This window comes from Citrobacter sp. HN-141 (genome assembly GCF_033341895.1).
Taxonomy (GTDB): Bacteria; Pseudomonadota; Gammaproteobacteria; order Enterobacterales; family Enterobacteriaceae; genus Citrobacter.
Window position 1 is genome coordinate 1 of sequence record NZ_JAWPBF010000007.1, and the last position, 57460, is coordinate 57460.

Annotated in this window: 57 protein-coding genes and 1 pseudogene (1 of these 58 cut by a window edge); 16 read left to right on the forward strand and 42 right to left on the reverse strand. The window is 51.5% G+C overall.

Annotated elements, in window-relative coordinates:
• Positions 1–72: 72 nt before the first annotated feature.
• Together RYZ59_RS10075 and dsbG are read right to left on the reverse strand one after the other, a co-directional pair.
• Positions 73–504 (reverse strand): annotated as a pseudogene (locus tag RYZ59_RS10075) (LysR family transcriptional regulator); the annotation flags it as partial.
• A gap of 225 nt (positions 505–729) precedes the next feature.
• Positions 730–1476 (reverse strand): thiol:disulfide interchange protein DsbG, encoded by a 747-nt coding sequence (gene dsbG, locus RYZ59_RS10080; protein WP_318047935.1) that lies wholly within the window; start codon positions 1474–1476, stop codon positions 730–732.
• 374 nt (positions 1477–1850) lie between these two features.
• Between dsbG and ahpC the strand changes: the two genes are divergently transcribed.
• Both ahpC and ahpF read left to right on the forward strand, forming a co-directional pair.
• Positions 1851–2414 carry an alkyl hydroperoxide reductase subunit C gene (gene ahpC, locus RYZ59_RS10085; protein ID WP_002894394.1) on the forward strand — a complete coding sequence of 188 codons (564 nt, stop codon included), beginning with the start codon at positions 1851–1853 and terminating at the stop codon, positions 2412–2414.
• A 240-nt stretch (positions 2415–2654) separates the two neighbouring features.
• Complete coding sequence (gene ahpF / locus RYZ59_RS10090) at positions 2655–4220, forward strand: alkyl hydroperoxide reductase subunit F (RefSeq protein WP_137384526.1); 1566 nt, start codon at positions 2655–2657, stop codon at positions 4218–4220.
• A gap of 102 nt (positions 4221–4322) precedes the next feature.
• Here the strand turns inward: ahpF and RYZ59_RS10095 are convergent, their stop codons facing one another.
• The 8 genes from RYZ59_RS10095 to RYZ59_RS10130 all read right to left on the reverse strand — a co-directional run bounded on the left by RYZ59_RS10095 (position 4323) and on the right by RYZ59_RS10130 (position 12470).
• On the reverse strand, positions 4323–4739 hold the full coding sequence (locus RYZ59_RS10095; protein WP_318047934.1) for a desulfoferrodoxin family protein: 417 nt from the start codon (positions 4737–4739) through the stop codon (positions 4323–4325).
• A gap of 157 nt (positions 4740–4896) precedes the next feature.
• Positions 4897–6558 carry a medium-chain fatty-acid--CoA ligase gene (gene fadK, locus RYZ59_RS10100; RefSeq protein ID WP_318047933.1) on the reverse strand — a complete coding sequence of 554 codons (1662 nt, stop codon included), beginning with the start codon at positions 6556–6558 and terminating at the stop codon, positions 4897–4899.
• A 3-nt stretch (positions 6559–6561) separates the two neighbouring features.
• Positions 6562–7884 carry an aromatic acid/H+ symport family MFS transporter gene (locus RYZ59_RS10105; protein ID WP_318047932.1) on the reverse strand — a complete coding sequence of 441 codons (1323 nt, stop codon included), beginning with the start codon at positions 7882–7884 and terminating at the stop codon, positions 6562–6564.
• Between the two features lie 68 nt (positions 7885–7952).
• Positions 7953–8237 carry a ferredoxin family protein gene (locus RYZ59_RS10110; protein WP_318047931.1) on the reverse strand — a complete coding sequence of 95 codons (285 nt, stop codon included), beginning with the start codon at positions 8235–8237 and terminating at the stop codon, positions 7953–7955.
• Complete coding sequence (locus RYZ59_RS10115) at positions 8234–9526, reverse strand: FAD-dependent oxidoreductase (protein WP_202039171.1); 1293 nt, start codon at positions 9524–9526, stop codon at positions 8234–8236. The genes RYZ59_RS10110 and RYZ59_RS10115 overlap by 4 nt, the downstream gene beginning before the upstream one ends.
• Before the next feature lie 45 nt (positions 9527–9571).
• Positions 9572–10528, reverse strand: a complete 957-nt coding sequence (locus tag RYZ59_RS10120) for an FAD-binding protein (protein ID WP_318047930.1) — start codon at positions 10526–10528, stop codon at positions 9572–9574.
• A 20-nt stretch (positions 10529–10548) separates the two neighbouring features.
• Entirely contained in the window at positions 10549–11313 is a 765-nt protein-coding gene (locus RYZ59_RS10125; RefSeq protein ID WP_318047929.1) for an electron transfer flavoprotein, read from the reverse strand.
• An 11-nt stretch (positions 11314–11324) separates the two neighbouring features.
• The gene (locus tag RYZ59_RS10130) at positions 11325–12470 is read right to left on the reverse strand and encodes an acyl-CoA dehydrogenase (protein WP_318047928.1); all 1146 of its coding nucleotides are present in this window, start codon (positions 12468–12470) and stop codon (positions 11325–11327) included.
• Between the two features lie 407 nt (positions 12471–12877).
• Between RYZ59_RS10130 and RYZ59_RS10135 the strand changes: the two genes are divergently transcribed.
• The 4 genes from RYZ59_RS10135 (at position 12878) to RYZ59_RS10150 (ending at position 17743) form a co-directional block, all read left to right on the forward strand.
• Positions 12878–14044, forward strand: coding sequence for an acyl-CoA dehydrogenase family protein (locus tag RYZ59_RS10135; protein ID WP_202039167.1), 1167 nt, complete (start codon positions 12878–12880; stop codon positions 14042–14044).
• Positions 14045–14168: 124 nt separating this feature from the next.
• Positions 14169–15482 carry an MFS transporter gene (locus RYZ59_RS10140; protein WP_318047927.1) on the forward strand — a complete coding sequence of 438 codons (1314 nt, stop codon included), beginning with the start codon at positions 14169–14171 and terminating at the stop codon, positions 15480–15482.
• 32 nt (positions 15483–15514) lie between these two features.
• Positions 15515–16729, forward strand: coding sequence for a CaiB/BaiF CoA transferase family protein (locus tag RYZ59_RS10145; RefSeq protein ID WP_202039165.1), 1215 nt, complete (start codon positions 15515–15517; stop codon positions 16727–16729).
• A gap of 63 nt (positions 16730–16792) precedes the next feature.
• Entirely contained in the window at positions 16793–17743 is a 951-nt protein-coding gene (locus RYZ59_RS10150) for a helix-turn-helix domain-containing protein (protein WP_202039164.1), read from the forward strand.
• 41 nt (positions 17744–17784) lie between these two features.
• Here RYZ59_RS10150 and uspG read toward each other — a convergent pair whose 3' ends face one another.
• Both uspG and rnk read right to left on the reverse strand, forming a co-directional pair.
• Positions 17785–18213 carry a universal stress protein UspG gene (gene uspG, locus RYZ59_RS10155; protein WP_005120854.1) on the reverse strand — a complete coding sequence of 143 codons (429 nt, stop codon included), beginning with the start codon at positions 18211–18213 and terminating at the stop codon, positions 17785–17787.
• Positions 18214–18408: 195 nt separating this feature from the next.
• A complete protein-coding gene (gene rnk, locus RYZ59_RS10160; RefSeq protein WP_005120853.1) occupies positions 18409–18819 on the reverse strand; it encodes a nucleoside diphosphate kinase regulator in 411 nt (136 codons plus the stop codon).
• A gap of 273 nt (positions 18820–19092) precedes the next feature.
• On the opposite strand from rnk, the gene RYZ59_RS10165 reads away from it, so the two are divergent.
• Complete coding sequence (locus tag RYZ59_RS10165) at positions 19093–19923, forward strand: alpha/beta hydrolase (protein WP_318047923.1); 831 nt, start codon at positions 19093–19095, stop codon at positions 19921–19923.
• A gap of 96 nt (positions 19924–20019) precedes the next feature.
• Positions 20020–20643, forward strand: a complete 624-nt coding sequence (locus RYZ59_RS10170) for a flavin reductase family protein (protein ID WP_318047921.1) — start codon at positions 20020–20022, stop codon at positions 20641–20643.
• Between the two features lie 41 nt (positions 20644–20684).
• Here RYZ59_RS10170 and rna read toward each other — a convergent pair whose 3' ends face one another.
• The 8 genes from rna to citC all read right to left on the reverse strand — a co-directional run bounded on the left by rna (position 20685) and on the right by citC (position 28339).
• The gene (rna, locus tag RYZ59_RS10175; protein ID WP_318047919.1) at positions 20685–21491 is read right to left on the reverse strand and encodes a ribonuclease I; all 807 of its coding nucleotides are present in this window, start codon (positions 21489–21491) and stop codon (positions 20685–20687) included.
• A gap of 110 nt (positions 21492–21601) precedes the next feature.
• Positions 21602–23065 carry a citrate/succinate antiporter CitT gene (gene citT, locus RYZ59_RS10180; RefSeq protein WP_079936949.1) on the reverse strand — a complete coding sequence of 488 codons (1464 nt, stop codon included), beginning with the start codon at positions 23063–23065 and terminating at the stop codon, positions 21602–21604.
• A 25-nt stretch (positions 23066–23090) separates the two neighbouring features.
• Positions 23091–23996 carry a triphosphoribosyl-dephospho-CoA synthase CitG gene (gene citG, locus RYZ59_RS10185; protein WP_137384521.1) on the reverse strand — a complete coding sequence of 302 codons (906 nt, stop codon included), beginning with the start codon at positions 23994–23996 and terminating at the stop codon, positions 23091–23093.
• Positions 23965–24519 (reverse strand): citrate lyase holo-[acyl-carrier protein] synthase, encoded by a 555-nt coding sequence (gene citX / locus RYZ59_RS10190; RefSeq protein ID WP_061067505.1) that lies wholly within the window; start codon positions 24517–24519, stop codon positions 23965–23967. Before citX ends, citG begins: the two co-directional genes overlap by 32 nt.
• 3 nt (positions 24520–24522) lie before the next feature.
• Entirely contained in the window at positions 24523–26055 is a 1533-nt protein-coding gene (citF, locus tag RYZ59_RS10195) for a citrate lyase subunit alpha (RefSeq protein WP_040232565.1), read from the reverse strand.
• A gap of 9 nt (positions 26056–26064) precedes the next feature.
• Positions 26065–26973 (reverse strand): aldolase/citrate lyase family protein, encoded by a 909-nt coding sequence (locus RYZ59_RS10200; protein WP_318047916.1) that lies wholly within the window; start codon positions 26971–26973, stop codon positions 26065–26067.
• Positions 26970–27266, reverse strand: a complete 297-nt coding sequence (citD, locus tag RYZ59_RS10205) for a citrate lyase acyl carrier protein (RefSeq protein ID WP_005120843.1) — start codon at positions 27264–27266, stop codon at positions 26970–26972. Before citD ends, RYZ59_RS10200 begins: the two co-directional genes overlap by 4 nt.
• The gene (gene citC / locus RYZ59_RS10210) at positions 27263–28339 is read right to left on the reverse strand and encodes a [citrate (pro-3S)-lyase] ligase (protein ID WP_137384519.1); all 1077 of its coding nucleotides are present in this window, start codon (positions 28337–28339) and stop codon (positions 27263–27265) included. The genes citD and citC overlap by 4 nt, the downstream gene beginning before the upstream one ends.
• 389 nt (positions 28340–28728) lie before the next feature.
• Here citC and dpiB point away from each other — a divergent pair, with 389 nt between their 5' ends.
• Together dpiB and dpiA are read left to right on the forward strand one after the other, a co-directional pair.
• The gene (gene dpiB / locus RYZ59_RS10215) at positions 28729–30390 is read left to right on the forward strand and encodes a sensor histidine kinase DpiB (protein ID WP_137384518.1); all 1662 of its coding nucleotides are present in this window, start codon (positions 28729–28731) and stop codon (positions 30388–30390) included.
• Entirely contained in the window at positions 30359–31039 is a 681-nt protein-coding gene (gene dpiA, locus RYZ59_RS10220; RefSeq protein WP_005120841.1) for a two-component response regulator DpiA, read from the forward strand. Before dpiB ends, dpiA begins: the two co-directional genes overlap by 32 nt.
• A gap of 150 nt (positions 31040–31189) precedes the next feature.
• On the opposite strand, the gene dcuC is transcribed toward dpiA, so the two are convergent.
• Positions 31190–32572, reverse strand: coding sequence for an anaerobic C4-dicarboxylate transporter DcuC (gene dcuC / locus RYZ59_RS10225; protein WP_318047913.1), 1383 nt, complete (start codon positions 32570–32572; stop codon positions 31190–31192).
• A gap of 457 nt (positions 32573–33029) precedes the next feature.
• Between dcuC and pagP the strand changes: the two genes are divergently transcribed.
• The gene (pagP, locus tag RYZ59_RS10230; protein WP_411961650.1) at positions 33030–33593 is read left to right on the forward strand and encodes a lipid IV(A) palmitoyltransferase PagP; all 564 of its coding nucleotides are present in this window, start codon (positions 33030–33032) and stop codon (positions 33591–33593) included.
• Positions 33594–33782: 189 nt separating this feature from the next.
• The gene (gene cspE, locus RYZ59_RS10235) at positions 33783–33992 is read left to right on the forward strand and encodes a transcription antiterminator/RNA stability regulator CspE (RefSeq protein WP_000034825.1); all 210 of its coding nucleotides are present in this window, start codon (positions 33783–33785) and stop codon (positions 33990–33992) included.
• Between the two features lie 51 nt (positions 33993–34043).
• On the opposite strand, the gene crcB is transcribed toward cspE, so the two are convergent.
• A complete protein-coding gene (crcB, locus tag RYZ59_RS10240; RefSeq protein WP_043015566.1) occupies positions 34044–34427 on the reverse strand; it encodes a fluoride efflux transporter CrcB in 384 nt (127 codons plus the stop codon).
• A gap of 90 nt (positions 34428–34517) precedes the next feature.
• Here crcB and RYZ59_RS10245 point away from each other — a divergent pair, with 90 nt between their 5' ends.
• Both RYZ59_RS10245 and tatE read left to right on the forward strand, forming a co-directional pair.
• Positions 34518–35306 (forward strand): deaminated glutathione amidase, encoded by a 789-nt coding sequence (locus RYZ59_RS10245; RefSeq protein ID WP_318047910.1) that lies wholly within the window; start codon positions 34518–34520, stop codon positions 35304–35306.
• Between the two features lie 128 nt (positions 35307–35434).
• Positions 35435–35638 carry a twin-arginine translocase subunit TatE gene (gene tatE / locus RYZ59_RS10250; RefSeq protein WP_003022699.1) on the forward strand — a complete coding sequence of 68 codons (204 nt, stop codon included), beginning with the start codon at positions 35435–35437 and terminating at the stop codon, positions 35636–35638.
• A gap of 98 nt (positions 35639–35736) precedes the next feature.
• Here the strand turns inward: tatE and lipA are convergent, their stop codons facing one another.
• The 10 genes from lipA to RYZ59_RS10300 all read right to left on the reverse strand — a co-directional run bounded on the left by lipA (position 35737) and on the right by RYZ59_RS10300 (position 45204).
• On the reverse strand, positions 35737–36702 hold the full coding sequence (gene lipA / locus RYZ59_RS10255; RefSeq protein ID WP_003022702.1) for a lipoyl synthase: 966 nt from the start codon (positions 36700–36702) through the stop codon (positions 35737–35739).
• Positions 36703–36908: 206 nt separating this feature from the next.
• The gene (gene lipB, locus RYZ59_RS10260; RefSeq protein WP_318047908.1) at positions 36909–37550 is read right to left on the reverse strand and encodes a lipoyl(octanoyl) transferase LipB; all 642 of its coding nucleotides are present in this window, start codon (positions 37548–37550) and stop codon (positions 36909–36911) included.
• Between the two features lie 113 nt (positions 37551–37663).
• Complete coding sequence (gene ybeD, locus RYZ59_RS10265; RefSeq protein WP_000850547.1) at positions 37664–37927, reverse strand: DUF493 family protein YbeD; 264 nt, start codon at positions 37925–37927, stop codon at positions 37664–37666.
• Between the two features lie 106 nt (positions 37928–38033).
• Positions 38034–39245 (reverse strand): D-alanyl-D-alanine carboxypeptidase DacA, encoded by a 1212-nt coding sequence (gene dacA / locus RYZ59_RS10270; protein WP_137384513.1) that lies wholly within the window; start codon positions 39243–39245, stop codon positions 38034–38036.
• Between the two features lie 142 nt (positions 39246–39387).
• Positions 39388–40491 (reverse strand): endolytic peptidoglycan transglycosylase RlpA, encoded by a 1104-nt coding sequence (rlpA, locus tag RYZ59_RS10275; RefSeq protein WP_318047886.1) that lies wholly within the window; start codon positions 40489–40491, stop codon positions 39388–39390.
• A gap of 10 nt (positions 40492–40501) precedes the next feature.
• Positions 40502–41614: a peptidoglycan glycosyltransferase MrdB gene (gene mrdB / locus RYZ59_RS10280; protein ID WP_318047884.1), complete on the reverse strand. Its 1113-nt coding sequence runs from the start codon at positions 41612–41614 to the stop codon at positions 40502–40504.
• 2 nt (positions 41615–41616) lie between these two features.
• Positions 41617–43518: a peptidoglycan DD-transpeptidase MrdA gene (gene mrdA / locus RYZ59_RS10285; protein WP_271449870.1), complete on the reverse strand. Its 1902-nt coding sequence runs from the start codon at positions 43516–43518 to the stop codon at positions 41617–41619.
• Positions 43519–43548: 30 nt separating this feature from the next.
• Complete coding sequence (gene rlmH / locus RYZ59_RS10290; protein ID WP_003022725.1) at positions 43549–44016, reverse strand: 23S rRNA (pseudouridine(1915)-N(3))-methyltransferase RlmH; 468 nt, start codon at positions 44014–44016, stop codon at positions 43549–43551.
• Positions 44017–44019: 3 nt separating this feature from the next.
• Entirely contained in the window at positions 44020–44337 is a 318-nt protein-coding gene (gene rsfS, locus RYZ59_RS10295) for a ribosome silencing factor (RefSeq protein ID WP_003022728.1), read from the reverse strand.
• Positions 44338–44592: 255 nt separating this feature from the next.
• Positions 44593–45204, reverse strand: a complete 612-nt coding sequence (locus RYZ59_RS10300; protein ID WP_318047882.1) for an adenosylcobalamin/alpha-ribazole phosphatase — start codon at positions 45202–45204, stop codon at positions 44593–44595.
• 96 nt (positions 45205–45300) lie between these two features.
• On the opposite strand from RYZ59_RS10300, the gene cobD reads away from it, so the two are divergent.
• Positions 45301–46395 carry a threonine-phosphate decarboxylase CobD gene (gene cobD / locus RYZ59_RS10305; RefSeq protein WP_318047880.1) on the forward strand — a complete coding sequence of 365 codons (1095 nt, stop codon included), beginning with the start codon at positions 45301–45303 and terminating at the stop codon, positions 46393–46395.
• Here cobD and nadD read toward each other — a convergent pair.
• The 4 genes from nadD to leuS are packed head-to-tail and all read right to left on the reverse strand — an operon-like array spanning position 46370 to position 51234.
• On the reverse strand, positions 46370–47011 hold the full coding sequence (gene nadD, locus RYZ59_RS10310; protein WP_318047938.1) for a nicotinate-nucleotide adenylyltransferase: 642 nt from the start codon (positions 47009–47011) through the stop codon (positions 46370–46372). The two genes, cobD and nadD, sit on opposite strands and share 26 nt — an antisense overlap.
• Before the next feature lies 1 nt (position 47012).
• Entirely contained in the window at positions 47013–48044 is a 1032-nt protein-coding gene (holA, locus tag RYZ59_RS10315; protein WP_202039152.1) for a DNA polymerase III subunit delta, read from the reverse strand.
• Positions 48044–48637, reverse strand: coding sequence for an LPS assembly lipoprotein LptE (lptE, locus tag RYZ59_RS10320; RefSeq protein WP_271441574.1), 594 nt, complete (start codon positions 48635–48637; stop codon positions 48044–48046). Before lptE ends, holA begins: the two co-directional genes overlap by 1 nt.
• Positions 48638–48651: 14 nt before the next feature.
• Complete coding sequence (gene leuS / locus RYZ59_RS10325; protein WP_318047877.1) at positions 48652–51234, reverse strand: leucine--tRNA ligase; 2583 nt, start codon at positions 51232–51234, stop codon at positions 48652–48654.
• Between the two features lie 235 nt (positions 51235–51469).
• Between leuS and RYZ59_RS10330 the strand changes: the two genes are divergently transcribed.
• Positions 51470–51952, forward strand: a complete 483-nt coding sequence (locus RYZ59_RS10330) for a zinc ribbon-containing protein (protein WP_096757892.1) — start codon at positions 51470–51472, stop codon at positions 51950–51952.
• A 96-nt stretch (positions 51953–52048) separates the two neighbouring features.
• On the opposite strand, the gene rihA is transcribed toward RYZ59_RS10330, so the two are convergent.
• The 6 genes from rihA to lnt all read right to left on the reverse strand — a co-directional run.
• Complete coding sequence (gene rihA, locus RYZ59_RS10335; protein ID WP_318047872.1) at positions 52049–52984, reverse strand: pyrimidine-specific ribonucleoside hydrolase RihA; 936 nt, start codon at positions 52982–52984, stop codon at positions 52049–52051.
• A gap of 116 nt (positions 52985–53100) precedes the next feature.
• Positions 53101–53826: a glutamate/aspartate ABC transporter ATP-binding protein GltL gene (gene gltL, locus RYZ59_RS10340; protein WP_042309800.1), complete on the reverse strand. Its 726-nt coding sequence runs from the start codon at positions 53824–53826 to the stop codon at positions 53101–53103.
• Entirely contained in the window at positions 53826–54500 is a 675-nt protein-coding gene (gene gltK / locus RYZ59_RS10345; RefSeq protein WP_271449864.1) for a glutamate/aspartate ABC transporter permease GltK, read from the reverse strand. The genes gltL and gltK overlap by 1 nt, the downstream gene beginning before the upstream one ends.
• A complete protein-coding gene (gene gltJ, locus RYZ59_RS10350) occupies positions 54500–55240 on the reverse strand; it encodes a glutamate/aspartate ABC transporter permease GltJ (protein ID WP_137384502.1) in 741 nt (246 codons plus the stop codon). The genes gltK and gltJ overlap by 1 nt, the downstream gene beginning before the upstream one ends.
• A 162-nt stretch (positions 55241–55402) precedes the next feature.
• A complete protein-coding gene (locus RYZ59_RS10355) occupies positions 55403–56311 on the reverse strand; it encodes an amino acid ABC transporter substrate-binding protein (protein WP_271441578.1) in 909 nt (302 codons plus the stop codon).
• Between the two features lie 394 nt (positions 56312–56705).
• On the reverse strand, positions 56706–57460 hold the final stretch of the coding sequence (gene lnt, locus RYZ59_RS10360; RefSeq protein ID WP_318047865.1) for an apolipoprotein N-acyltransferase. The gene runs 784 nt beyond the window's last position; 755 of the gene's 1539 nt are visible here — the last part of the coding sequence; its start codon lies off the right edge, out of view; its stop codon occupies positions 56706–56708.

Here is a 57460-nt window from a genome sequence, read left to right on the forward strand (position 1 = left end):
GCTGATAGAAACAGAAGCCACTGGAGCACCTCAAAAACACCATCATACACTAAATCAGTAAGTTGGCAGCATCACCAAGTCTTCAGCGGTTTCCGATGTTATCAGAATATCATGATGTTCAATTTCAATATATTGGTCTTTCCTGATGAAATTAATTAACTCACTTACGTAGATATTATTGATAATTTGCGGGCTGTAAATGACAAATTTTTTCTTCAGACTGGAGCTGTGCATGATATTTATTGTTTCTTCCAGACTGTTGAGATTGTTCTTAAGATGATGGTGCAGATTGACCGCCGTTACGCTAGGCGTAATACCTTTTCCGGCACGAATAAATAGTGGGTCATTGAATTGTGCACGCAGCTTTTGTAACGACTGGCTAACAGCTGAGGGGGTAATAAACAGCGTTTCGGCGGCTTTGCTTATGCTTAGATTTTGATAGATACATTCAAAAATAACCAGCAGGTTGAGATCGAATTTTTTGAGGTCGTAAAGGTTAGCCATACGCTAATTCCTGTTTTAGTTTAGTTGTGAAGTATTTCATTTTGTTATGAGTAAATTACAATGCATTATCATCTCATATACATGTAAAACTTAATGAATAGTTTACAAATGCTAAAATAGCACAGGCAGGGTTATTTTTTCGGTAAAAAGTGCTAACGAGTTTATTGATATTAAAAAGAAGAATGATTGATATGAGAAATGATATCAATCATTCGTTGCGTATATCTATTTGGCTCCCATGATAATATCCAGCTTCTCTTTATCGGGCAAACCGACGGCCTGTTGCAGGGTATTATCTTTGCTCATGTAATAAATGGCAGGCGTGACATTGGCGCCTAAATCGTCCATTAGTTTTTGGTTGATATTCAGCGTCTTCATTTGCTCGGCAGGCGGGGTTGCTGGCAGTGTCAGCGTCATTTTGCCGCCCGAGGTTTCATAGTCGTGCCAGGTTTTAGCGGGGTCCTTGCTTGCCAGAATGGCCGCAGCGGTTGCCGGACTTTCAGGCTTAATCACGCCAACCAACAGCGTGCGTAATTGAACATTGCCGGACTCAACCCACGGACGCGCCTGTTGCCAGAATTGTTTACAGTATGGGCAGAAGGGATCGGCAAACACATACACAATAACAGGCGCATCTTTTTTGCCGTCCAGAATCCACGACGCTTTTTCCATTCGTTGCCACATCTCGCGCCCTGCAGGTGCATAGATTTCTTTTTCTATCAGCGCATTACTCAGGTTTTCACCTTTCTCGTTATACATGTAGCCGGAGATCGCCTGTTTTCCATCAGGCGTGACATAGATAGTGACCCCCATGTCCTGATATTTGCCCAGATAACCTTTCATGCCACCCGGCGCGTCGAACGACTTCAGAATTGTAATGCCCTGTTTCTCAATCGCTTTAACGGGGGCAGGAAGCTCTTCAGCGTGGACGGCTGCAGGGAGCAGAGCTAAGAGTAATAAACGTTTAAACATTGATTTTCCTTATAAAACCAGAAGGAAAGGGAGTTAAGTTGCAAAACCTATCGCAGCCATAGGTAAGATCGACAGTCTGTCGATTGCCCTTTCGGTAGTTGGGTGATGTAATCCCAATCGCTGTTACGACCTTGGTTAAGGTAATGTAGAGCGCAACACATAGCCAGTTCTGCTGGCACTGAAGTTACTTGCGGGTAACTCGGGTAATGAGGCTCCCTGCAAAGGGAGCCTTTTTTACTTTTAGAATAGGGTTTACAACATGCGGTTGAGTCGGTTGTTAGTTAACGCTTATTGATTTGATAAAGAAAACGCATTAGCCCTTATCAATGATTTTGGTTAACTTATCCCTCAACGAAAACACGGAGGAAGTACAGATGTCTTTGATTAATACCAAAATTAAACCTTTCAAAAACCAGGCGTTCAAAAACGGTGAGTTCATCGAAGTAACCGAGAAAGATACCGAAGGTCGTTGGAGTGTCTTCTTCTTCTACCCGGCTGATTTTACTTTCGTATGTCCGACCGAGCTGGGTGACGTTGCTGACCATTACGAAGAACTGCAGAAACTGGGTGTGGACGTTTACTCTGTTTCTACTGACACTCACTTTACTCACAAAGCATGGCACAGCAGCTCTGAAACCATCGCGAAAATCAAATATGCGATGATCGGCGACCCGACTGGCGCCCTGACCCGTAACTTCGACAACATGCGTGAAGATGAAGGTCTGGCTGACCGTGCAACATTTGTTGTTGACCCGCAGGGTATCATCCAGGCAATCGAAGTTACCGCTGAAGGTATCGGCCGTGATGCGTCTGACCTGCTGCGCAAAATTAAAGCTGCACAGTATGTTGCTTCCCACCCAGGTGAAGTTTGCCCGGCTAAGTGGAAAGAAGGCGAAGCAACTCTGGCTCCGTCCCTGGACCTGGTTGGTAAAATCTAAAATTCGCTACGCCTTTCGCGCTACAGGTGCGTTGGCTACGCTTAATCACCCCGGTCACTTACTTATGTAAGCTCCCGGGGATTCATAAGCTTGCCGCCTGCCTGTAACACGAAATTCTTGCGAATTAATCCTTAAGCGGGTGCGTCGCGCCCGTTTTATTCCAACACCATGATGCAAACGTATTCAGACTGCCTGAACGAATTCGGCTTGCATGATGATGTTTTCAGAGAGGGAAGAATAATGCTCGACACAAATATGAAAACCCAGCTCAAGGCTTATCTTGAGAAACTGACCAAACCTGTTGAGCTGATTGCTACGCTGGATGACAGCGCTAAATCGGCAGAAATCAAGGAACTGCTGACCGAAATTGCTGAACTGTCAGAAAAAGTCACCTTTAAAGAAGACAATACTCTGGCCGTACGTAAGCCATCGTTCCTGATAACCAACCCGGGTTCTCACCAGGGGCCGCGTTTTGCCGGCTCTCCATTGGGCCATGAGTTTACCTCTCTGGTTCTGGCGCTGTTGTGGACGGGCGGTCATCCGTCGAAAGAAGCACAGTCACTGCTGGAGCAGATCCGCGACCTCGACGGGGATTTTGAGTTCGAAACCTATTATTCACTGTCCTGTCATAACTGCCCGGATGTGGTGCAAGCGCTGAACCTGATGTCCGTGCTGAATCCGCGTATCAAGCATACGGCGATTGATGGCGGTACATTCCAGAACGAAATTACCGACCGTAATGTCATGGGCGTTCCGGCGGTCTATATGAACGGTAAAGAGTTTGGTCAGGGCCGCATGACGCTGACTGAAATCGTAGCGAAAGTTGATACGGGCGCAGAAAAACGCGCGGCGGAAGAGTTGAATCAGCGTGATGCTTACGATGTGCTGATCGTCGGTTCGGGTCCTGCCGGGGCAGCGGCTGCGGTGTACTCTGCACGTAAAGGTATTCGCACCGGTCTGATGGGCGAACGCTTTGGCGGTCAGGTTCTTGATACCGTTGATATCGAAAACTACATCTCTGTACCGAAAACCGAAGGCCAGAAACTGGCTGGCGCACTGAAAGCACACGTTGATGATTACGATGTTGATGTCATTGATAGCCAGAGTGCGAGCAAACTGGTTCCGGCAGCACAGGAAGGTGGTTTGCATCAGATTGAAACGGCATCAGGCGCGGTGTTGAAAGCACGCAGCATCATCATTGCTACCGGCGCAAAATGGCGCAACATGAATGTTCCGGGTGAAGATCAGTACCGCACCAAGGGCGTAACCTACTGTCCGCACTGTGATGGCCCGCTGTTTAAAGGCAAGCGCGTCGCGGTGATTGGTGGCGGTAACTCCGGCGTTGAAGCGGCTATCGACCTGGCGGGTATCGTCGAACACGTGACGTTGCTGGAATTTGCCCCGGAAATGAAGGCCGATCAGGTTCTGCAGAATAAAGTCCGCAGTCTGAAAAACGTCGATATCATTTTGAATGCACAAACCACAGAAGTGAAAGGCGACGGCAGTAAAGTCACCGGTCTGGAGTATCGTGACCGCGTCAGCGGTGATATCCACAATGTGGAACTGGCGGGTATCTTTGTGCAGATTGGCCTGTTGCCGAATACGAACTGGCTGGAAGGCGCCGTTGAGCGTAACCGCATGGGTGAAATCATCATTGATGCCAAGTGCGAGACCAGCGTGAAGGGTGTTTTTGCTGCGGGGGATTGTACAACCGTACCGTACAAGCAGATCATCATCGCCACTGGCGAAGGCGCGAAAGCTTCACTGAGTTCATTTGATTATCTGATTCGCACCACAACCGTATAAGAAAGTAAGACACACCTGCAATTCCCAAACCGCCAGTTAATCACTGGCGGTTTTTTCATTACGCTTAAGCGTGTACAAGATGTTTACCAGCAATGTGCTCCGTCAAAATGTATACCGCCACAAACCATGCTGATTGCACCAGGTATAGGCTGAAAACCCTCTTTTACAGTTGAATTTACACTGTTTTCCTTTGCAGATTGGGCGATCGCAATAAACATACGCATCATTACCTGCGAGTGCAAAAGTGGCTTCAGGCGACGCGCCAGGCGGCAGATACTTAAATTGTCCGCCCTGAAAGGTGTAAATAAAGATCCATTCCAGAGAGTGATCTGCCGTCATTGGATGCGCCGGATTACCCACCGTGACGGAAAGCGTATTTGATTCAAACCCCCCGGAAATGGTCATCAATGGTTGATGCTGCTGGGCGAGCGCATCGCTAGTGGTGGCATCATTAACCCGTAGCGCGGCGAGTGTTTTTCCACAACAGGTTATCGGGGATGTTGCGTTACGTTTACCCATGGTGACAAGGAATTCCCCGCATTGAGGACAGCGGTAGAACGTCGGGATAGGGTGGATAAATGTGGGTTTGGTACTGTTTTTAATCCGGTTTGATGTCCTGTGTACGTTGTGGGAATGTTCGGGAACAGTATGACTTAGAGACATAACGCGATCCTTCTTACGCCAAGGTTGTTTGACCAGCCGTTTCTTGCGAGAGGGATGCCAGACGCTGAAGAATATCCTGCCGGAGAATGTATTTTTGAATCTTTCCTGAGGCTGTACGCGGTAATTTATCTACAACGACCAGGTATTCCGGGTATTTATATTTTGCGATACGCCGTTGGGCGAAAAACGCGACGATATCCGCCAACTGAAGTGTTTTTTGTGGATGACTCAGCACGACATAAGCGCACGAGCGCTCACCCAGGCGTTTATCTGGCATCGCCACCACGCCAGCATCGTGGATATCCGGATGAAGCAACAGAATATCTTCAATTTCGCGGCTACTGATATTTTCACCGCCACGAACAATAATGTCCTTTTTACGGCCAGTAATTTTGATATAGCCGGCTTTATCCATCCGGCAATAGTCGCCGCTGTAATACCATCCGTCGTCGTCAAGCACTCGGTCGGTCAATTCTGGTTCATCAAGATAGCCGACAAAAACATTGGGGCCGCGCGATGCTTCTTCGCCCTCATTATTTTCCGTCAGTGTCATCTTCTTCTGATCGACCACTCTGACTTCAATGCCAGCGGCGGCTCTACCATCCGTATTCATTTGATGAGCCAGTGAGTCATATGGGCGCACTATCACATGGGGAGCACTTTCTGTGCTTCCGTATACACCAAGAAGTTGAATCCCTGCCTGATGGCATTCCTGCAAAAGTTTTCCCGGGATTGTGGTTCCTCCGCACAGAAAGAAGCGAAGAGAAGACAGGCTGCTGCGCTGTGCTTTTGAAGCATACAGTAGATCGCACACGAACGGTGTTGCGCCCATGATGCAGCTGCAGTGCTCTTGTGCCAGTAATGCCAGACACTCTTCAGGAGAAAATATGTCCATCAATACGCTGCTGGCACCCGTTAAAAAAGGGGCGGTCACGCCATGCAGAAATCCTGTTGCGTGGGCTAGCGGAGCCGGCATGAGAATCGAATCAGTCCAGTTTATGTTTAGCGCCGCGCAGAAGGTTCGTTCACTGGCGATGATCGTATTGTGCGTCAGCATCACGCCTTTTGGATGACCTTCCGTACCGGAAGTGAAAAGAACGGCTGCCAAATCGTCGCTATGCGTTTTGACATGTTGTGTTATTGGCGAGGCGTCATTGAGGATGTGGCTCAGAGCGGGCCCAGTCTGCGCGGGTGCCAGCTTATCAACCGCCACCACCTGTTCAAGCCAGGGGAGCGCCGAACGGAGTGTGGCGATCATATCTACAGGGCTGCTATTTTTAAAATTTGTTGGCGTAAACAGTATCCGGGCCCGGCATTTATTAAGTATCCAGGTTAATTCGCATTCCCTGAAGGCGGGCAAGAGCGGGACGACTACTGCCCCGCTTTTCAGGCAGGCCAGATAAATTATTGTGAATTCACACCAGCCGGGTAGCTGGAGCGCCACGCGATCGCCCGGGCGGATTCCGGCGTCGATGAGCCAGGATGCCAGCCGGCCTGCGGCAATATCCAACGCTTTATAGGTGTAGTTGTCCCCCCGATTATCGGTGACAGCCACTTTGTCCGCATACGCTTTGGCCGACAGGCACCAGTAATCGGCTAATGTCGCATCACCCCAATGGCCCTGTTGCCGGTATTGTGCCTTACGCTCGGTATTGATTTTTATGTTCGTTGTCATTGGTTATGTCTCAGACTGAGTTCTTTTTTTGCCATACATCGCCAGTGCGCCAGCCAGTAGCGGCAGAGGCAAAAACAGAAAGACGTCGCTGAATGTCCAGCCTGCCGCGAGCATGAGCGAACCCACGCCTGCGCTGGTAATGGCGCCCAGCCGACCAACGCCCGTCGCCCAGCCAACCCCGGTTGCCCGTATTGAGGTCGGGTAAAAGTGCGCAGCCAGCGCGTAGCAACCAGGGTTGATCCCGTTGAGAGTGAAGCCAAGAATAAGGACCAGGGTATAGAGCAGAAAAAGCGAGGGGGTACACAGCCCCAGAATTAATGCGCCACCTATGCTGCCTGAAAGTGTCAGAATAATGGCCTGGTGTTTGCCCCAACGATCCATTTCAATACCAATGCAAAAATTCCCCATCATGCCGCCTATCTGAAAGACCGACCCCATAATGACGGCCTGTGAGAGCGTTAGTCCGGCATCTTTTATCATCAGCGGCAACCAACTGGATAAAAGGTAAACGCTGAAAAGTCCGACAAAAAGCGTTAACCACAGCGCCAGCGTTCCCACTGTGTAGGGGGTATGCAGCAGTGATTTTGCCGTATTGGCTCGGGCTTTTTGCGGCTCGGTAGTGTAAAAACGCGTATTTTTGTCAGCGATTCCGGGAATAAACAGATTCAGCAGACGAGCAAGGTGTGCATCGTTACCGGTGCGCTGCACCAGATACAGCATCGATTCAGGTAAACAGCGCAGTAAAATCAGCGCCAGCAAGAGCGGTAAAATGCCGCCTGCGATAAGCACAGCGCGCCAGCCAAACGCCCCGAGCAACTGCTGGCTGAGTATGCCTCCCAGCGCGGCGCCAGAATTAAAGCCACAATGGATCACCGTTGACAGGCGAGATCGATAACGATGGGGGGCGTACTCTGCAACCAGCGTGGTGATGTTGGGCATGGCTGCGCCTAATCCGAGCCCGGTAATAAAACGGAAAAAAGTCAGGCTGGATAAATTCCAGGCCCCGGCAGAAAGCAGGCTGCTGAGGCCAAAAAAGACAACCGACCCAATAATTAACTTTTTGCGGCCATAGCGGTCGGCTAACGAGCCAGAAATTAAAGAGCCTGCCGCCAGCCCCAACAATCCACTCATCATTACCGGGCCCAGATCTTGTTTGGATAGTTGCCAGTGATCTATTAGTGCCGGAGCAATGTAACCAATTGCCGTGACGTCGAAACCATCAATACCCAGAACAAAAAAACCGAGAAATACAATAAACCATTGCCGTCTGCTGATTGGGTGTTTGTCTAAAATCGTACTGATATCAATTTGATTCTGTACCGACATGGTCTCCTCCCTGAATCGCGAACACGAGGTATCTCTGGATACGGCGATATAGACTGTTTGGTAGGGAGTCAGCCGAAGCGAAATTCAACGCCGAACGTTCCTTGTGGATATTCCCATTTCTGTAGAACGGTATCTGAACACAGCACCCGGCATGTGCCGCATTCGAGGCAGCCAGCATAATCAAAGTGAATATTGCCAGCGTCATCCTGTCGGTATAATCCAGCGGGGCAGGCGAGGATCAGTTTACGGAACTGCTCAGGGTCGGGATTTTCCACCAGAATTATATGGGGATGGCTTTCATCGACCCTGAATTTATTCGTGCCCAATTTCACATCGACGTTCACGGTGTTCATAATGCGCGAACTCCTTTAATGCCGTCTTTTAAAAGATTAAGTAATCCGATTTTTTTGCCATGCGCCAATACTGTCCTGCTCAGCGAAACTGGAGCCTTGCCGTTGACGGTAAACAGGGATGCCATGAGATCGGTTGCCATTTGCGGATATTGTTGGAAAATTCGCGGGTTCTCCATCATTGCGGGGAGGCGGCGGTAGTGGCGCATATCGCGTAACACCGCGCTTTTCTCCAGTGCGTTGGGATAAGCCTGGAGTTTTCCCTTACTGAAATCATTTGCGTCTTTCGCGGCAATGACCGTTTGCGCGGCCACATTGGCTGCCGTGATGGCGAGATCCATGCCCCGCACGGTATAGCCTAAATTGAGACACATTCCGGCTGCATCGCCGACAATCATCACCCCGTCTTCAACTAATGTTGGAACCATATCTATCCCGCCTTCCGGCACCAGATGCGCGGAATATTCCAGTAGCGTTCCGCCTTCTATCAGCGGACGGACAGCAGGATGCTGTTTGAAGTCTTCCAGCATTTGCGGCACGCTCTTGCGGGCGTGCTCGATACCGTCGAGCCCGCATACCAGGCCCAGTGAAAGCGTATCTCGATTGGTATACAAGAAACCGCCGCCCATTAATCCGTCTGACGGTGAGCCGGCAAACAGCCAGGCGGCGCCTTCATTACCGGTTAGCCCGAAGCGCTCCTGAATTTGTGCGGATGGCAGCGAAATTACCTCTTTCACGCCCACGGCATAATGATGCGGCGATGATTCTTGCACCATACCGATAGCGCGACCCAGCAGAGAATTTACACCGTCGGCGAGGAGAACCACATTAGCCTCTAGCGTATCGTCTCCTGCCTGAACCCCTGTCACTCGCCCATCCTGGCGGATCAGCGAATCGACCCTGACGCCGGTGATGAACTGTGCGCCAACGGCTTCTGCTTGCGCCATGAGCCAGCTGTCAAAGGTGTGGCGAAGCACCGTCCATGATTCTGCGTCAGAGGCCTGGTGGGGTGTGCCCGTGAGATAGTCCAGCGTGACGGCGCTTTCTGTCGTAAGAAAGGAAATTCGCTCCCTGACCACTTTTCTTTCAACCGGTGCCGTGTGGGTAAAGCCGGGCATAATTTCTTCCAGGCTGTGCGTGTAGAGTCGTCCCCCGGTCATATTTTTACTGCCCGCAGTATCACCACGCTCAATGACCAGCACATCCAGTCCTGCTTTTGCCATCACATAAGCGGCGATGCAGCCTGAGATGCCTGCGCCGACAATAATGGCGTCAAATTTTTCATCCGACATCGCTTTTGCTCCTGTTGCCGCCATCCAGGATGACGGCGTTAAATGTTAGCGCTGCAGCAGTTCCGTTAATGCCGGGACGACTTTATAAATATCGCCTACCAGCCCGTAGTCGGCGTACTGAAAGATCGGCGCATTCTTATCTTTATTAATGGCAACAATGGTTTTAGCGCCATTACCACCGACCATATGCTGTATCTGCCCTGAGATGCCCAGCGCCAGATACACATCGGTTTTAAGCAGTACGCCAGAAACGCCAATGTAACGTTCGCGATCCATCCAGTGCTCACCTTCGGCAATGGGGCGAGAGCAGCCGACTTCCGCATTTAGCGCAGCGGCTAAATCCCAGATCATGTGCAGATCGTCTTTGGCCGCTAAGCCACGCCCAATCCCGACGACACGCCGGGCTTTACTGAGGTCGATGCTACTGACCGATTTTGCCCGGCGCGCTTTGCATAAAAGCTCATGTTGCGGTGGGATATAACTAACGGGGGTGGGAGCAGGCTGATGCGGCGCATTTTCTTCCAGCGGCTCGAATACGCCACTCGAAACGGTCACGATAGCCATCGATGTGTTGATTTTTTCCCGGCCAAACGCCAGACCGCCGTACATTCGATGTTCGGCATACAGCTCGCCACCCTCCAGCGCCAGGCTGGTGGCATCATTAATCAGCGCTGATTGCAGCAGGACGCTGAGCCTGGCCGCCAGGCTTTTTCCTCGTCGGGTTGCCGCCAACAGGATTAATGTTCCCGTTCTGAGCGCGCTGGCGCCTTTTTCGGCGTTTTGTATCAGGGCTACGAGGGTTTCCGCGTAGTTTTCTAACCGCTGCTGTTCTGACTTTCCGCTCAGAACGTACACCGCGTCGGCATGTTGTACCTGCAAAGCCTCGCTCTCATCCCAGATGACTGCACTCACGCGTTCACCGAACTGCTTTGCTCCTGCAAGGAGATCCGCGTAACGGTCGGCGCTGTCGCTCACTACCCATACCTGATTAATCTTGCTCATTCCCAGCTTCTCCGTTGTCTTCAGTTCAGCACTTTATTGAGATGCTCTGCCAGGCGAGCGACATCTTCTGCGCTGTCGCCTTCAATGATGATGTGTTTACGTTCTGCCTGCTGCGGGGCATAAATATTGACCATTTCGGTATCGGGAGATACCGGTGTCCAGCCGATGTCATCAGCCGTCCATTGGGTGACGGGCTTTTTCCCTGCGCCGAGAATCGCTTTCATGGAAGGAATTCGCGGCTCATTAATATCTGAGGTGACGCACAATACGGCAGGAAGCGGAACATCAATGATCTCTACTTCATTTTCCAGCGTGCGTTCGACCGTGACGTAACCGTCATGGATTTCAATGTGGCTAACGGCATTGACGGTGGGCAGATGAAGCATTTCCCCGACCCGCAGCCCGGTTTGTTGTGCATAAAGATCGCCAGAACCTTCGCCACACAACAGCAGATCAAAACCGATTTTCTTCGCCGCTTCGGCAATGACCCTGGCCGTTTCGTGCGCTAGCGAAGCCGCCAGCCGCTCGTCGCGCACCAGGTAAAGTCCATGAGGGCCTCGGGAGAGCAAATCTTTACGCAGTTTGGCGTTATCCAGCGCCTGGCCGCCAACGCACAGAGCCATAACTTCATCGTTTTCACCGGCCAGCAGGACGGCCTCTTCAATGGCATTAAGGTCAAATGGGCTGATTTTTTCTCCAGCGCGTGTTGTATCCAGCGTTCTGTCAGCGGCGATAGTAATGTCTTGTTCTTCCGCGACCAGTTTATAACAGGCGAGTAATTTCATGACGTATCCTATTATTTTTCATACTGTTTCAGGATCTGGCGGGCTGAGATATACACCATAATCTCGTCAGTGCCGCCGCCGATGCGGTTTACACGCGTATCACGCCAGAAGCGGGATACCCGGCTGTCATTGGTGTAACCAAGGCCCCCTAAAATCTGCATCGCATCGTCAATGACTTCACAGGCTGACTGTGCGCAATATAACTTGCACATCGGCGCGGACAGACGCATGGGTAAATCGTGGTCACATTCCCATGCCGTGCGATAGACCATGTTTTTCATGTTTTGGATCTTTATCGCCATTTGGGTCAGCTTGAGCTGAATCATCTGGAACTGGCCGATATTTTTATCGAACTGAATACGTTGGTTGGCATAGCGAGCGGCATCTTCAAAGGCGCATTCCGCCACACCCAGCGAGTGTGCGGCGATGACAAGACGTTCAATATCGAAGTTTTCCATCATGTGAATAAAGCCGTAACCTTCGCGGCCCACCATGGCGCTTTCTTCCAGTTCAACGTTATCGAGAAAAACCTCACAGTTGCTGACCATGTGCCAGCCGATTTTGTGCAGACTATTGCGCTTAACGCCCGGCATGTTTGGATCAATCCACCACAGGGTGAAGCAGCGCTTCGGATCTTCCGGTTCGGGATTGCGTGCCAGCACCAACATATAGGGGTAGTCTTTGGCGCCCGTGATGAACGTTTTTTGCCCGTTCAGATAAACTTTGCCATTTTTTCGGGTATAGGTCGTGGCGACGCGGTTATTGTCCGATCCCGCTTGCGGCTCGGTGAAGGCAAGTGAATAGGCAGGGATACCGGTCAGCCCGACTTCAGCCGTTTTCGCCAACTGCTCCGCATTGCCAAAGCGCTGCATGTTATGGATGCATTGGCCTTCCGTCATAATGTAGGCGGGAGCCCCCATGCGGGCGATCTCCTCCAGAACCAGCACTTGCGTCATCATATCAGCAGGGATGCCGCCGAGTTCTTCTGGAATGCCTAACAGTCCCACGCCGCTTTCGGCCAATGCCTGAAAGAACTTGCTGGGGAACGCGCCATTTTCATCACAGGTTTTGAAATATTCTTCGGGAAAATCTCGTGTTATCAGTTCGCGGATACTGGCTAAAAGCAGCTCCTGCTCTTCGGTCAGGCTAAAGTCCATGATGTCTCCTCAATGATGCCTGCTGATAAGAATTGATGTTTCGGACGATATTCATTTCTTTATATTCTGATCGTGACAGGACGCCGACTTGCAGAATAATTGGTATGAGGAGCATAAATTCAGTGGGCATCAATGATGCATAGACATATTTAACAACGTCCTGGACAAAACGGGCATTTGGTATGCTTTTGTGATGCGGGTTCCGAAATAAAAACCGGATGTTAGTGATGTTCGATTTGTCCTGTTTTTGGTTAAATCTGTCAATGTCAGGCGGACGAGTTTTATTCCTATAATCCATCGCGTTAATTCATGGAAACAGGTTGGTTAGAATATCTTATCTTTTATATATCCATATTCTTATTACCTGCATTCTTACCCGAGTATTCAACGTGGAGTGGGGTTGGTATATGTCCATTTTATCTCAACAGCAACTGGAAGCATTGAAGAAAAAAGTCAGAAAGGTTACCGAAACTGAGCTGGAAGAAATTCAACTGGAAGTTGAGCGGACGAATGTCTTTCCTGACTCTTATTATGATGTTTGTCGTAAAAACGATCTGTTTCGTCTGGCGATGCCTGAAGAATTTGGCGGTATGGGACTCAACTGTGAACAGTTCTTTTCGGTGATGGAAGAGTTTTGCCGTGGGCCCGGTGGGATGCGTATGAACCTGCACCACGCTAACGGGTTGAACTGGCGAATTATGTATGACCATGGCGCGGAAGATTTGCGTGCTAAATGGTTACCGCTGCTGGCAAATAAAGATGCTTATATTAACTTTGCATTAACTGAGGCGGATTGTGGTTCGGGTGCGGATATTCGTACTACTGCGGTTAAAAAAGGGGATAAATATATTCTTAACGGAACCAAAACGTTGATATCCCATACAGATATATCCGATGGGAGCTATGTTATTGCGGTTACAGATGAGAATAAGCGTAAAAAAGGTGGCTTAACGGCATTCTTTATCGAAACGAATACTCCCGGTTATTACATCGATCCCATGCCGCACATGATGGGTTGCCGTGGCGCGGGGCATGCTTATCTGCGTTTTGAAAACTGCGAAGTCCCTGCCCATAACATTATGGGTAAAGAGGGTGATGGCCTGGATATTTTCATGAATGCGCTGGCGCATTCACGCGCCATGATTGCCGTAACCTGTCTTGGAATGTCGCAGCGCTTCCTGGAATTGGCGATAGCCAGAGCAAAAGATCGTGTGACTTTCGGTAAGGCTCTTACTTCTCGCCAGGCTATTCAACAAACGCTGGCGGATATGGGCACGCAGGTGCATGCGCTGCGTGTCATGCTGCGCGACTGTGCGCAAAAATTTGATCGGGGCGAAGACATTGAGATGGTCTCAGCCATGTGCAAACTGCACGGCATTGATACCGTTCGTACGGTATCGGATAGCTGTCTCGAAATCTTTGGCGGTATTGGCTATTTCGAAGATAACCCGTATGGCCCGGTAGAAAGAATGTATCGCGATGCTCGCGCTCTGTGGTTTGAGGAAGGCCCTCGTACCGTGCAGCGACTGACTATCGCACGCCCACTGATTGCCGCAGGTGGTGAGATTCGCTAGTCCGGGAGCGTTTGCACCGTGTCAGAGGTTAGCTGTTTTTACGGGGCACTAACCTCAGTTTTGGCCGTACGTCGCTGTTTATCCTGTGGCTACGGCCATTTTTGCTTTTATGCGAGAGTGACCTATGAGTACATCACCAGGGAACAGACGCTGGGGCATTATTGTCCTGCTCATTATTGATTATTTCGTCATGTTTGTGGCGCGAAGTGGGATGTCGATGTGTGGGCCTGCATTAATGCAGGAATATGGCTGGAGCGCTATGCAGTTTGGCTGGGTATCCACGGCGTTTTTCATTGGCTATGCCGTCACAATGTTACCCGCGGGTTTGCTGGCGGACAGGTTTGGCGGCGGGGTCGTTTTAGTTACCGGGACATTATGGTGGGCTGTTTTCACGTTTCTGACACCGTTAGGATCGACACTGGGCATCATGATGTTGCTGCGTATTCTGGTCGGGATTGGCCAGGGATTGCTCGTCCCGGCTAACTTTTCACTGGCGGCAAAATGGGTGCCTAAACATGAAGCCGGGATGGCGACAGGATTATTGCAAATAGGTTGCCCTACCGGTATTGCCGTTGCCATGGTTCTGGCGGCATGGATAGTCCAACGCTGGGACTGGCAGACCGTGTTTTACGTTGTATCAGTACCCGGTGTGCTGTGGTGTCTGCTGTGGTGGAAGCTTGGCAGCAACCGTCCGCAACAGGATAATTTTATCACCCAGGGTGAACGAGACTATATTCAGGCTGGGCAAGTCTCTACTGAGGCCTCTCCGGCTGCACAGAATGACCCGCTAAGTAAAGGCGATATTCTGGCTACTCCTTCAGTCTGGGCGTGCGCCCTGTGTTACTTTTGTACCAATTACCTCTTTTTTCTCTTCATGACCTGGCTGCCAACCTACTTTGCCATGGGGCGTGGAATCGATCTCAAACAAAGCGCGATTTTCTCCATGCTGCCGTATCTGGTGGCGATTTTTGCTTACCCACTGGGGGGCGTAGTCACTGATGCCGCATGCCGTCGATTTGGGCAAAACGTCGGACGTAAGATTTCTCCGGTACTGGGGTTATTATTAGCCGGAGTATTTTTGATCCTCGGCACACAGGCAAACAGCTTGTGGAGTGCCGCCACGCTTATCTCGGCGTCGAACTTCTTCCTGTGCTTCACCATGGCTGCACATTTTTCAATTCCTATTATTTTCTCGCAAAAAGACACCGGCATGTTGGTCGGACTGAACGGGGTGTTTGGGACGTTGGCGGGCATTCTCTCGCCTGTACTGGCTGGCTGGGTGATTGATGTGTCCGGTGGTCAGTACGAGTACGCGCTGTATTTGGGCGCAGGCGTGGCGATTGTCGGAGCATTCTTTATGTTGATAGCACGCATTCGGCCAATAGAAAAGAAATCAGCACGCGTAAGCGCGGGCGATCGTAAAGGATTTGCCGGTTAAACAGGCTACTCATTTTTGAGGGAATATGACGTATGAGACCATTAGAGGGCGTTAAGGTCGTCGATCTGACATCATTTCTGGCGGCGCCAACGGTAGCGCGTATTTTAGGTGATTGGGGGGCGGAGGTGATCAAAATCGAACCGCCGATCGGCGATCCTGGCCGTACGCAGGCGTCAGTTTTTAATATGCCGTATGAAGATGATGAGAATCCGGCATTTGATATTTCCAATGCTAATAAGCGTTTTCTGTGTCTGAATTTGAAACAGGAGCGGGCGAAAGAAATTGCCTGGCGCATTCTTTCCACCGCTGATGTGGTAGTGACCAGCTATCGGACGAAAGCGCTGGAGCGGCTGGGGTTCTCATGGGAAGAATTGCACCAGCGTTTTCCTCGTTTAATTTTTGCTCAGATTCTGGGGTACGGTGAGCAAGGGCCAGAAAAAGATACCGCAGGGTTTGATGCGACGGCCTATGTTTGTCGGGGAGGGATTCTGGGGTCGACAAACGAACGAGGGGAAACGCCGATTAACTCAGTGAATGGGTTTGGCGATTTCCAGGCTTCCATGTGCCTGGTTTCGGGGGTTTGCGCGGCGTTATATGGCCGTACGCTCTCCGGGCAGGGGGATAAAGTGACAGTGAGTCTGCATCATACCGCGTTGTTTATGATGAGTATTGCCGTCACATCGGCGCAATATGGCAACGTTTATCCTAAATCCCGCTGCGAAGTCGCGAATCCGTTCAACAATACCTATAAGACCCGGGATGGCCGCTGGATGGTGATTTGTATCCCAGAGTACGATCGCTTTTTCAATAAATTCATGACGCTACTTGGTCGCGAAGATTTGGTCGACAGCCCTGAGTTTTGTCGTATTGCCGATGTCAATCTACATGGACGCAACCGGGATATTATCAGCATCATCAGTGAGCAGGTCGCTAAACGCTCGCTTGATGAAATGATGCTGATGTTAAAACAAAACGACTTTGCTCATGAGAAAGGCTTTACGCCTGATGAAATCCTTGACGATGAGCAGGCGTGGGCGACCGACTGTCTGCGAAATGTTGAATATATCACCGGTAACCGACGCGTGCTGGTGACCCCTCCTGTGAACATTGGTGGTATGGGGCCAGCGCAAATTCGACCTTCTCGCGGATTAGGGCATGATTCGCAGCAAATTCTTTTGGAATATGGATATTCTGTTGAGGAGATAGATCGTTTGAATGCGGACGGCGCGGTCATTATACCCGCATAACCATAGCCGCCAGGTGGTCGGCACCGTTGCTACCTGGTGGGCTCATTTGATTGGGGGGCATTGATGGCAACGACCATTCCTACTTATGCGTTATATGGTGAACAGTCGGAACCTGGCTGGGAGAATTTCTTTAATATAGAAATGATCTCATTGCGTTCAAAACCCTTGAACTGGAAAGCCAATCCGCATATTCATGACTCATTGATTCAGACCCTCTTTATCCAAAGTGGAGAGGTCGATGTTTTAATGAATTATACCCGGATGAGGGTGAGTGGCTCAGGGCTCATCCTGGTGCCTGCGCAAACCGTTCATGGTTTTGATTACCGACCCGGTACGGAAGGGATGACAATCACTGCCTCACAAGGGCCAATGGAATCGGTGATGGGATTATTGGCGCCCAATGTCCTCACTTTGATGCATAAACCCTGCGTAATCCCTCTGGATGATTCCCCTGAGGACGGGAAAATTATTCAGGGTTTCTATCAGTCTTTACAAAAAGAGATGCAGAATCCGAGGATTAATCATACGGCAATGTGCATTTCGATTTTTATCTCCATACTGGTTCACCTCACGCGTATCAATACCCTAACGGAAGAACAGCAGAAGTTTGATGTCTGCTCGCGTAAGGCCTCGCAAATAAACAAATTCCTCCTGCTGGTGGATCAGCGTTTTCGCCAACGGCTGACCGTTAATGATTATTCTGAGGTGATGGGCATGTCCCCGGGACACCTGTCTCGTTTATGTCGGGTAACATTAGGGATGTCCAGCCTTGACGTGATTAATATGCGCGTTCTGCAGGAAGCCCAACAAGAGTTGGTTTACACCTCTAAGACGATAAAGCAGCTTGCGGCTTTTTTAGGATTTAATGATGAAGCCTACTTTACGCGCTTTTTCCATAAACATGCGGGTGTCAGCCCTGGACAGTACCGCGAACTGGCCTTGCAAAGAATATCCACAGAGGAAGAGTGCCTGGTTATTGGTGGTGCCCATGAGAAAGAGGGCATCACGCAATAGATGACCCCACCCGTCAGGCGGGTGGGGTTTTTGTGTGCTGACTAGCGTACAACCAGTACCGGCAAAGTCGCGTGGCGGACAACGCTGGAGGCGTTAGATCCGAGCAGATGGGTGCTGATTGATGGGTTGCGTGATCCGATGACTACTACATCTGCATTCAACTCTTCACCCAATTCGTTTACCACATCACGCACGCTACCAAAGCGAACGTGCTGCTTAATGCGGGAAGGATCGATACTGAAGTGGCCGACCATGGTTTGCAGACGGGTTTCCGCTTCGTGTTGCAGATGCTCTTCAAAACGACGAACGTCAGCGGCAAAACGGTGCAGACTCAGACTGGCAGAACCCGGGAGCACATGCAGCAGATGGATCACCCCTTTATCTTGTGCCAGAAATTCTGCATGGCGAACTGCCTTGTCGCTCAGTTCCATTTCGAATACATCAACAGGCATTATGATTGTGTTGTACATAAACATTCTCCTTGTCATTACATGAACACATAACAGCATAGTATTAAAAATGATTCTGTCAGTCACGACACAGATTTATGTTTTGCGAACAGGAGAAAAGGAAGTGCAGCAAATGAAAGACAGCAGGGGTGAAGCGGAAAGAGGATGCGGATGCATCCCCTGTAAGATAAAGCGAGTCGCTTTGATAAGACAGAGTTAGCGCAGGTAGTCGCCTGCAGCTTCAGGCTGATACTCAAGCTCGATGACTTCGAGGTGGGTCGATGTACCGCCCGGTAATTCCCAATGGATCGTATCGCCAACGCGCAGGCCCAGAAGCGCTGCACCGACTGGCGCCATTACCGAAAGCTGTGTACTGCTGTCAGTCATATTGGCCGGATATACCAGGGTACGTACGCGCACTTCGCCATCGCTCAGATTGCGGAATTTCACGCGGCTGTTCATGGTCACCACGTCGTGCGGCATGGTTTCCGGTGAACACATTTGGGCGCGATCCAGTTCAGCGTTTAATGCGTCCGCTATCGGTAAACCAGCAAACGCAGGTTGCTCCAACAGGCGGTCAATGCGTTCCGCATCGAGGTCGTTAATGATAATAGTTGGTCTGGACATATATTACTCCATGTCGTCGATACTGCGGATGCGCAGGTAAATAATCCCAAAAGAAAACCCTCACCGTCAGGCGGCAAGGGTTTAGCTTTTATGATGATACTGAGACTTACCCCTGGTTTGAAGTGATTTAGTTCACATTCAGGCAAATCATCAATATTGCTGCAGATTAAGGGGGAGGCAAAAAACGTGAGCGTTCTCAAATTTGCATTATGCTTTTTAAGCGCTCGCTGCGGGCGCGCCACGACAACTCAGTGTTCCTCGACAGGAGATCTCATGAGCCAGTACGACAAACTTACCTTAAAAGATGGCAGCTATTTGCATTTCAAAGATTGGGGAAGCGGCCAGCCCATTGTGTTCAGCCATGGTTGGCCGCTGACCGCAGATGCGTTTGAAGATCAAATGCTGTTTCTCGGGGCGAAAGGATTTCGTGTGATAGCCCATGACAGACGGGGGCACGGTCGTTCGGCCCAGCCCTGGGATGGCCACAATATGAATCAGTATGCTGATGATTTGGCCGAACTTACCGCGTATCTCAATCTCAAAGATGCTGTACATGTCGGGCACTCTACCGGCGGTGGCGAAGTTGCTCGTTATATTGGCCGCCATGGGACGCAGAGGGTAGCAAAAGCGGTACTCATTGGTGCGGTAACCCCCATCATGATCAAAACCGACTTTAACCCGAATGGTGTACCTAAGGAGGTGTTTGATGGCATTCGTGAAGGCGTTGTGAACGATCGTGCCGCCTTTTTCTATGAGCTGACGGCCGCATTCTATGGCTACAATCGACCGGGCGCAAAGGAGTCGAAGGCGATCCGTGAAAGTTTTGTCGAACAGGGCTTACAAGGATCAATCAAAGCACTGTACGACTGTATCCATGCTTTCTCGGAAACAGACTTGCGTGAAGATCTCAAAAAAATGACCATCCCGACGTTGGTGATCCATGGTGACGAAGATCAGATTGTCCCGTTTGAAACCTGCGGTAAGGTCGCGGCGGAAATACTGCCGGACTCGCAGTTGAAGGTATATGTCGGCGGCTCGCATGGAATTTGCACCACCCATAAGCAACAGATCAACGGTGACCTGCTCAACTTTATTCAGTCGTAATCGTTGGCAGATTGTTCTACGCTGATCTTCTTTTTCCAGGGGGATGAGCGAAGCATAATTTGTGCTGAGCTGACGTCAACTTCAACAGGGAACGCTATGTATTTCTATCAACCGTCACAGGGGCACGGCCTGCCGCATGACCCGCTAAATGCCATCATTGGACCGCGCCCGATTGGCTGGATTGCGTCGCGTGACGGCAATGGTCGGCACAATCTGGCACCCTACAGTTTCTTTAACTGTTTTAACTATCATCCGCCGATTATCGGTTTCGCCAGCAGCGGCTGGAAAGACAGCGTGCAGAATATTATCGAAACCGGTGAATTTGTCTGGAACCTGACGACTCTTGAGCTGGCCAGCGCGATGAACGAAACGTCGGCCAGTCTGCCGCACGGTGAGGATGAGTTTTTTGCCGCCGGGCTTAGCAAGGCAGATAGTCGGATAGTCAACGTGCCGCGCGTGGCGCAAAGCCCGGTCAATTTTGAGTGTCGTTTATCGCAAACTCTGCAACTGACTACTGCTGATGGCGCACCTGTTGAAACCTGGTTGGTGCTGGGAGAGGTGGTGGGCATCCACATAGATGAAACGCTACTGGAAGACGGCATCTATCAGACGGAGAAAGCGAAGCCGGTACTGCGTGCAGGTGGGCCAACGGCGTATTATTCGATCAGTGAAACACACCGTTTTGATTTAGTTCGCCCGGACGCCCGAGCAAAACGCTAAGCTTACGGACCGACGCCAGCTTGCAGCGTCGGTCGCGATTTTCAGTATCCCACTTTGTCGATAATAAACAGTTTACCGCAGCTACCCGGATGCGGTTGCGGTAAGAATGACTGTGCAGATAACGTCTGGTTGATGTTGTCGGCTTTCAGGGATAACTGGATCTCAGTGAGATACGCCGGATTGCCGTGGCAGCTTAGCTTCACTGCTTTGACGTTCTCTTTGCCCCAGCTTTTGGCAACGGCGGCGTCAAATGCGTTACGGCTGACGGTTTTGCCGTAGTTTTCCGCCAGGAATTTGCCCACCTCGCTGTTCTTAACCTCATCATTCAGCCGCACCATCGTGCCGAAGTATGCGTCGGGATCAAAACCGAAACACGCGCCATGTTTGGCATACTCGTAACGTTCCAGACAGGATCTCCCTCCAGCGCCGGGCATTACAGCGCTGAGTTTTGCCGCGCTTTCCAGCGACAGCCCGGTTTCGGGGGCCGCGCATTTACGGCTGGCGCGGGCTTCAGGCAGGTTGGGAATAGGGCGAGTCGCGCAGCCAAAACGCATCCAGCGGCGGTTGTCTACTCCACGGGCGGCAATGGATTTAGGCAGGCTGGGCCATAAACCGTGAACGGTCAGGAAATCTGCTTTGTCTGCGCTCTCTTTTTGTAAACGACATTCGTCAGGCTCCTGACGATTCCGCTCGTGTTGGCTTTGGCAAAATCCGGTTTGCCAGGAGAGGGCCAGCACGTAGCTGTCAAAATCAGCGTACTGTTTTGCCTGAAGTTCATCGGCCTGAGCTGCAGAAACTGGCAGCAGGAGTGCTGCCAGCAATGAAGAATAACGCCATGTTGATGTCATGATGATTTCGGATACTTATATAAATTCTGAATATCATCTATTTAATCATAAAAAATGCCAGTCAGGTTTAGCTGTCTGGCATCATTTTCATCAGGCGTGAACAGGAATGATTAGCTCCACATTGCCAGAATCGGCCAGCCGACCAGCAGAAGCATAGCGATGTAGATAACGCCGAAGATAGCACCCAGACGCCAGTAGTCTTTGGACTTCACATAACCACAACCGTAGATGATAACACCCGGGCCAGTGGCATACGGAGTCAGACAGCCCATGATACCGATGGACAGTACCAGCAGGATACACAGGTGTTCCATCGGCACGCCCGGGATACCTTTACCGACAGCCAGAATAACCGGCAGCATGGTGGCGGTGTGCGCAGAAAGGCTGGCAAACAGGTAGTGAGCAAAGTAGAACACCAGTACCAGAACGATTACTGTCGCGTTAGGCGAGAACCCTTCCAGATGCGTGCTCATGGTGTTGGCAAACCAGTCGATGAAACCGGAACGGGTTAAACCGTTGGCCATTACCACCAGCGTGGCCAGGTTGACCAGGGTGTTCCATGCGCTGTTATAGCGAGTAATGTCTTTCCACGGTACAACATGCAGAGCCAGCATCAGGGAGACCGCCAGCAGACCCACTGCGGTAGCGTCAATCAGCTTGCCGCCAAATACCCACAGGCCCAGGCTGAGCAGTACCAGACCGATCAGCGTCATCTCTTTACGGGTCAGTTTACCCATAGTTTTCAGTTCATCGCCGGCCCATGCGGCAACTTCAGCGCTGTGAGTGACTTCCGGTTTGTACAGCACGTAAGACAGCCACGGAGCAACGATCAGCAAAATAATACCGACCGGCAGGAAGCTGAGGAACCACTGCAACCAGCTGATTTGAATGCCGGCGATTTTGTTAACGAATTCCAGACCCAGCACGTTAGGCGCAGCGCCGGTAACGAACATCGAGGAGCTCAGGCTGGTACTGATAACCATCATCCACATCAGATATCCGCCGATACGGCGTGCGGAAGGATCGTTAGGGAAGGATTTGAACAGCGGCGGCAGGTTTTTGATAACCGGGAACACGGTACCACCGGTACGTGCGGTGTTGGACGGTGTAAACGGTGCCAGCAGGATGTCGATAATAACAATCGCATAGCCCAGCGTCAGGGTACGTTTACCCATGAATTTCACCAGGAACAGTGCGATACGACGACCCAGACCGGTGACTTCATAACCCAGTGCGAAGATAAACGCACCAAACACCAACCACACGGTGGTGCTGGAGAAGCCTGCCAGACCCCACTTCAGCGCTTGCTTACCCGCTTTAAACGCCGGATCAGCCAGTTCGGAAGCATCAAACAGCAGATAGTTGCTGCCGATAACGCAGATCGTGACGGCGATAAAGCTGATCGCTGTAGCCGGAATTGGCTCAAGGATCATACCGACGATCATCGCCACAAACACGGCAAAGTAGTGCCAGGCCTGTGGAGGCATTCCATCAGGAACGGGGATAAGAAACATGACGCCCATTACGACCAATGGGGCCAATAACTTCCATATTTTATCTTTTGCTAAAGACATGTGTGTGATTCTCCGGAAAGGATCTTTAATTGTGATAATGATGAACTTGCGAAATCTGAGCTAAGAACCAGGTAACGATCAGCAGATCGGCACAGCCTCCTGGACTGAGGTTGCGTTCGATGCACTGTTGGTCGAACTGGTGTAGGTAATGGAGATCGGCGGGGGTACGAATTCCCCCTTGCTGCAATAATGTGGTGGCCTGCCGTTGTATCCACCGCAGACCCTCCGCGCCGCCACGTGAAGCCACGTTGGTGTCGCCATTGATAGACATCAGCAGCAATAATGTGTCGAGTAACGCCAGTTCAGGGTCGCGGCCCTGAGTCAGCAGTGCGCGGTAGTGCGGCAGAGCATGCTGGATGACGAGCGGATATCCCGCTTCGGCTTCGCCCCGTGCGCCGGTTAATCCCAGTTGCTGATAAAGACGTTGGCCAGCCGTGAGTTGTTGATTGTTCTGGCGCAGTTCGCGCTCGGTCAGGCCACGGCAAAATGTTGCTGCCGTAGAGCAAATGGTTTCAGCGGTAACAGTCAGTTGGAGCTGGTGCAGGCGGCCAATGGCGGCACACAGCAGTCCCAGAGAAAAGATGCTGCCTTTATGGGTGTTCACCCCAGCGGTGGCGCGAAACATATCGGCTTCGCAGGCCATACCCAGTGGACGCAGTCCTTTCAGTACCTCTTCAGGTGACAACTGCGCGCTGAATGCGCCGTATTCGATAAAACGTGGCAGCCAGGCCTGGATAGCCTCTGCGCTGCGATGAAAATCTTCCAGCGCCATATCTTTATGTGCGCCGTTATTAATGCGATCCACCAGACCCGGTTTGGGCGATAAGTTGACTTCAGTCAGCATGGCGCGCCAGGCAAGCGTGGCGTAGGCGTCGGGCAGATCCAGTGGAAGGACTGCGTTATTCGTCGATGTTGCGGGAATCGGCATCATGTAGCAGTGCCTCCATTTGAATGAGTAAGTCGGAAAGCGCGTGGGTTTTACCCCGCGCACATTCGGCAGCGCTTTGCTCGCACAACAGACAGCGACGGGCAGGAAGCGCGAAATGACGGCGGGACAGGATTTCTCCTTCCGGGGTCAGGACATCGATGTCCCATAACCGTCCCAGCGGATGTGAATGCTCAAGCTCGATAGTGGCGAGCTTGAGGTCGTGGGCTGGCGCCTCGATGGACAACAGACCTTCCGGGCCGCTGGCGGAGACCAGCGCAGTTTGCTCCCTGACAATCCAGGATGATTGTTTCGCCAGCGCAAGCAGGGCGATGACGCCGTGATTAAAGATACGACGGGTTAATTCGCTGTCTTTAATCGGACCTGGCGCTACCACGGTAAAAGAGACCAATGGCGCGTGATGACGCGTGAGCCAGGCATGTTGCCTCGCTTGTCTCTCATCACGGCTGGCGAGCAGCTCGGGAATGGAAACCGCGTGGCAGGTGGCGTGTTCAGGGAGCAGGTGCATGGCTTATTCCTTCACCTGATGCACAACGTCAATCACTGAGCCATCGCGATAACGCACAACGGCAATCACGCGGTCGGTGAATTCGATTGCGCGTGGCTGGCCGGTAAGTTGCTGTGCGCGTTCGCGCAACCATTCAATGGACACGACTTTCATGCCCGCTTCTTGCAGACGTTCTGCCAGCTCAGGGCGTGCAGGGTTGACGGCGATACCGTGGTCAGTGACCAGGATATCAACGCTGGAACCTGGGGTTACGCAGGTCAGGACGTTATCAACCAGCGTCGGGATGCGTCCGCGAACCAGCGGTGCGACGATGATGGAAAGCGCTGCAGCAACCGCAGTATCACAGTGGCCACCGGATGCGCCGCGCAGTACGCCGTCAGAACCGGTCAGTACGTTAACGTTGAAGTTGGTATCTACTTCAAGCGCGCTCAGTACCACGACATCCAGACGATCAACAGAGGCGCCTTTTGAGCCCCAGTTGGCATACTGGTTAGCACTGATTTCAATGTGATTTGGATTGCGTGCCAGAGATTCTGCCGCATTACGGTCGAAGCTCTGTACATCCAGCAGTTTGCGGATTAAGCCTTTCTCATGCAGGTCAACGATGGTGGCAGTGATGCCGCCCAGCGCAAAGTCAGCACGGATGTCGCGGCTGCGCATTTTGTCTTCCAGGAAACGGGTAACGGCCAGAGACGCGCCGCCGGTCCCTGTCTGCAATGAAAAACCTTCTTTGAAGTAGCCGGAGTTAGCAATAACGTCTGCTGCGCTGCGGGCGATCAGCAATTCGCGCGGGTTGGTGGTCATGCGAGTGGCATCAGCACCAATTTTGTCAGCATCACCGACCTGGTCGATTTGTACAATCAGATCCACCTGATCCTGGGTAATGCTGGCTGGATTATGCGGGTAGGTCAGCAGCTGTTCGGTCAGCAGGACAACCTGTTTGGCGTTTTCAGCATCGACACGAGCGTAGCCCAGGGAGCCACAGCAGGCTTTACCTGTGTAACCGTTGGCGTTACCAAACGGGTCACAGGATGGCACGCCGAGGAAGGCGACATCAATGTTGAGTTCGCCGCTTTGTACCAGATGTACACGACCACCGTGAGAGTGGACCTGAACAGGTTCAGCCAGCAGACCGCGAGAGATCTCTTCTGCCAGCGGGCCACGCAGACCAGAAGTATAAATACGGCTGACGACACCCTGACGAATGTGTTCAACCAGCGGCGCATGGCAGTCGCTCAGGGAGCTGGAAGCCAGCGTCAGGTTTTTAAAGCCCATTGCAGCGATGGTATCCATCACCAGGTTGATCGTCAGATCGCCACCACGGAAAGCGTGGTGGAAGGAGATGGTCATGCCATCCTGTAAACCTGAACGGCGAATGGCCTCTTCCAGGTTAGCGCACAGCTTTTTGTTGCGCGGTTTTTGCGCCTGCAATTCAACTTTTGCGGTGCTCTGATAAGCGGAAAGCTCGCTTTCTGCATGACGGCTCCAGGTCGCCACGCGATCCTGTCGTTGAGACTGTTCGATTTTCTGCGTCATTTTTTTGCCTTATTCTTCGCGAATGCCGGAAAGTTCTGCACGGGAGATAACCAGAAGGGCGCGCTCGATAACCGGGCTGTCGACCATCTTGCCGTTCAGGGAAACTACGCCACGGCCTTCACGGGCGGCGGCTTCAGCGGCTTCTACCACCAGACGTGCGTGAGCCAGCTCTTTGCGCGTCGGGGCATACAGGTTATGCAGGAGTTCAATCTGACGCGGGTTGATGAGCGACTTACCATCAAAACCCAGTTGCTTGATGTGTGCGGCTTCGTGCAGGAAACCTGCTTCGTTATTGGCATCGGAATAGACGGTATCGAACGCCTGAATGCCGGCAGAACGCGCAGCCTGCAGAATTGAGCACCGTGCAAACAGCAGTTCGGTGCCTTCCGGGGAGCGTTCAGTACGCAGGTTACGTACGTAGTCTTCTGCGCCGAGTGCAATACCGATCAGACGCTCGGAAGCGTGGGCAATTTCTACTGCGCGGGTAATACCTAATGGTGATTCGATAGCGGCCAACAAACCGGTGCTGCCGGGTTCACGACCACAGGCGTTTTCAATGCGCAGGATTTCGCTTTCGATGTCGATGACATCCTGGGCGGTATCCGTTTTGGGTAAACGCACGATGTCAGCGCCACCGCGTACGACGGCTTCGAGGTCATTGATGCCCCATTCGGAGTCGAGGGCGTTCACGCGCACGATAGTTTCAACGTCGTGATACAGCGGATGCTGCAGCGCGTGATACACCATGCGGCGCGCAGTGTCTTTCTCACGCAGTGCGACGGAGTCTTCCAGGTCGAACATCAGCGCATCTGCCGGGTAGATGAATGAGTTGCTGACCATCGCGGCGTTAGCGCCTGGTACGAACAACATGCTGCGGCGCGTGCGGGATTTACGTTGTTGTAAAGAATCGGAAATCATTGGCAATCCTCCCATGGCAGTGCCGGAATGCCGCTGGCGCGGGCCAGTAATGCTTCCAGTCGCGCACGTAAAATGCAGTCCAGTGCGCCTTTATCATCAACATTTAATTGCACGCCGCGGACGTTATAGCGGGACAGAACGTCCAGAATGGTGGCCCTGATGGCATCACCGAACTGCTTTTCGACGCTACTGTTAACCTGCAGGTCAATATCCTGCGTATCGAGCGGGGCGATGCGGATCATCACATCACCGGACTCGAGAGTGCCTGCGACGGCTGCCTGGTTTATTTTCATTTTTCACCTGTTGCTAATGCGGGGGTATTTTGGCGGACTGTCGCAGCCGATGAGGTTCGCTCAACCATGCTTTGCAAGTAGTGCAGCGTGGCTTCGGGTACCAGGGATGCGATAGCCGTGAGATCTTTTTTAACCAGCAGCTTGCGTACCCAGGAGGCGGAAATCGGCATCTCCTGGAAACACAGCCGCTCAATTTCCACCAGTTCAATCGGCGGGGCGGGAAGTGTTGGGGTCTCCAGCCAGTAGCGCATATCGTTGTTGTACTGGGAGGTGACGGTGCAATACGGCTCAGTACCGACGAAACGGTGCGTAACGCCGAGTGCCGGGGCCAGGTACTGACGGAAAATTTTCAGGTCTATTTCGGTGTAGCAGTGGTTAATAACGCTCTGCTCTTTAATGAAGTAGCACGGGAACGTGGCGCGAGAGATGATGTATTCCGAACCGCGGTGTACGGTTAAACGTGGAATATCTTTAGTCCCTTTGAGTACCAGGTCCAGTCGGTCTTCATACGGGAAACGCGAGGTATCTTCTTTCACCAAAAACAGATGCAGCCAGTCGCACTGTGCGGCGGCTTGTTGGATCAGAAAACGGTGCCCGTTGGTGAAGGGGTTGGCGTTCATCACGATACAGCCAATTTTTTTCCCTTCACGGCGCTGTTTCGCCAGTGATTCCGCGTAACGTTTGAGGCGAGTGGTGCTGTTTTCCATCAACACCATAATGCCGGGCACGCTGGTCAGCGTCGAAAAACCGCACTGCTTAAACAGTGACTCATACTCGGTTTTGGTATAGATGAAGAGATGGGTGCAATGCCGCTCGTAGGCGAGGTTGATTAACTCAGTCGCCAGCGTCAGCGCTAAGCCTTCACCGCGCACGGATTCACAGATCGCGACGCATTTAATGATATTGCCGGCGATACCGCCACAAGCGATCAGGCGGTCGTTACGGGTGACGGTGATAAATACTTCGACGGTAGTATCAACGCTCAAATCGTTCTCTTTCAGAAATTGAGCGATAACCGCCATCTTTTTATTTTCTGAGCGTTTAACTTGCGTGAATATATTATTACCGAACATAGTAAATAGAGCCCCGATGGTATATTTGTTACTGGGTTTCTGTTTTTGTTGCTCTGTTTAGCAACCTGATAACGTTTTGTTTGCAATTGAAGGGAATGTTTTTTTATTACGGAGTATTTCTTTTTTTCCCTGCTGCATACATCGTAAGGAGTATTTTGGAGGTAAATTTTGATTTATTTCACAATAAGTTAGATGGTTTTAATGTGTTTTATGGTTTTAAGTTTTTTAATTAATTTAACCCGGAAATAGCGTGTGGTTTTTATTTGTTTAATTGATTTAAGGTGGGGAATCTGTAACGATCCTATTTTAGGCCGTGACTTGTAAATAAAACATTTTTATTACAAATACAACGAAAAATAAGTTTCGGTTAACGTCGGTGAGGAAAAAACATGTCGGAAAAGAAAAATAAAACACGGTTTCCTTTTTTTCGCAGCCTGGCGTTTCCGTTGCGTATCTTTCTCCTCATTCTGGTCGTTTCTGTTTTTATCATCGCGGCGTTAGCACAATACTTTACCGCCAGCTTTGAAGATTATCTGGCAACGCATGTCCGCGATATGGCAATGAATCAGGCGAAAATTATCGCCTCGAACGACAGCATTATTGCTGCCGTAAAGCACCGTGATTACGAGCGTCTGGCAACGATAGCGGATAAGTTGCAGAGCGGGACTGACTTTGACTATGTGGTTATCGGTGATACCCACTCGATCCGTCTTTATCACCCTAATCCGGATAAAATTGGCTACCCCATGCAGTTCACCAAGCCCGGCGCACTGGAGAAAGGGGAAAGCTACTTCATTACAGGTAAAGGGTCTATCGGGATGGCGATGCGCGCCAAAACCCCTATCTTTGATGATGATGGTAAAATCATCGGTGTTGTCTCAATTGGCTACCTGATCAGTAAAATCGACAGCTGGCGCTCGGATTTCTTACTTCCGATGGCAGGGGTGTTCATTCTGTTGTTGCTGGTGCTTATGTTACTTTCCTGGTTTTTTGCCGCCCATATTCGACGCCAGATGTTGGGTATGGAGCCCAAACAAATCGCACGGGTGGTACGTCAGCAGGAGGCGCTGTTTAGCTCAGTGTACGAAGGCTTAATTGCTGTTGATCCTGACGGGTGCATTACGGCGATAAACCGCAGTGCGAGAAAAATGCTGGGGCTCTCGTCGCCTGGACGTAAGTGGTTAGGTAAGCCGATTGCGGACGTCGTTCAGCCAGCAGACTTTTTTACCCAGCAGATTGCGGAAAAGCGCCAGGATGCGATGGTTAACTTTAATGGGTTGAGTGTGATTGCCAACCGCGAGGCTATCCGCTCAGGCGATGAACTGCTCGGGGCTATCATCAGCTTTCGTAGCAAAGATGAAATTGCGACCCTGAATGCCCAGCTAACACAAATCAAACAGTATGTAGAAAGCCTGAGAACACTACGTCATGAACACCTGAACTGGATGTCCACCATCAATGGTCTGCTACAAATGAAAGAGTATGACCGGGTGCTGGCCATGGTTCAGGGAGAGTCGCAGGCGCAGCAGCAACTCATTGATAGTCTGCGCGGCGCTTTCGCCGATCGTCAGGTTGCAGGCCTGCTGTTTGGCAAGGTACAGCGTGCGCGGGAACTGGGTCTCACAATGACCATTGTGCCTGGCAGTCAACTGCATAAACTTCCTGAGGGGTTGGATAGCACAGAGTTTGCAGCAATTGTTGGCAATCTGCTTGATAATGCGTTTGAAGCCAGTTTGCGTACCCAGCAGGGTAACAAGGTCGTTGAACTCTATCTGAGCGATGAGGGCGATGAGGTGATCATCGAAGTCGCCGATCAAGGTTGTGGCGTACCGGAAGCATTGCGCGAAAAAATATTTGAACAGGGTGTGAGCACTCGTACCGATGAACCAGGCGAACATGGCATCGGTTTGTATCTGATTGCAAGTTATGTGAGGCGCTGTAATGGGGTTATTACGCTCGAAGATAACTCCCCCTGCGGTACCTTATTTTCTTTATTTCTTCCGAAAGTGAAAAAAAACAATGACGGAACCATTAACGCTGTTGATCGTTGAGGATGAAACGCTACTGGCGGAAATGCATGCTGAATATATCCGCCATATACCCGGTTTCAGCCAGATATGGCTGGCGGGTAATCTTGCGCAGGCAAGAATGATGATTGAGCGTTTTAAGCCCGGTTTGATTCTTCTTGATAACTACTTGCCGGATGGCAAGGGCATAACGCTATTACACGAGCTGACTCAGGCACGCTACCCTGGCGGCGTGGTGTTTACCACGGCAGCCAGTGATATGGATACGGTCTCAGAAGCTGTACGCAGCGGGGCGTTTGATTATCTGGTTAAACCCATAGCCTATGAGCGACTGGGGCAGACGCTTACCCGATATCAGCAACGCAGAAGAATGCTGGCCGGTAATGACAGTGCCAGCCAAAAACAGATCGATGAAATGTTTAATGCCTATGCGCGCGGTGAGCCGAAAGGGGATTTGCCGACCGGGATCGACGCGCTAACGCTGAATGCGGTGCTGAAGTTGTTTGCTGACCCGACGGTACATCATACCGCGGAAACGATCGCTCAGGCGCTAACCATCAGCCGTACAACATCCAGACGCTACCTGGAGTACTGTGCCAGCCGCCATTTGATCATTGCGGAGATTATTCACGGGAAGGTAGGTAGACCGCAGCGTATTTACCACGGCGGCTAATACACGTCATCCTTTAAGCTGCCTCTTTGTTGGCTGCGTGCAGAAACCCCCAGTCACATAGTTATCTATGCTCCTGGGGATGTCTTCACTTGCCGCCGCGATGCAGCATAAATGATTTTGTGTATTAAGGTCAGGTATTGACAGGTATCGTTAACCGCCAATCAGGGCAGACGTTGCCGGTACCATCACTTCCGTGGCGATAATCACAATCAGCAGTCCGACCATCACCGGAACAGACGTCCGTTTTACGACTTCAAACGGTGAAATCTTCGCCATCCCTGCGACAGCCACAACCACACCGGATACCGGGGAGATTGTGCGTCCGAGGTTTGACGCCTGCAGCATTGGGATCGAAAGGTAGGCAGGGTTGATACCGGAAGAGTGCGCCAGTTTTGGGATCATCTCAACGAAGGCGTAGAAAGGCGCGTTACCGGAGCCCGTGGTCATTGCGGCCAGCATGGTCAGAATCACCAGCACCAGCATCAGAATAATGCTCGCAGAACCAAATGAGGTGGCGATAGAGATCAGACTCTGAATAAAGCCAATGGTGCTCAGACCCTGAGCAAATACACCGGCTGCAACCAACAACATGACGACGTTAGCAAAGGCATCTGCCATGCCGCGGTAGGCCACTTCCAGACCTGAGAAAACCTTCTGGGTATTGAACCCGCGGACAAACTCCAGCACTGCGGCAATAAGCATGCACAGCACCAGAATCGTGATGATGTGCAGTTGCGGGCCCCATTTACCATCAAAAATCAGTACGCCGACGATCGGGGTAAACGGCAGAATGGCGTAAAACGAAGGGGCTGTGGTGGTGATTTCTGTCACATCTAACATTTCGTGAGAGATGTTCTCTTTTTTATCCAGATAGCGCTGCCAGAAGTAATGGGCAATCGCCATACCAATAATGGCAGCAATAGAAATCGGCAGCGTGGTTTTAAACGCGAAGTCGATCAGTGGCATTTCCGCTGCTTTTGCAGCCAGAACGACATCCCCGGAAGTGGGAGAAAGAATGATGGCGGCAGGGGAGGCGCAAATGGCCGCCGCAGCACCACGACTGATCCCAACGTTAACCATGACCGGAAAGAGTGTCGCCATCAACAGCACGCCCAGCCCGGTTGCCGAAGAGACGGCCAGTGACATCAGGCAGGCAACAAAATAGGCGGCAATCATGAGCATGTAAGGCGAGTTGATATATTGCAGGGGTTTGGAGGCCAGCTTAACGACCATATCGTTCGCGCCGATATGCGTCATGTAGGCGGCAAAACCACACAGCATCATAATCATCATGCCGAGGTCGCCGCCGCGGCTCATCAGCAAAATTTTAATATATTCAACAATATCTGTCGCAGTGTAACCAGTACTTTCGGCACTGCCGGGCAGAACTTTATGTCCCATCAGGGCGCTGATAATCAATAAAACCAGACCCCCGACAAACAATACACCGGTCGCGGAATAACCTTTAATGATGTAGCGAGCTACACCCACAATAACAACGACTCCAATAAGGAGTTCTATAAATGTCAACATTGTTTCCCCTGTCATATTGACGCCCAGAAAGTAAAAAAACTAAAAAAAGCATAAAGCGGTGTGAGAATGTGCCTAATAAACACTGGCTCCTTGCTGATTAAAATCAATAAAAATACGGATTCAACCGATGGCGCAGGCGTTTTTTCAACATAGCGGACGAGAAGGGCGTACCGCAATCAAAAACTGTGAACCACTCTGGTTTTATGTGTTGTTTTGCTTTGTAATGATGCATTAATGTTAATTAATTGTGATTTATTTTGGTGTTTTGCGTAAAAGAAGCCGGATAATAGAAATAAGAACGCGTGTCATATATAAAAACCATAATAAATATAATGATAATAATCTGGAATTTATAAGTGGAGAATATTCTGATTTTTTATTAGCGCCTCTTTGTTAAGCTAACATTAAGGTTTTGTTTGCTACAATTAATACTAACTCCCAGGATGGTAATTAAGTCGTGATTGTCGCTAAACGTTATTTTCTCATTTTTTCATTTCTTTTTATTCAGTTAGCCTTTATTCCCCAGGGTTTTGCTGAGGATAAAGGGTGGTTTGATACCTTTAAAGATAATGTCAGTGAAACCTGGCAGCAGCCCGAACATTATGATCTGTATGTGCCGGCCATTACCTGGCATGCGCGTTTTGCCTACGATAAAGAGAAAACCGATCGCTACAACGAACGTCCCTGGGGGGCAGGATTTGGTCAATCCCGTTGGGATGATAAAGGTAACTGGCACGGGCTTTATATAATGGCCTTTAAGGATTCCTACAATAAATGGGAACCGATTGGCGGCTATGGCTGGGAAAAAACCTGGCGACCGCTGGCCGATGATAATTTCCGCCTTGGGCTGGGCTATACAGCCGGTTTCACCGCGCGCGATAACTGGAACTATATTCCCGTGCCATTGATCCTGCCGTTGGCCTCGATCGGCTATGGCCCGGCAACGTTCCAGATGACCTACATTCCGGGTACGTATAACAACGGAAATGTCTACTTTGCCTGGATGCGTTTCCAGTTTTGACAGACTACCTGTATTGTCAGGTGGATTATTATAAACTTGTTTAAAAACAGATGGATATGTTGTTTGACTGAAAAATAACGCGACATTTATCACTTTTTGACAAAGTTCGACTGGACAAAGTGCACCACAATTGTTGTACTGATACCCGACACAGCATTTGTGTCTATTTTTCATGTAAAGGTAATTTTGATGTCTAAGATTAAAGGTAACGTTAAGTGGTTTAATGAGTCCAAAGGATTCGGTTTCATTACTCCGGAAGATGGCAGCAAAGACGTGTTCGTACACTTCTCTGCAATCCAGACCAATGGTTTTAAAACTCTGGCTGAAGGTCAGCGTGTAGAGTTCGAAATCACTAACGGTGCCAAAGGCCCTTCTGCTGCAAACGTAATCGCTCTGTAAGCATACGACAGCAAGAATTCAAAACCCGCTTAATTGCGGGTTTTTTTTCGCCTAGTGTGCAGGAGAGGCAGAAACCAGCCAGAATGCCAGAGCCGTCATCGCAAATGACCCCAACAGGTTAACCAGCACATTTACCATTGCCCAACCAAAGCGTCCTTCCTGCAGCAAAAACACCACTTCTGCCGAGAAGGTTGAAAACGTCGTCAATCCCCCACAGAAACCGGTGGTGATGAGCACTTTCCACATTGGATCAATGTTTGTCATGCGGTTAAACCACGCCAGCCCCATGCCAATAATAAACGCGCCAATCAGATTTGCTGCCAGCGTACCGAATGGGATGGCCTGATGCAGCGGATTGAACCGCATGCTTAACATCCATCTTGCTACGCTTCCTGTACCGCCACCGATAAAAACTGCTAAAAGGAGTTGTAACACTGCGTAATCCTGCTATTTGATTGTATATAGCGTGAGTGTAACGCTGAATAATTGTTGTTGGCGAGCTTAACCGATTTTTCTGGAGGGAATATGTTTGTTGCAGCAGGGCAATTTGCCGTGGGTCCCTCGTGGGAAAAAAATGCGGAAACGTGTGTCCAGTTGATGTCTCAGGCCGCAGGAGAGGGAGCATCGCTGTTGGTATTGCCGGAAGCGCTGTTGGCCCGTGACGATCTCGACCCCGATCTATCGGTGAAGTCAGCTCAGCTACTGGAGGGCGGTTTTCTGACGCGGCTACAGCGAGAGAGCGCGCAAAACGAGATGACGACGATCCTGACGATTCATGTTCCCTCTGTACCTGGCCGGGCGTTGAACATGCTGATTGCGCTACGGGGAGGCCGGGTTGTTGCCCACTACGCAAAATTACATCTCTATGATGCCTTTTCGATTCAGGAGTCGCGGAATGTCGATGCAGGGGACGCCATAGCGCCATTGCTGGACGTAGACGGATTAAAGGTAGGGTTAATGACCTGCTATGATCTGCGCTTTCCTGAGCTGGCATTGGCGCTCGCGTTACAGGGGGCTGAAATCCTGGTCTTGCCGGCTGCCTGGGTTCGTGGTTCGCTAAAAGAGCATCATTGGACAACGCTGCTGGCGGCAAGGGCCCTGGATGCAACCTGTTATGTGATTGCTGCGGGGGAGTGTGGTAACAAGAATATCGGTCAGAGCCGGGTTATCGATCCGTTTGGCGTGACGATTGCCGCTGCGGCGGAAACACCCGAGCTGATAATGACGGAGGTTTCTGCTGAGCGGGTGAGGCAGGTCAGGGCGCAACTTCCTGTGTTACGTAACCGCCGCTTTGCGCCACCGCAATTATTATGACGTTTTTTTAAACAAGGCTTGATTCACCTTGTTACAGATTGCTATTGTGTGCGCGCGTCGAAAGGCCGTTAATATTCTCAGGTTAATATGGCGCTTTATGCAGCCTGGTTTAAGTTAAGAAGGTATCTATGGGTGAGATTAGTATTACCAAACTGCTGGTGGTTGCCGCACTGGTCGTTCTGCTGTTTGGTACCAAGAAGTTACGTACACTGGGTGGAGACCTGGGAACGGCAATCAAGGGCTTCAAGAAAGCAATGAACGATGATAATGCCGATGCTAAGAAAGATGCTGATGGTAGCGTTCAGGCTGAGAAGCTTTCTCATAAAGAGTAATATCAGGAGCATGATGCTCATACTGCATACTCTGCATGAAAAAAAACCGGCAATTTGCCGGTTTTTTTATTGCTGATATGTAAGTGAGTATTACACGATTACTTCACTTCCAGACCTTTGGCCTGCATGTCAGCATGGTATGAAGAGCGAACGAATGGACCGCAGGCTGCATGGGTAAAGCCCATTGCCATAGCTTCGGCTTTCATCTCATCGAACTCATCCGGGCTTACATAGCGTTGAACCGGCAGGTGATGGCGGCTTGGCTGTAAATACTGCCCCAGCGTCAGCATGGTGACACCATGGCTGCGCAGGTCACGCATGACCTCAATGATTTCCGCATTGGTTTCACCCAGACCGACCATCAGACCAGATTTGGTCGGAATCTCCGGGTGCGCTTCCTTGAAACGTTCCAGAAGCTTCAGTGACCAGTTGTAGTCAGCCCCAGGGCGTACATTGCGATAAATACGCGGTACGTTTTCGAGGTTGTGGTTAAACACGTCCGGCGGCGTGGCAGTGAGGATATCCAACGCGCGATCCATACGACCACGGAAGTCAGGCACCAGCGTTTCGATTTTAATCGACGGGCTTTTCTCACGAATAGCGGTGATGCAGTCAGCAAAGTGCTGAGCGCCGCCGTCACGCAGATCGTCGCGGTCAACGGAGGTAATGACCACATAGCGCAGCGCCATGTCCGCAATCGTCTGAGCCAGTTTTAACGGCTCGTTAGCATCAGGAGCAACCGGACGGCCATGGGCAACGTCGCAGAATGGGCAACGGCGGGTACAGATTGCGCCGAGGATCATAAAGGTTGCAGTGCCGTGATTGAAACATTCAGCCAGGTTAGGGCAGGACGCTTCTTCGCAGACAGAGTGCAGGCCATTTTTGCGCATCGCTGCTTTGATACCCTGGATGCGAGTGGAGTCCGCTGGCAGTTTTATTTTCATCCATTCCGGTTTACGCAGCAGGGCTTCGCGCTCTGTTGCTACATTTTTTACCGGGATAAGAGCCATCTTATCGGCATCGCGGTATTTAACACCGCGTTCCATCACAATGGGTTTACTCATAGCTTGCGTGTTCCAGTTGCGAATTACGAAGGAAAGCGTTTCAATTCAAGGGAATGTTGCATTTATCAACTATTTTTGAATTAGTGATACGCAGTATATCATTGAAACGGGCCAGAAAGCAGCCTGACAGGCTGGCAAAATGTAAAATAGTTGTTGTTTTGTGCCATTTGCCACAACATATGCTGCGGCAAACGATAACCTGTTTTTCAGTCTGCGATGTACTCGTAGGGGGGATTGCCTAACAGCGCTAAAATGTTAGCCAGCAGACGAGGACGCACGCTCTCGGTTGTTGCCGTACTGTCCCACTGCGAGACTTTTGCCATTTCCATTCCGGCATAGCCACAGGGGTTGATGCGCAGGAAAGGTGACAGGTCCATATCTACGTTGAGCGCTAAGCCGTGAAACGAGCAGCCTCTCCGGATACGTAACCCTAACGAGCAGATTTTCTTTTCGCCGACATAGACCCCCGGCGCATCAGCACGCGGATGGGCATCAATACCTATCTCCGCAAGCGTATTCACCACGGTTTGTTCCAGCAATGTTACCAGTTCACGCACGCCCAGTTTGCGGCGTTTGAGGTTCAACAGAACATACATAACCTGCTGACCGGGTCCGTGGTATGTCACCTGACCGCCCCGATCGCTCTGGATAACGGGAATATCACCGGGCATCAGTACGTGCTCTGCTTTACCGGCCTGACCCTGGGTAAAGACAGGATAATGCTCTACCAGCCAGATTTCATCATGACTGTTTTCATCACGGGTATCGGTGAATTCGTGCATGGCCAGAGAGACTGGCTCGTAGGGCTGAAGACCGAGCTGGCGGACCAGAATTTTATCCTGATACAAAACGGCATCTCCGTAGATACTCACACAGAGTAGAGAATGTTAAAGAGGGGAAAAGTATACCACAGGAGGGTGGGGTTACCCGAGCGGGGATGCAGCGGGTAACCGACAGGTTTTTACAGCACCATACGTACGATATCGATATTACCTAATTCTTCGTACAGTGTTTCAACCTGCTCAATGTGTGTCGCATTAATAGTGATAGAGACCGAGTGGTAATTGCCTTTGCTGCTCGGTTTTACCGTTGGGGAGTAATCACCTGGCGCATGGCGCTGTACCACTTCAACCACCTGATCAACCAGCTCAGGCAACGCCTGCCCCATTACTTTGTAAGTAAATGGAGTAGGGAATTCAAGCAGTTCGTTAAGTTTGGTTTTCATGTCAGCTCCGGCGTTACATCAAAAAATAATAACTCCCACAGAGCGTGGGAGTTATCTGGATACTTAGTATATGGGGACGTAAATCACACTTTCAAGTGTTCGATTTTTAGCCAAACCAGTGATGGAACATTAATTTAATGTAATCAATGATTTTACCAAAGAAGTTGCCTTCCGGGATTTCCTGCAGAACCACCAGCGGACGCTGCTCAATGGTTTTGCCATCAAGCTGGAAGTTGATGGTGCCGACAACCTGGTTTTTCTGCAGCGGTGCATGCAGTTCCGTGGTGTTCAGAACATAGCTGGCTTTCAGATCTTTCATGCGGCCGCGTGGAATCGTCAGGTAGACATCTTTATCGACACCTAACGACGCACGATCGGTATTACCAAACCAGGCGGGCTCTGAGGCAAACTCTTTGCCGACTTTCAGCGGATTCACGGTTTCAAAGAAACGGAAGCCCCAGGTCAGCAGCTTTTTACTTTCGGTTTCACGACCTTTATAGGTGCGACCGCCCATCACGGCAGAGATCAGACGCATCTGACCTTCGGTCGCGGAGGCCACAAGGTTATAACCCGCTTTGTCAGTATGGCCGGTTTTGATACCGTCAACATTCAGGCTGTTATCCCACAGCAGACCGTTACGGTTGAGCTGGCGGATACCGTTAAAGGTGAACTCTTTTTCTTTATAGATAGAGTACTCGTTGGGTACATCGCGGATCAGCGCCTGACCAATCAGCGCCATATCGCGAGCTGAGCTGTACTGGCCTTCTGCATCCAGGCCATGTACGGTCTGGAAGTGGGTGTTTTTCAGCCCCAGCGCATTAACATAGCTGTTCATCAGGCCGACGAAAGCGTCCTGACTTCCGGCAGAAAAGTCTGCCATTGCCACGCAAGCATCGTTACCGGATTGCAGGTTGATACCACGGATTAGCTGCGATACCGGAACCTGCATGCCCGGCTTGAGGAACATCAGGGATGAACCTTTAAAGACAGGGTTGCCCGTAGCCCAGGCGTCGTTGCCGACGGTGACCAAATCGGTTTCTTTGAATTTCCCGGCTTTCATTGCCTGCCCGATGACGTAGCTGGTCATCATTTTAGTCAGGCTGGCGGGATCGCGGCGAGAGTCCGCATTCTGTTCTGCCAGAACTTTGCCTGAATTGTAGTCAATCAGGATATACGACTCCGCATCGATCTGCGGAACACCCGGGATCATGGTTTTAATATTCAGGTCATCTGCATGGGCAGCAGAAAGAGAGGCTGCGCAGAGAGCCGCGGTGAGCGCCATGCGCTGCACGAAACGAGCGGAAAAAGTGGTCTTCATGGTCTGAACTACGACGTCCGTGGTGAAATTAAAAAAAGTGCCCTACTATAGCAAATGCATAACTCACAGGCATCTGACTTTCCGCGTGACTTTGTTAATGTCGTTTACAGAAATTGACAACTCAGATGCCTGGTTTGCGTTATTACACGCCGGTGATGAAGGACTGTAATTGCGCCTCGGATTGCAGACGCTGTTGCAGTGTGGAGGCTTCAGCCTTGCTGGCGAATGGCCCCATCTGAATACGCCAAACGGCACCGTTTTGCACAACCCGGCCCGGAACGCCAAACTGCTGACTTAAACGCTTTTGATACTGCTGCGCGCGCGCCTGCTCGCTTACCGCACCAACCTGAACGACATAACGACCGTTGGCTGCGGTTGCCGGAGTGGCAACGGCGGCGGCGGGTGCTGCTGCGACTGTCGGTGTGGTGGCAGGCGCAGCCACAGGGGCGGCCGGTTGTGGTGCTGGCGTCGGTTCGCTACCTTCAAGCACGCCGGAAGCGAGCGTGGTCGGTGCGCCGAGGAAACCACCGCTGTTTACTGGTGCTCCGGTAGGGTCATCGCTTTTCAGCGTGGAATTGCTGATCGGGCGGATATCACCCTGCGGCTGACCCGCATCCGGTGTAGCAGGCATGCTGCCGCCACTGCTTAAGTCAGGGCGTGAGGGCAGGGCATAGGTTTGTTTGGCCACTGTCGTACAGGCCATACCTGGGCCGGACAGAGAGCCATCCTGTGCGACAATGATAGGATCGATACGCACTTTCGTGTTGTTAGAGGTATTCAGACGATCGGCTGCTGCTCGCGACAGCGAAACGACGCGATCGTTGCCATAGGGGCCACGATCGTTAATGCGTACGACGATCATTCGACCATTTGCCAGGTTAGTAATTCTGGCATAGCTTGGAATAGGCAGCGTTGGGTGCGCAGCGGTCAGCTGCATCGGGTCGAACGCTTCACCAGAGGCGGTTAAATTACTTCCCGGCTCCGCATCGTAAATGGAGGCCAGTCCAGCCTGGCTAAAGCGGGAGGGGTCCTGGACTATCTTGTAGCTCTTACCGTCACGCTGATAGTCCTGATTCGCCGTCGGGTTCAGGGGTTCAAAGCGCGGATCGGCTCCGCTGATTTCAACAATCGGACCATTACACACCGCAGGCTGCGGCGCGACGGCAGCCTGTTGCTGACCATCATCACTTGAACACGCCGCGAGCATTCCTGCTGCGATGCAGATTCCAATCCACTGCTTACGCATTGCGTACCCCTTACACGCTTTTCGACAACATTTTTCTATGGGTGTGGATCGACATGACAATCCCGAACCCGGCCATCAGCACGATCAGTGCAGAGCCTCCGTAACTGACCAGTGGGAGTGGAACCCCAACTACAGGCAGAATACCGCTCACCATACCAATATTTACGAAGACATAAACGAATAATATCAACATTAAACCACCGGCCATGACGCGACCAAAGGTTGTTTGTGCGTGGGCGGCAATCCACAATCCGCGCATAATCAGCAAAATGTACAGGGCAAGCAGGATTAAAATCCCTACCAGACCCAGCTCTTCCGCCAGTACTGCAAAGATAAAGTCAGTATGACGTTCGGGCAAAAACTCCAACTGCGACTGCGTACCATGCAACCAGCCTTTGCCGCGTAGCCCACCTGAACCAATAGCAATTTTAGACTGAATAATGTGATAGCCCGCGCCCAGCGGATCGGTTTCCGGGTCGAGAAGCATCATCACGCGTTGTCGCTGGTAATCATGCATCAGGAAGAACCACAGTATTGGAATAAATGCGGCCACCAGAACCACAGCAACGCCGATGAGACGCCAGCTCAACCCGGAGAGGAACAGGACAAACAGGCCGGAAAGTGCAACCAGGATTGAGGTTCCAAGGTCAGGCTGCGCGGCAACCAGCAGCGTGGGCATAAAAATGAGCACCAGCGCGATAGCCGTATTCTTCAGCGACGGTGGGCAGACATCGCGGTTGATAAAGCGCGCCACCATCAGCGGGACGGCTATCTTGGCAATTTCCGAGGGCTGAAAACGCACGATGCCTAAATCCAGCCAACGTTGTGCGCCTTTGGAAATGGCGCCGAAGGCATCAACAGCAACCAACAAGATGATACAGAAGATATAGAGGTACGGCGCCCAACCTTCATAGACTCTGGGGGGAATTTGCGCCATCACGACCATGATGACCAGCCCCATAGCGATCTGGCCGACCTTGCGTTCCATCATGCCAATATCCTGGCCGCTGGCGCTCCAGATGACCAGCGAGCTGTATACCAGCAGAGCCAGCAAGATAAGCAACATTGTGGGATCGATATGACTTTTGTCCCAGAATGTCTTTTTGTTCGGATTATCCGTCACGATTATTGGTCCTCACCTGCTGCAACCGCCGGGTTTTCAGCAGGCAGATTGGTGTTGTTGTCGCCCAACATAATGTGGTCAAGGATCTGGCGCATGAGTGTACCTACTGCCGGACCGGCCCCACCGTTTTCGAGGATCATCGCGACAGCGACCTCAGGTTTGTCATAGGGCGCGAATGCAGTCATCAGTTTGTGGTCGCGTAAACGTTCGGCGATCTTATGTGCGTTATAGGTTTCATTGGCTTTCAGGCCAAATACCTGCGCGGTACCGGATTTCGCCGCAATTTTGTAGGGTGCGCCAGCAAAATACTTGTGCGCAGTCCCATTAGGGCGATTCGCTACACCGTACATACCGTCTTTGGCGATTTCCCAGTAGCCAGAATGAATGTCACCGACAGGAGGCTCATGTGGCTGTATCCACGGCACTTGCTTGCCGTTTTCCGCTGTGCTCATCAGCAGATGCGGGACTTTCACCATGCCGTCGTTGATGAGGATCATCAGCGCTTTACTCATCTGGATAGGTGTTGCTGTCCAGTAGCCCTGACCGATACCGACAGGGATTGTATCACCCTGGTACCAGGGCTTTTTAAACCGTTTTTGCTTCCACTCGCGGGTTGGCATGTTTCCGGCGCGCTCTTCAGCGAGATCGATGCCGGTATAATGGCCATAACCAAACTTGCTCATCCACTCAGAAAGACGGTCAATCCCCATATCATAGGCGATTTGATAGAAAAACGTATCCGCGGACTCTTCCAGAGAACGGGTGATGTTCAGATGACCGTGTCCCCATTTTTTCCAGTCACGGTAACGTTTTTCTGAGCCGGGTAATTGCCACCAGCCCGGATCGAATAGCCCGGTATTGCGGGTAATCACGCCTGCGCTTAACGCAGAGACCGCAACATAAGGTTTAACCGTGGACGCCGGAGGGTAAACGCCTTGCGTGGCGCGGTTAACCAGTGGGGTATTAGGGTCATTGAGCAACCCGGAATAATCTTTGCTGGAGATGCCGTCCACGAACAGGTTCGGATCGTAGCTCGGCATAGAGACCAGTGCCAGGACACCACCAGTACGTGGGTCTGTGACCACGACGGCGGCACGGCTACCCGCCAGCAGCGTTTCAATGTATTGCTGGAGTTTTAAATCAAGCGTCAGATAGATATCGTGCCCGGCCTGCGGGGCGACCTCTTTGAGCTGTCGAATGACGCGGCCACGGTTATTGACTTCAACCTCTTCATAACCGGTTTGGCCATGAAGTACGTCTTCGTAATAGCGCTCGATACCTAGCTTGCCGATGTCATGCGTGGCTGCGTAGTTGGCCAACTTGCCGTCTTTATCAAGACGTTCAACATCTTTGTCGTTGATTTTCGATACGTAGCCAATCACGTGGGTCAGTGCGGAGCCGTACGGATAATAGCGGCGTTTATAGCCTTTGACCTCGACGCCGGGGAAACGGTACTGATTCACGGCGAAGCGTGCGACCTGAACTTCAGTCAGGTTGGTTTTTACCGGGATCGAGGTGAAGCGGTGCGAGCGGGCTCGCTCTTTTTTAAAGGCTGCGATGTCGTCATCGGTCAGATCCACGACGTTGCGTAGCGCGTCGAGAGTATCCTGAATATTGTCGACCTTCTCCGGCATCATCTCTATCTGATAAATAGTACGGTTAAGGGCGAGGGGAATTCCGTTGCGGTCATAAATGATGCCGCGGCTGGGGGCGATAGGCACCAGTTTGATGCGGTTCTCGTTCGAACGGGTCTGATAATCAGTAAAGCGAACGATTTGCAGATTATAAAGATTGGCGATCAGCACGCCAGTGAGCAGCAAAATCCCCAAAAAAGCGACCAGCGCCCGGCGCACAAACAGCGCGGACTCAGCCGTATAGTCGCGAAAAGAATTCTGTAGTTTCATCCGCTGCTTAATCTACTCAAGAATCAATGATCACTCACGGTGATAAGGATGGTTGGTGGTAATGCTCCACGCCCTGTACAGACTCTCTGCGACCAGCACCCGAACAAGAGGGTGGGGAAGGGTTAATGCAGAGAGTGACCAGCTTTGCTCCGCAGCCGCTTTACAGGCGGGGGACAGCCCTTCCGGTCCGCCAATCAACAGACTGACGTCACGACCATCCAGTTTCCAGCGTTCCAGCTCGGTCGCCAGTTGTGGCGTGTCCCAGGGTTTGCCAGGGATATCAAGGGTGACGATGCGGTTTTTGCCTGCGGCGGCCAGCATCTGTTCACCCTCTTTGTCGAGAATGCGTTTAATGTCCGCGTTCTTGCCGCGTTTTCCTGCCGGGATTTCAATCAGCTCAAAGGGCATGTCTTTTGGAAACCGGCGCAGGTACTCCGTAAAACCGGTTTGCACCCAGTCAGGCATCTTCGTACCCACGGCGACAAGTTGCAGCTTCACGCATTAACTCCAGAGTTTTTCCAGTTCATACAGGCGACGGCTCTCTTCCTGCATAACGTGGACAATCACATCGCCAAGATCGACGACGATCCAGTCAGCTACGTTTTCGCCTTCTACGCCAAGCGGCAGCAGACCGGCGGTGCGAGATTCCTGAACAACGTGATCGGCGATAGACATGACATGGCGGCTGGACGTGCCAGTGCAGATAATCATGCAATCGGTGATACTGGATTTGCCCTGAACATCTAAGGCGATGATGTCTTGACCTTTCAGGTCATCAATTTTGTCGATTACAAAATCCTGGAGTGCTTTACCCTGCAAGTGTTCCCCCTGGGTGAAAAAGAGTTAAAAACGTCTGTTAGTATACCTGAACCAGAGGCGATATCGGGACAAATGTCTCCGAAAGCGCTTTTGCGGTGCGCTATCATCCCACCCCACGCAACAGAATGCATCGCCATTTTTGTAAAACAATTTCTGCAAAGCTCTGAAAGGCGGGAAAAGTCAGGTTGCGGAGAATAGCAGCCTGTCATAGGGTGTCAATGGGAGAGAGGCCCATCGGCAGAAAAAACAGTGCATTCACTCACCCTCGTGCCACACGGCGCGACTATTGAGAACTTTCAGAACCGCAAAGTCGTCACAAAAATCAATTGCACTCCAGCAACCCTGTTCGATGCGAAAGTGCCACATGGCGGCCGCGGGCATGGACAGCAGCCGGGCCACCAGCACGCTCAGCACGCCCTGATGACTCACCACCAACAGATTTTGACTGTCTTTGTAATCAGCAAGCTGCGCAATGAAACGTTCAACACGCTGTGAAAATGCCTGGAATCCTTCGCCATTGGTTGGGGTTGCGTTCTGCCAGTCATTACACCATACGGCATAATTTTCAGCGTCTTCACGTGCAAGATCGCGATGATGGCGCATTTCCCAGTCGCCAAAGAACATCTCATTAAGTTCAGGCATGTTGCGCACAGGGATCTCGCGATCGCCTAAAATCAACTGCGTTGTATGGCAGGCACGTTCCAACTCGCTGCACAGAACGTTGTCGACAGGGACATTGCGTAAAAGCGTACCCAGTGTTTGCGCCTGAGCGATCCCCCGTTCCGTTAGCGGTGTGGGGGCGTGGCCGCTGTATAAACCAGCGACATTGGCTTCAGTTTCGCCATGACGTACTAACCAGAGTCTCATTTTTTCCTCTTGAGGTTATTCGCACAAAACATGATGTTTGCCCTGATTGCGCAGAGATTTTTCACTAAAATACCTTTTTTTGCGTGGAGCGGCACGATGTCTTTATTGAAGAGCGCGCATGGCGGTAATACCCGAGAAGCCGCCGAACTGTTGGGCATCTCGCCTGAACAATTGCTGGATTTTAGCGCGAATATTAATCCGCTGGGTATGCCGGCAAGTTTAAAACGCGCGATCGTCGACAACCTGGACTGCGCGGAGCGTTACCCGGATGTTGATTACGCTAAACTGCATGCGGCGCTGGCGGAGCATCATCAGATTCCAGCCTCATGGATACTTGCCGGAAACGGTGAGACTGAGTCGATTTTCACTTTGGTGCAAGGTCTTAAACCACGCCATGCGATGATCGTGACGCCTGGGTTTGCTGAATATCGTCGGGCGCTGCAGTGGGGAGACTGTACGATCCATGAGTTTGCGCTGCGCGAAGATGATGACTGGCAGCTTACTGATGCGATCCTCGATGCGTTAACCTCAGAGCTGGACTGCCTGTTTCTTTGTACGCCCAATAACCCCACCGGATTGCTGCCAGATAACCGCCTGCTGCGCGAAATAGCCGCGCGTTGTGAACGGCTTGGGATCGATCTGATCCTTGATGAAGCGTTTATCGATTTTATTGCCGGGGAGCAGGGGTTTATTCCACTGCTTCGGGATAACCCGCATATTTGGGTACTGCGCTCGCTCACCAAGTTCTATGCGATACCGGGGCTGCGTCTGGGGTATCTGGTCAACAGTAATGAACAGGTTGTTGGACAGATGCGCCGTCGACAAATGCCGTGGTCAATTAACGCATTTGCTGCACTGGCAGGTGAGATTATTTTACGCGACAGCGCATATCAGCAGGCAACGTGGAAGTGGCTGGAGCAAGAGGGCGCGAGGTTTGATCGGCAGTTGAAAGAACTGCCCGGCCTGACGGTGTATCCTGGCCGGGCAAATTATCGTTTATTGCGCTGCGAGCGGGCGGATATTGATCTGCAACACGCAATGCTGGAACAACATGTCTTGATTCGCAGTTGTGCCAACTATCCGGGGCTGGATGCGCGCTATTATCGAGTAGCCGTTCGCAGCCAGGAAGAGAATAACCGCCTGTTGGCGGCTTTACGCAAGGTGCTTAGCGGTACAACCCCTGCTGATTGATATAGTCAAGCACTGCGCCAGGCATCAGGTCGTCGCACGGCTCGCCTTTTTCCAGACGCTCACGGATGAGCGTGGCGGAGATGTTAAACCACGGCGTTTCAGCCAGATAAATTTTCCCACAAGGCAGGTTGTGCAGGTCATCTGGCGAATGGGTCAGATGATCCTCCAGCCACTGCTGGTGCTTTTCCTGCGCCATTTCGAGCGGATAGCCCGGACGTCGGCACACGATGAGGTGGGTGTTACCCAGAATCGTGTCGTAATCATGCCAGGAAGGAAAGGTCAGCAGTGAATCCTGGCCAATAATGAATGCCAGCGGTGCATCCGGGCCTTGTTCCACGCGCCACTCTTGCAGCGTTTGTGCCGTGTATGAGGCGGTATCGCGTTTTAGCTCGCGTTCATCCAGTGAAAACAAAGGTTTGTCGGCAATGGCCAGTTCAAGCATATGTTTACGCTGGGCGCTGGAGGCTTCCGGTTGCGCACGATGCGGTGGTACGTTATTGGGCATGACAATGACCCGAGACAGGCCAATCAGATTCGCCAGAATTTCAACGGGTTTCAGATGACCATAATGCACCGGATCAAAGGTGCCACCGAACAGAGCCTGCAATGATTTCATATCAACCATCAATAAAAACATCTGCCAGTGATTTATGGCAAAGCAACAGGGAAAGTCCCTCAAGCTCCGCCCACACTGACTGACCATAGTCTTGTTTAAGCGTAATTTCCGTACGTGTTAACAGCGTGACCGCCTGACGTAACTGCGTGGGGGTCAGTCGGTTTAACGCGTCTCCCATCATGCCACGGCGATTTTGCCATACCCGATGTTTGTCAAACAATGCCCGTAATGGGGTATGGGCCGACTGCCGTTTCAGGTTCACCAGCAGTAATAATTCCCGCTGCAGAGTACGTAACAAAATAACGGGTTCACTGCCTTCAAGACGAAGCTGTTGCAGAATATGCAGCGCGCGCTTGCTTTTGCCCATCAGCAGCGCATCCACCCAGTGGAAGGGGGTAAAGTGCGCGGCATCGTTAACGGCTTGTTCTACACGAGGCAGCGTTAATTTACCGTCAGGCCAAAGTAGCGACAACCGCTCCAGCGCCTGCGCTAACGCTAACAGATTGCCTTCGTAGCAATAGCATAAGAGCTGGTTGGCGGCGTCATCCAGCTGCAGATTATGGTGCTTCGCCCTTGCGGCTACCCAACGCGGAAGCTGTGCCTGTTCAGGTGTCTGGCAACTGACCATCACCGCGTTATTCGCCAGTCCGGTATACCATGCGGCGTTTTCCTGGGCTTTGGTCAGCTTGTTACCACGAACAATAAGCAGCAGATCGTCATGTAACAGCGTGACGAGCGAGGCAAGTTGTTCATTAATGGCAGCATTGGGGCCATTTTCTGGCAGCTGCAGGAGTAACGTTTGACGGCTGGCAAACAGGCTCATCGCCTGGCAAAGGGAAAAGATTGCGCCCCAGTCGGTGCTGGTATCGAGGGTGAATGTATGGTGTTCTTCGAACCCTTGCGCGGCGGCAGCCATACGGACGATGTCCTGGCTTTCCTGCAACAACAGGGGGTCATTGCCCAGTAATAAATACGCCGCGCGCAGCCCTTCATTGAGCTGTGCGCGGAGTTGTTCAGGGTACAACTTGAGCATCAGTTACCCAGCGTGGTGGAAACACGCGCCGGAGAGGAGGACGCTGGCGCTGCAGTTTTCACTGCAGGCTCGACGTCATCACTGGATGACTGAACATCAGCAATATGTACGCTTGGCAGTTTACGAATCAACTGCTCGGCCGCCTTGTCGTACATCTCTTTAACGATCATCTCCTGCTCGTTATCCTTCGCCAGTGCCGCTTGCGGGTTGTCGAAGAATGAACGATAGACTTTAGCGCTGATCGGGTAAATATCATGGCCCGGGATCAGGACTGAAGCACTAACGGACATCACCATCTGGTATTCAGCGGTTTGACCGTTCTGGAACACGGACGCGGTATCCTGCGAAATGCTGACTGCACCAAGGCGTAAGGACGGTACGTCTTTGCGCGTTGAGCTGTCTTCCAGCAGTGTAACGCCATTCAAACGCAGCTGATTACGCACCGCACGGCTTAACGGGCCGTTCGGATCACCTGTGACCAGAATCATGGTTTTCATCGTGGGGGGAACCTGCGTAGTACTACGCAGATGCCAGCCACACCCGGCGGTGACAAGCACCACCAGGGATAACAACAATGTTGTCAGATGTCGCACGCTTCCTCCCGCGCTTAGCCAACGACCAGATTGAGGAGTTTACCCGGTACATAAATCACTTTACGTACGGTAACGCCATCAAGATATTTTGCGACCAGATGCTCCTGGCCAGCACGTTCACGAACCTGCTCTTCAGTGGCGTTTACCGGAACGGTAATTTTACCACGGACTTTGCCGTTGACCTGAACCACGATCAGCGTGGAGTCTTCGACCATGGCGCTTTCGTCAGCAACAGGCCACGGCGCATTGTCGATATCGCCTTCGCCTTTCAGCGCTTGCCACAAGGTGAAGCAAACGTGTGGGGTGAACGGGTTAAGCATACGCACAACGGCCAGCAGCGCTTCCTGCATCAGGGCTCTGTCCTGTTCGTCTTCCTGCGATGCTTTTGCCAGCTTGTTCATCAGTTCCATAATCGCCGCAATCGCGGTGTTAAAGGTCTGACGACGACCGATATCATCAGTCACTTTCGCGATGGTTTTGTGTACGTCACGACGCAGCGCTTTTTGGTCTTCGCTCAACGCATCAACGTTCAGGGCAGCAACATCGCCTTTGGAAGTATGTTCGTAAACCAGCTTCCATACACGTTTCAGGAAGCGGTTTGCCCCTTCTACGCCGGATTCTTGCCATTCCAGAGTCATGTCAGCCGGAGAGGCGAACATCATGAACAGACGCACGGTATCCGCACCGTAACGTTCAACCATCACCTGCGGGTCGATACCGTTATTTTTCGACTTGGACATTTTGCTCATGCCGGTATACACCAGTTCATGACCTTGTGCGTCCCGGGCCTTAACGATACGGCCTTTTTCGTCACGCTCAACGATCGCATCAACCGGAGAAACCCAGTTACGCTCGCCGTTTGCGCCAACGTAGTAGAACGCATCTGCCAGCACCATACCCTGGCACAGCAGCTGTTTAGCCGGTTCGTCGGAGTTCACCATGCCCGCGTCGCGCATCAGTTTGTGGAAGAAGCGGAAGTAGAGCAGGTGCATGATGGCGTGTTCAATACCACCAATGTAGATATCAACCGGCAGCCAGTAGTTGGCGGCCTTAGAGTCCAGCATACCTTCCTGATACTGTGGACAGGTATAGCGCGCGTAGTACCAGGAGGACTCCATAAAGGTATCGAAGGTGTCGGTTTCGCGCAGCGCAGGCATACCGTTAACGGTGGTTTTCGCCCACTCTGGATCGGCTTTGATCGGGCTGGTGATACCGTCCATGACGACATCTTCCGGCAGAATCACCGGCAGTTGATCTTCTGGCGTTGGCAGTACGGTACCGTCTTCCAGCGTGACCATCGGGATTGGCGCACCCCAGTAACGCTGACGGGAAACGCCCCAGTCACGCAGACGGTAGTTCACTTTACGCTCACCTACGCCTTTCGCTACCAGCTTGTCGGCAATGGCGTTGAACGCGTCTTCGAAGGCCAGGCCGTCAAACTCGCCGGAGTTAAACAGCACGCCTTTTTCGGTCAGTGCCTGTTCAGACAGATCCGGTTCTGTGCCTTCAGCGGTCAGAATTACCGGCTTGATGGCCAGGCCATACTTGGTCGCAAACTCGTAATCGCGCTGATCGTGACCCGGAACGGCCATCACTGCACCCGTACCGTATTCCATCAGGACAAAGTTTGCTGCCCAAACCGGGATCTCTTCGCCCGTCAGCGGGTGAACGGCTTTAAAGCCGGTATCGACGCCTTTCTTCTCCATGGTTGCCATTTCGGCTTCAGCAACCTTGGTGTTGCGGCATTCGTCAATGAAGGCCGCCAGTTCTGGGTTATTTGCAGCGGCTTTCTGCGCCAGCGGGTGACCTGCGGCAACGGCCAGATAGGTCGCACCCATAAAGGTGTCCGGACGAGTGGTGTAAACGGTCAGCGTGTTGTCGTAACCGTTCACATCGAAGGTGATTTCCACGCCTTCAGAACGGCCAATCCAGTTACGCTGCATTGTTTTAACGGTGTCAGGCCAGTGATCCAGGTTATCCAGGTCACGCAGCAGTTCGTCAGCGTAAGCGGTGATTTTGATGAACCACTGTGGGATTTCTTTACGCTCGACTTTGGTATCGCAACGCCAGCAGCAGCCGTCGATAACCTGTTCGTTCGCCAGTACGGTCTGGTCGTTCGGGCACCAGTTCACCGCAGAGGTTTTCTTGTATACCAGACCTTTTTTGTACAGCTCGGTGAAGAACTTTTGTTCCCAACGGTAGTATTCCGGGGTGCAGGTCGCCAGCTCACGGCTCCAGTCGTAACCAAAGCCCAGCATTTTGAGCTGGTTTTTCATGTAAGCGATGTTGTCGTACGTCCACGGTGCCGGTGCGGTGTTGTTTTTAACCGCTGCGCCTTCAGCAGGCAGACCGAACGCATCCCAGCCAATGGGCTGCAGTACGTTTTTGCCCAGCATGCGCTGATAGCGGGCGATCACGTCACCGATGGTGTAGTTACGTACGTGGCCCATGTGTAGTCGACCAGAAGGATAGGGAAGCATAGACAGGCAGTAATACTTCTCTTTGCTCTCGTCTTCGGTAACTTCAAATGTGCGCTTCTCATCCCAGTGAAGCTGTACTTTGGATTCTATCTCTTCCGGGCGGTATTGCTCTTGCATGGCAGCCAGTGGTCCTGTTTTCAATACAGCTACAAACGTAGCTCTAGATGTGGTGTTTCAGATCCGCATAGCATAGCCCAAACGCCCGCGTCAAAACAGCCTTTCGCGCATTCAGCGTTGAATTCCCGCAAGGATAATTCTTGCACGAATTTACACACTCTGTGGACAGTCTTGCAAAGCGTAGCGTAAATAACGTCTATTATTATAGACAGTTAACGACCCAGGAGGCGAAGCGATGAACAAGGTTGCTCAATATTACCGTGAACTGGTGACGTCACTGAGTGAACGTCTGCGCAATGGTGAACGCGATATCGATGCGCTGGTGGACCAGGCACGTCAGCGAGTTATGCAAACCGGGGAGTTAACCCGAACCGAGGTGGAAGAGCTCACCCGGGCCGTGAGACGTGACCTGGAGGAGTTCGCTCTTAGCTATGAAGAGAGCCTTGATGAGGAGACCGACAGCGTCTTTATGCGGGTTATCAAGGAGAGTATCTGGCAAGAACTGGCCGATATCACCGACAAAACGCAGCTTGAATGGCGCGAGGTATTTCAGGATCTTAGCCATCATGGGGTTTATCACAGTGGCGAGGTGGTGGGACTGGGAAATCTGGTCTGCGAGAAGTGTCATTTCCATTTAGCGGTTTACACCCCGGATGTGCTGCCGTTGTGTCCGAAATGCGGACACGATCAGTTCCAGCGCCGGCCGTTTGAACCGTAATCGCTTATTGCCGGATGGCGACGCAAAGCGTCTTATCCTGCCTACAAATTGCACGATTTGGTAGGCCGGAAAAGCGTTAGTGCCATCCGGTGTGTTTTAGGCGTAAAACTTCAGACGCTCCGCCAGCAGATTGACAAACCCCTGGCGATCAACGTCCACCATCACGGTGGCATTTGGCTTATTTCCGCTCAGGAAGTAATAGTCCACCACGGTCATTCCCTGGGTATATTTGCCCTGCGTCTCCACGCCTACCCAGCGCTCAACGGTAGTAAACAGCTCAGGTTTCAGCAGCCAGGCAATGGTGCATGGGTCGTGCAGCGGTGCGCCGACAAATCCCCATTTCTCGTCTTTGTGATACTCGAAGAAAAAGTCCAGCAACTCAGCGACAATGGTGGAAATGGGATTCCCAATCGCACGGAACCGTTCCGTATCTTCACGATGAATTTGTGCTTTATGTGTGACGTCAAGTCCCGCCATCACTACCGGAATTCCCGACTGGAACACGATTTCGGCCGCCTCAGGATCAACATAAATATTGAACTCTGCCGCGGGCGTCCAGTTCCCGAGACCCATTGCGCCACCCATGATAACGATTCGGGCGATCTTTGCGTGCAGTTCAGGATGACTGTTCAGCAGCAACGCCACGTTCGTTTGCGGCCCGGTGGAGACAATCGTTACCGGCTCATGACTCTCGCGTAGGGTTTTTGCCATCAATTCAACGGCAGTACAGGCCTGTGGAGCAAAAGCGGGCTCCGGTAGCGCAGGACCATCCAGGCCGCTTTCACCGTGCACGTTGTCGGCGATAATCAGATTGCGCATCAATGGTTTTAGCGCTCCGCCAGCTACAGGAATATCGGTACGGTTAAGCAGCGTCAACATGCGCAACACGTTACGTAGCGTTTTATCGGGTGTCTGGTTACCGGCAGAAGAGGTTATCGCTTTCACGTCCAGCTCAGGTGAGGCGAGGGCGAGAACAATTGCGATAGCGTCGTCATGACCTGGATCGCAATCAAACAGAATGGGAAGTGCCATTGTTGCTCCTTGTAAGTGGGACTTTGTGACAAGGTTAACGCTGGGCTGTACATGATTCGAGAAGTGAAGGTATAAAGCGTGAGGTAGCGCGCACCTGAAGGTACGCGCCAGTATGATCAGTGCAATATTTTCGCGAGGAAGTCTTTGGCGCGGTCCGATTTTGGATTAGCGAAGAACTCCTCTTTCGGTGAGTCTTCAACAATTTTCCCTTCATCCATAAAGATCACCCGGTTCGCCACTTTCCGCGCAAAGCCCATTTCGTGGGTAACCACCATCATGGTCATCCCTTCATTAGCCAGCTCAACCATAACGTCCAGTACTTCGTTGATCATTTCTGGGTCCAGTGCGGACGTCGGCTCGTCAAACAGCATGGCGATAGGGTCCATACACAGCGCCCGGGCGATAGCGACACGTTGTTGCTGACCCCCTGAGAGTTGTGCCGGAAACTTCTCGGCATGCGCCGCCAGACCGACGCGTTCAAGCAGCTTTTGCGCTTTTGCCCGTGCAGGCGCTTTATCGCGTTTAAGCACTTTGACCTGGGCTAACGTCAGGTTCTCGATAATCGACAAATGGGGGAACAGCTCAAAGTGCTGGAACACCATGCCGACGCGGGAGCGCAGTTTGGCCAGATCGGTTTTCTTGTCATTTACGACGGTGCCGTCAACCGTGATGATGCCCTGCTGGACGGGTTCCAGGCCGTTTACCGTCTTGATAAGTGTGGATTTACCGGAGCCTGACGGGCCACAGACCACCACCACTTCTCCTTTTTTCACTTCCGTGGAGCAGTCGGTCAGCACCTGAAAGTGACCATACCATTTAGAAACATTTTTCAGGGTAATCATTAAACTGTCCTTTTCTTCAAATAGCTGACCAACAACGATGCGCTCAGACTGAATACAAAATAAACGGCGCCAGCGAACAGGATCATTTCGACCTGTGTACCGTCACGCTCGCCAATAGTGGAGGCGGTGCGGAAGAAATCTGCCAGACTCAATACGTAGACCAGCGAGGTATCCTGGAACAGTACGATGCCCTGAGTCAGTAGCAGCGGAACCATGGCGCGGAATGCCTGCGGCAATATGATGAGTTTCATTGATTGCCAGTGCGTCATCCCTAGCGCCAGCGCAGCGCTGGACTGTCCGCGAGAGATACTCTGGATCCCTGCACGGATAATCTCGGAGTAGTAGGCGGCTTCGAACATCGAAAACGCGACCATCGCTGAGATCAGGCGAATATCGGTTTTCGGTGATAGCCCCAGCACGTTTTGCAGAAAACCGGGCACAATCAGGTAGAACCACAGCAGCACCATGACCAGAGGGATGGAGCGGAATACGTTGACGTAGATCTTTGCAAACCAGGAAATCGGCGCAAAGCTCGACAGTCGCATGACTGCCAGGAGGGTACCCCACACGATACCGATGACAACCGCGGTAACGGTGATTTTCAGCGTGATGAGCAGCCCATCCAACAAAAATGGCAGGGAAGGGACGATAGAACTCCAGTCAAATTCGTACATTATTTGCCTCCTAAATTGCCAGGCAGGCGGATTTTACGTTCGACGAAATTCATCACCAGCATAATAAAGGCGTTAATCAAGACGTAGGCAAGGGTGATAGCCGTAAACGATTCCCATGCGTGGGCAGAGTAATCCAGCAGTTTCCCCGCCTGTGCCGCCATATCGACCAGACCGATGGTTGAGGCGATGGCTGAGTTCTTCACCAGGTTCATCATCTCTGAGGTCATTGGCGGCACAATCACACGGTAGGCGTTTGGCAGCAAAACATAGCGATAGGCCTGTGGCAGCGTTAGCCCCATCGCCAGTGCGGCGTTTTTCTGCCCGCGAGGCAGTGATTGAATCGCGGCTCGAACCTGCTCACAAACGCGTGCGGCGGTAAACAGTCCCAGACAAATCATGGAGGAAAGGAAGAACTGGATGTTAGGGTCCAGCTCTGACTTAAACCACATGCCAATGTTTTCCGGCAGCAGTTCAGGCACGACCAGGTACCAGGTAAAAAATTGAACGATCAGCGGTACGTTACGAAAGAGCTCGACATACAGCGTGCCGATCCCGGAAAGGAAACGGTTCGGAACGGTACGTAAGATGCCGAATAACGAACCCACCAGGAAAGCGATAATCCAGGCGGTGATGGATAATGCGACAGTGACCTGGAAACCGCTCCAGAGCCAGCCAAGATAGGTGGTGTTGCCGAACGGGGCCTGTTGTAAAAAAATACCCCAGTTCCAGTCTATAGACATAAATCTACTCCAGAAAAAAAAGGGTAGCAGCGCTACCCTCGAAGATTGTTATTCAGCGTTTAGCGGTTTTCAGGCCTGATGGGGAACGACCATCAGGCTTATAGTCTGTCCGTGCCAAGTAACAATCGAGAGGGCAAGGTGAACTCGCCCCATTTATTTTAGTTAGTTAAGCGCTTTATCATTCGGTGATTTGAACAGAGCCTTCATTTCGTCTGACAGTTCAAAATTCATGTTCAGGTTCTTCGGCGGAATTGGGTTTTTAAACCACTTATCAAACCATTTTTCCGCCTCGCCTGAAGTCTGAGCCTGGGCAATGGTGTCATCCATCAGCTTTTTGAATTCAGCATCGTCTTTACGCAGCATACAGCCGTAAGCTTCCTGAGATTGCGGCTTGCCGACGATCTCCCAGTTGTCCGGTTTCTTCGCTTTCGCGCGCTCGCCAGCCAGCAGGGCGTCATCCATCATAAAAGCAACGGCGCGACCACTTTCCAGGGTGCGGAAAGAGTCACCGTGGTCTTTCGCGCTGATGATGCGCATATCCATTTTTTGTTCTTCGTTCAGTTTGTGCAGCAGCACTTCTGAGGTAGTACCGGAAGTGACGACGACCGCTTTCCCTTTCAGGTCAGGGAAATCTTTGATATCGCCACCTTTTTTCGCCAGCAGACGGGTGCCGACAACGAAAATAGTGTCAGAGAAAGCCGCTTGCTTCTGGCGCTCAACGTTGTTGGTGGTGGAACCACACTCAAAGTCGAAGGTGCCATTTTGCAACAGCGGAATACGGTTCTGAGAGGTAATTGGGATCAGTTTCACCTGCAGGTCAGGCTTGTTCAGCTTTTTCTTCACAGCGTCAACAATTGCGTTGGAGTAATCCTGTGAATAGCCGACCACTTTTTGCTGATTATCGTAGTAAGAAAACGGTACCGAGGATTCACGGTGTCCGACGACGATTACGCCATTTTTAGCGATCTTATCCAGCGTGCTGCCTGCCGCTGGTGCTGCGTCTTCTGCGTGCGCCAGACCAGCGGACATTCCCATAACCAGCATGGCTGTGGCGAGCTTACGTAATTGCATATCCAACTCCTTTATCGTCTGCGCCGGTGACGCATTGATACCTATTGTGATGTTGTTATTGTTTGCTACTTAAACGTGCAGTCTTGTATATGTTTGTTAACATTTAGTTTGGATGAATGTAAAGAATTTGCTGTGTTATTGTTTATTTTTGCGAAGTGCGCCGCACCATTTGGGGGCAAAAATATCCTGTTGCACTTTTCAGGTGCTACCTTCGCTCAACTTTGGTGCGACCAGGTTGCACATGCAGCCAAAACAGCGTTTGCCTTGTATAACAAAGCAATAGGCGTGCCAGAATGGGTGAGGAGAGAGGAGTAGGCCGGATAAGCGCAGCGCCATCCGGCGGAGGAAGCATGATGGCCGGGCGGCGGCGTACCGCCTTATCCGGCCTGCGAATTTAACGGCGGCGCTGGCGCAGGCTCATCACCACCGCACCGAAACCAAACAGCGCGGTAAGCAGCCACAGCGGCCAGTTACCGGTACGGGCATAAGGGGTTAAGCCCGTGGTCGGCGTAACGCTGGTGGTCAGTACCTGACGGGTAAACTGCGGGATCATCGCCTGAATCTCCCCCTGCGGGCCAATCACCGCGGTAATACCGTTATTGGTGCTACGCAGCAGCGGGCGTGCCAGCTCCAGAGAACGCATACGTGCCATCTGGAAATGCTGCCACGGACCGATCGACTTACCGAACCAGGCATCGTTAGAGATGGTCAGCAGATAGTCCGTATCCGGGCGGAAGTTATCGCGTACCTGTTCGCCAAGAATAATTTCGTAGCAGATTGCCGCTGTCAGTTTGAAACCATGCGCATGGAGCTGGGGCTGAACATATGGCCCACGGCTGAATGACGACATCGGCAGATCAAAAAACGGTGCTAACGGGCGCAGAATCGATTCCAGCGGAACAAACTCACCAAATGGGACGAGGTGATTTTTGTTATAGCGATTGGTCGAGTCATAACTGTACGGACTGTCTTTACCCAGCGTAATGATGGTGTTGTAGGTATCGTAACGGTTCTGCTTGTTGAGGCGAGCGTCGACAATACCGGTGATCAGCGTGCTGTTTTTGGATTTCAGCAGGTCATCCATCATGCCCAGGAAACGCTGCTGATTAATTTCCAGATCCGGGATTGCAGACTCCGGCCAGATAATCA

Excerpts from the sequence above, each read along its gene's own strand:
- dsbG (WP_318047935.1), bottom strand. The coding sequence starts at position 1,476 with ATGTTTAAACGTTTATTACTCTTAGCTCTGCTCCCTGCAGCCGTCCAC.
- ahpC (WP_002894394.1), top strand. The coding sequence starts at position 1,851 with ATGTCTTTGATTAATACCAAAATTAAACCTTTCAAAAACCAGGCGTTC.
- ahpF (WP_137384526.1), top strand. The coding sequence starts at position 2,655 with ATGCTCGACACAAATATGAAAACCCAGCTCAAGGCTTATCTTGAGAAA.
- RYZ59_RS10095 (WP_318047934.1), bottom strand. The coding sequence starts at position 4,739 with ATGGGTAAACGTAACGCAACATCCCCGATAACCTGTTGTGGAAAAACA.
- fadK (WP_318047933.1), bottom strand. The coding sequence starts at position 6,558 with ATGACAACGAACATAAAAATCAATACCGAGCGTAAGGCACAATACCGG.
- RYZ59_RS10105 (WP_318047932.1), bottom strand. The coding sequence starts at position 7,884 with ATGTCGGTACAGAATCAAATTGATATCAGTACGATTTTAGACAAACAC.
- RYZ59_RS10110 (WP_318047931.1), bottom strand. The coding sequence starts at position 8,237 with ATGAACACCGTGAACGTCGATGTGAAATTGGGCACGAATAAATTCAGG.
- RYZ59_RS10115 (WP_202039171.1), bottom strand. The coding sequence starts at position 9,526 with ATGTCGGATGAAAAATTTGACGCCATTATTGTCGGCGCAGGCATCTCA.
- RYZ59_RS10120 (WP_318047930.1), bottom strand. The coding sequence starts at position 10,528 with ATGAGCAAGATTAATCAGGTATGGGTAGTGAGCGACAGCGCCGACCGT.
- RYZ59_RS10125 (WP_318047929.1), bottom strand. The coding sequence starts at position 11,313 with ATGAAATTACTCGCCTGTTATAAACTGGTCGCGGAAGAACAAGACATT.
- RYZ59_RS10130 (WP_318047928.1), bottom strand. The coding sequence starts at position 12,470 with ATGGACTTTAGCCTGACCGAAGAGCAGGAGCTGCTTTTAGCCAGTATC.
- RYZ59_RS10135 (WP_202039167.1), top strand. The coding sequence starts at position 12,878 with ATGTCCATTTTATCTCAACAGCAACTGGAAGCATTGAAGAAAAAAGTC.
- RYZ59_RS10140 (WP_318047927.1), top strand. The coding sequence starts at position 14,169 with ATGAGTACATCACCAGGGAACAGACGCTGGGGCATTATTGTCCTGCTC.
- RYZ59_RS10145 (WP_202039165.1), top strand. The coding sequence starts at position 15,515 with ATGAGACCATTAGAGGGCGTTAAGGTCGTCGATCTGACATCATTTCTG.
- RYZ59_RS10150 (WP_202039164.1), top strand. The coding sequence starts at position 16,793 with ATGGCAACGACCATTCCTACTTATGCGTTATATGGTGAACAGTCGGAA.
- uspG (WP_005120854.1), bottom strand. The coding sequence starts at position 18,213 with ATGTACAACACAATCATAATGCCTGTTGATGTATTCGAAATGGAACTG.
- rnk (WP_005120853.1), bottom strand. The coding sequence starts at position 18,819 with ATGTCCAGACCAACTATTATCATTAACGACCTCGATGCGGAACGCATT.
- RYZ59_RS10165 (WP_318047923.1), top strand. The coding sequence starts at position 19,093 with ATGAGCCAGTACGACAAACTTACCTTAAAAGATGGCAGCTATTTGCAT.
- RYZ59_RS10170 (WP_318047921.1), top strand. The coding sequence starts at position 20,020 with ATGTATTTCTATCAACCGTCACAGGGGCACGGCCTGCCGCATGACCCG.
- rna (WP_318047919.1), bottom strand. The coding sequence starts at position 21,491 with ATGACATCAACATGGCGTTATTCTTCATTGCTGGCAGCACTCCTGCTG.
- citT (WP_079936949.1), bottom strand. The coding sequence starts at position 23,065 with ATGTCTTTAGCAAAAGATAAAATATGGAAGTTATTGGCCCCATTGGTC.
- citG (WP_137384521.1), bottom strand. The coding sequence starts at position 23,996 with ATGATGCCGATTCCCGCAACATCGACGAATAACGCAGTCCTTCCACTG.
- citX (WP_061067505.1), bottom strand. The coding sequence starts at position 24,519 with ATGCACCTGCTCCCTGAACACGCCACCTGCCACGCGGTTTCCATTCCC.
- citF (WP_040232565.1), bottom strand. The coding sequence starts at position 26,055 with ATGACGCAGAAAATCGAACAGTCTCAACGACAGGATCGCGTGGCGACC.
- RYZ59_RS10200 (WP_318047916.1), bottom strand. The coding sequence starts at position 26,973 with ATGATTTCCGATTCTTTACAACAACGTAAATCCCGCACGCGCCGCAGC.
- citD (WP_005120843.1), bottom strand. The coding sequence starts at position 27,266 with ATGAAAATAAACCAGGCAGCCGTCGCAGGCACTCTCGAGTCCGGTGAT.
- citC (WP_137384519.1), bottom strand. The coding sequence starts at position 28,339 with ATGTTCGGTAATAATATATTCACGCAAGTTAAACGCTCAGAAAATAAA.
- dpiB (WP_137384518.1), top strand. The coding sequence starts at position 28,729 with ATGTCGGAAAAGAAAAATAAAACACGGTTTCCTTTTTTTCGCAGCCTG.
- dpiA (WP_005120841.1), top strand. The coding sequence starts at position 30,359 with ATGACGGAACCATTAACGCTGTTGATCGTTGAGGATGAAACGCTACTG.
- dcuC (WP_318047913.1), bottom strand. The coding sequence starts at position 32,572 with ATGTTGACATTTATAGAACTCCTTATTGGAGTCGTTGTTATTGTGGGT.
- cspE (WP_000034825.1), top strand. The coding sequence starts at position 33,783 with ATGTCTAAGATTAAAGGTAACGTTAAGTGGTTTAATGAGTCCAAAGGA.
- RYZ59_RS10245 (WP_318047910.1), top strand. The coding sequence starts at position 34,518 with ATGTTTGTTGCAGCAGGGCAATTTGCCGTGGGTCCCTCGTGGGAAAAA.
- tatE (WP_003022699.1), top strand. The coding sequence starts at position 35,435 with ATGGGTGAGATTAGTATTACCAAACTGCTGGTGGTTGCCGCACTGGTC.
- lipA (WP_003022702.1), bottom strand. The coding sequence starts at position 36,702 with ATGAGTAAACCCATTGTGATGGAACGCGGTGTTAAATACCGCGATGCC.
- ybeD (WP_000850547.1), bottom strand. The coding sequence starts at position 37,927 with ATGAAAACCAAACTTAACGAACTGCTTGAATTCCCTACTCCATTTACT.
- dacA (WP_137384513.1), bottom strand. The coding sequence starts at position 39,245 with ATGAAGACCACTTTTTCCGCTCGTTTCGTGCAGCGCATGGCGCTCACC.
- rlpA (WP_318047886.1), bottom strand. The coding sequence starts at position 40,491 with ATGCGTAAGCAGTGGATTGGAATCTGCATCGCAGCAGGAATGCTCGCG.
- mrdA (WP_271449870.1), bottom strand. The coding sequence starts at position 43,518 with ATGAAACTACAGAATTCTTTTCGCGACTATACGGCTGAGTCCGCGCTG.
- RYZ59_RS10300 (WP_318047882.1), bottom strand. The coding sequence starts at position 45,204 with ATGAGACTCTGGTTAGTACGTCATGGCGAAACTGAAGCCAATGTCGCT.
- cobD (WP_318047880.1), top strand. The coding sequence starts at position 45,301 with ATGTCTTTATTGAAGAGCGCGCATGGCGGTAATACCCGAGAAGCCGCC.
- nadD (WP_318047938.1), bottom strand. The coding sequence starts at position 47,011 with ATGAAATCATTGCAGGCTCTGTTCGGTGGCACCTTTGATCCGGTGCAT.
- holA (WP_202039152.1), bottom strand. The coding sequence starts at position 48,044 with ATGCTCAAGTTGTACCCTGAACAACTCCGCGCACAGCTCAATGAAGGG.
- leuS (WP_318047877.1), bottom strand. The coding sequence starts at position 51,234 with ATGCAAGAGCAATACCGCCCGGAAGAGATAGAATCCAAAGTACAGCTT.
- RYZ59_RS10330 (WP_096757892.1), top strand. The coding sequence starts at position 51,470 with ATGAACAAGGTTGCTCAATATTACCGTGAACTGGTGACGTCACTGAGT.
- rihA (WP_318047872.1), bottom strand. The coding sequence starts at position 52,984 with ATGGCACTTCCCATTCTGTTTGATTGCGATCCAGGTCATGACGACGCT.
- gltL (WP_042309800.1), bottom strand. The coding sequence starts at position 53,826 with ATGATTACCCTGAAAAATGTTTCTAAATGGTATGGTCACTTTCAGGTG.
- gltK (WP_271449864.1), bottom strand. The coding sequence starts at position 54,500 with ATGTACGAATTTGACTGGAGTTCTATCGTCCCTTCCCTGCCATTTTTG.
- gltJ (WP_137384502.1), bottom strand. The coding sequence starts at position 55,240 with ATGTCTATAGACTGGAACTGGGGTATTTTTTTACAACAGGCCCCGTTC.
- RYZ59_RS10355 (WP_271441578.1), bottom strand. The coding sequence starts at position 56,311 with ATGCAATTACGTAAGCTCGCCACAGCCATGCTGGTTATGGGAATGTCC.